The organism is Streptomyces sp. NPDC005878, assembly GCF_040629815.1.
Taxonomy (GTDB): Bacteria; Actinomycetota; Actinomycetes; order Streptomycetales; family Streptomycetaceae; genus Streptomyces.
On record NZ_JBEXWK010000002.1, the window covers coordinates 376815 to 433293 of the forward strand.

The following is a 56479-nucleotide window of genomic DNA, read 5'->3' on the forward strand; positions in this document are numbered from 1 at the left end:
GTCCCTTCCTGACGGCCCCCGCGTTCCGGCGGTCCCTTCCTGACGGCCCCCGCGTTCCGGCGGTCCCTTCCCGACCGCCCCCGGCCTCCCGACGGCTTCATCCTGACCGGCGTCCCGCCTCCCGGCGGCCCCTCCTGACCGACACCGCCTCTCGGCGGCCCCCGGCCTCCCCACCGCTCCCGCTCGACCGGGGCTCCCCGCCCCCCGGCGGCCCCCTCCCAACCGCCCCCCGGCGCTCAGCCCGCCGCCGGTCGCAGCTCCGCGCGGGCGAACTCCGTCATCCCTTCCGCGAACCCGACCTCCGCCCGCCAGCCCAGCTCCTCGCGCAGCCGCGAGGAGTCGGCGGTGATGTGGCGGACGTCGCCGAGGCGGTACTCGCCCGTCACCACCGGCGCGGGCCCGCCGTACGCCGCCGCCAGCGCCTGCGCCATCTCACCCACCGTGTGCGGCGTCCCGCTGCCGGTGTTGTACGCGGTCAGGGCCCCCGGCGGGCGCTCGCGCAGCGCTTCCAGCACCATCGCGTTCGCCGCCGCCACATCGCGCACGTGCACGAAGTCCCGGCGCTGGCGGCCGTCCTCGAAGACCCGGGGCGCCTCGCCCCGCGCGAGGGCCGAACGGAAGAAGGACGCGACCCCCGCGTACGGGGTGTCGCGCGGCATCCCCGGCCCGTACACGTTGTGGTAGCGCAGCGACACCGCGCGGCCGCCGGTGGCGCGCGCCCAGGCGGCGCTCAGATGCTCCTGGGCCAGCTTGGTCGTCGCGTACACGTTGCGCGGATCCGCGGGCGCGTCCTCGCCGACCAGGCCCGGCTCCAGCTCGGCGCCGCAGCGCGGGCACAGGGGCTCGAAGCGGCCCGCCGCCAGCTCCTGGTACGGCCGGGGACCTGGGCGTACGGGCCCGTGGCGCGGGCACGCGTAGCGCCCCTCCCCGTACACCACCATCGACCCGGCGAGCACCAGGTCCGCCACCCCGGCCTCGGCCATCGCGGCGAGCAGGACCGCCGTGCCCAGGTCGTTGCAGGACACGTAGTCGGGCGCGTCGGAGAAGTCCGTGCCGAGGCCGACCATCGCAGCCTGGTGGCACACGGCGTCCACGCCGCGCAGCGCCCGGGCGACGGCGTCGCGGTCGCGGACGTCGTCGCCGGGCCGGACCGCGCGGTCGAGGACGACGGGTTCATGGCCCCGGGCGGAGAGGGCCCGGACGATCCGCGAGCCGATGAAGCCCGCGCCTCCCGTGACAAGTACACGCATAAGGGCGACGCTACGGAGACGGAGCCGCGGATGCCGCGCTCCACCCCGTACCGTCACCACCTCGTAAGGAGTCCGGTCATGCCCGTAGAGCCGCTGTCGCAGAAGGACATCGAGGACCGCCTGCGCGAACTGCCGGGCTGGTCGCTCCCGGACGGCGAGGAGCGCCTCGCCCGCACCTACCGTCTCGCCTCGCACTTCGCGGCCACCGCGATGGTCATCCACATCGCGCAGATCCAGGACGAACTGAACCACCACTCCGATCTCACCCTCGGCTACAACACGGTGGCCCTCACGGTGAACAGCCATGACGCCGGGGGCCGGGTGACGGAGAAGGACTTCGAGCTCGCCCACCGCGTCGAGGCGATCGCCCCCGGCCACGGCGCGGGCTGACCTCCCGGGGCGCGCGGCCCCGGGAGGCGCCGGGGTCACGCGTCCAGCGCCGCCAGGTCGACCCGGGCCAGCCGCTCCAGGTCGGCGAGGATGTTGATCTCGACGATCCTGTCGTCCCGGACGGTGAAGCCGAGCACCGCCATCGTCCGGCCCTCCGGGGCGTTGACCACGCCCATGGCCCCGTTGACCAGCGCCGGACGGGCGAACTTGGCGTACTGCGCGAAGGACAGCGCGTTCTGGACGACCGCGTGGGCGCCGAGCACGGTCTTGGACGGGGTGAGCGAGCCCGGACCGTAGTCCGCGCGCAGCACGATGTCCGGGTCGAGGGTGGCGAGCAGCCCGTCGAAGTCGCCGCCGCGCGCCGCCGCGAGGAAGGCGTCGACGACCTTGCGCTGCCGGTTCAGGTCGGGGTCGGGCACGGCCCGGCCCTGCACCCGGCGGCGGGCCCGGCTGGCCAGTTGCCGGGTCGCCGCCGGGGCGCGGTCCACGATGGGCGCGATCTCCTCGAAGGGGACGCCGAACATGTCGTGCAGGACGAACGCCAGCCGCTCCGCCGGGGCCAGCGTGTCGAGCACGACGAGCAGGGCGAGCCCGACCGAGTCGGTGAGCAGCGCCTCGTGCTCGGGGTCCACCCGGTCCGGGCGGTCCACGATCGGGTCGGGCACGTGGACGTCGAGGGGATCCTCGCGGCGGGCCTGGCGCGAGCGCAGCATGTCGAGGCAGACCCGTGAGACGACGGTGGTCAGCCAGGCGCTCAGGTTCTCCACACCGTCGCTGGAGCCGGCCGCCCGCAACCAGGCCTCCTGGACGGCGTCCTCCGCCTCGCTCAGTGAGCCGAGCATCCGGTAGGCGACCGCCCGCAGGCGCGGGCGGTTCTCCTCGAAGCGCTCCGCCAGGGATTCCTTCTCGTCCATCGGTTCAGCTTCCTTCGTCGCGGCGTGTCGTCGATGCGGTGACAGACGAAAACCTAGTGCGAAGGAATGGCGGCCACCCGACGGCAGGTCCCGATTGCGGTAATCGGCCGCTCACGGAGGGCGTGGTGTTGGTCACGGCATGTTTCGGTCACCTGGCCAAAGACCGGTGGTCAGCCCTGCCAGTCACCGTCCGCGGCGGCGTCCCGCGCGAAGTCGGCGAACGCCTTGGGCTCACGGCCGAGGACCCGCTTGACGCCGTCCGTGGCCGAGGAGTTGTGCCCGTCCAGCAGCGTCGCGAACAGCTCGGCGAGCCACCGGGCCTCCCCCTCGACGAGGCCGTACCGCATCAGCAGCTCCGCGTACTGCGCCTCGCTCACCGGCACGTACCGCACCGGCCGCCCGGCCGCCTCCGACAGAACCGCGGCGACCTGCGCCAGCGTCAGCGGCTGAGGGCCCGTCACCTCATGGACGAGGCCCGCGTGTCCGTCCTCGGTGAGGGCCTTGACCACGACGTCGGCGATGTCGCCGGCGTCCACCCACGGCTCGGCCGTGTCGCCCGCGGGGAACGGGATCTCGCCCGCGAGCCCCCCGTCCGTCAGGGCGCCCTCGCTGAAGTTCTGGGCGAAGAACGCGGCGCGGACCACCGTGAGGTCCCCGCCCGCCGCGCGCAGCGCCTCCTCCGCGTGAACCGCCGCCGGCTCGCCCCGGCCCGAGAGCAGCACCAGGCGCCGCACACCGTGGCGGGCGGCGAGTTCCCCGAAGGTCCCCATCGCCTCGACGGCGCCGGGTGCGGCGAGGTCCGGGACGTACGTCACATAGGCGGAGTCGGCACCCGCGAGCGCGGGCCCCCACGTCGACGTGTCCGCCCAGTCGAAGGGCACCTCGCCGCCGCGCGACCCGGCGCGGACGGGCACGCCGAGCGCGGTGAGGCGTTCGACGACGCGGTGCCCGGTCTTGCCCGTGCCGTTGGTCACGAGCACGGTCTGACGGGCATTCAGATCGGCGTGCGGGCCGGCGTTCTGGCCGCTGTGCTGGTTGTTGTTCTGGCTGGAGTTCCGCGCTGTGTTCGTCATGCGTCCAGCTTCGTCGGCGCGGCCTGGACTCTCCATGCTCCAAGGGCTCATCCGCATACGTCCGCGTCTACTGCCCCGCTCCGCCGCCGACTAGGCTCCGCCCCATGGACGCACTCTCCGGACTGCTCGACGGGCCGCGCGCCCGCGGGGCGTTTCTGCTGCGGATGGTGATGGAACCGCCGTGGTCCGTACGGATCGAGGACCGGGCGCCCATCTGTCTGATGTCGACGACGCGCGGCGAGGCGTGGGTGGTGCCCGACGCCGGACCGCCCGTCCTGGTCCGCCCCGGTGACATCGTCGTCGCCCGCGGCCCCGACCCGTACACCGTCGCCCACGCCCCCGACGCCGAGCCGTCGGCCAGGATCGGCCCCGGCGGGGTGTGCACCACGCTGCGCGGCGAGCCTCTGGCGCAGTCGATGGAGCTGGGCGTACGGACCTGGGGCAACGCCGCCGACGGCTCGGCCACCATGCTCGTCGGTACGTATCTGATGGAGGGGGAGATCAGCGGGCGGCTGCTCGACGCGCTGCCGCCGCTGCTGGTGCTCACCGCCGAGGAGTGGAACTGCTCGGTGATGCCGCTGCTCGACGAGGAGATATCCCGGGACGAGCCGGGCCAGAGCGTCGTCCTGGACCGGCTGCTCGACCTGCTCCTGATCGCGGTGCTGCGGGCCTGGTTCAACCGGCCGGGCGCCCATGCGCCCGCCTGGTACCGGGCCATGGGCGACCCCGTGGTGGGGCCCGCGCTGCGGCTGCTGCAGAACGAGCCCGCGCATCCGTGGACGGTGGCCGCGCTCGCCGCGCGGTGCGGGGTCTCCCGGGCGGGGCTGGCCCGGCGCTTCGGTGAGCTGGTGGGGGAGCCGCCGATGGCGTACCTCACGGGCTGGCGGCTCGCCCTCGCGGCGGATCTGCTGCGCGAGAGCGACGCGACGGTCGAGGCGATCGCGCGGCAGGTCGGGTACGGGGGCGCGTTCGCGCTGAGCGCCGCCTTCAAACGCGTCCGGGGCGTCAGCCCGCAGGAACACCGGACGAATTGCCGAAACGGCAAAGGAATTCCCGCGACCGCGACGGCCGGGGGCAGGGTGGAGCCATGAGCGACTCGCGCGGCCACGACGGCCGGAACAGCCACGACGACAACCACCGCGGCGGCCGGGGAGACGGCCCGGGCCACACCCACGGGACCGGCCGGGGGAGCGGCCAGGGGCACGGGCACGGACACGGTCACGGGCACGGCGGCGGATGGGCGGACTTCGACTGGGAGACGCTGCTCCCGCTCCTGGTGGGCGAGGCCGAACTGTTCTCCGGCGCCTACCGGGAGGCCGCGGACTGGATCGCCGGGCAGCGCTCCGGCGGCCCCGAGGTGCGCCGGATCCTCGACATCGGCAGCGGCCCCGGTGTGGTGACGTGTCTGCTCGCCCAGGCGTTCCCGCGCGCTGAGGTCGTCGCCGTCGACGGCAACCGGGCGCTCCTCGGCCACGCCCTGGCCCGCGCGGAGCGCCTGGGCCTCGGTGACCGCATCCGTACCATCGAGGCCGAACTCCCGGAAGGCTTCGGGGAGTTGGGGGACGCGGACCTCGTCTGGGCGGGGAACTCGCTGCACCACCTGGGCGACCAGCGGGCCGCGCTCGCCGGGTTCGCCCGGCTGCTGCGGCCGGGCGGCACGGTGGCCCTCGCGGAGGGCGGGCTGCCCACGCGCCGACTGCCTCGCGACATCGGCATGGGGCGGCCGGGCCTGGAGGCCAGGATCGACGTGCTGGTGGACGAGCGGTTCGCGCGGATGCGGGCGGAGCTGCCGGACGCCAAGGAGGAGACCGAGGACTGGGGGGCGCTGCTGACGTCCGTGGGGCTGGTCTCCCCGGCCGGCCGCAGCTTCCTCGTCGACTTCCCGGCGCCGCTGGCGCCGGACGTGCGGGAGCAGGTGGTGTACGCGTTCGCCAGGACCGCCGAGACGGTGGGGGAGGAGTTGTCGCCGGAGGACGCGGCGGTGCTGCGGCGGCTGATGGACCCGGAGGACGAGGCGGGTCTGGCGCGGCGCCCGGACGTGTTCCTGCTGACGGCGAGGTCGATCCACACGGCGCGCCGCGCGGACTGAGGGTCCCGCACAGCGCGAAGTCCGCGGCTCAGGACGGCGAACCGTCCCGAGCGGCGGACTTCGTCACGTCACGAGACGTCACGAGGCGATACGGCCCCCGAGTGCGCTCAGTTGGCGTCGAACTCGTCCGGGTCCGGCCCCAGCCGCTTGCCCTCGTCGAGCGCGGCGATCGCCGCGATGTCCTCGGCGTCGAGCTCGAAGCCGAACACGTCGAAGTTCTCGGCGATGCGCGAGGGCGTCACCGACTTCGGGATGGCGATGACGCCGAGCTGGAGGTGCCAGCGCAGCACGATCTGGGCCGGGGTCTTGCCGTACTTCCGCGCGATCGCCACGATCGTCGGGACCTCCAGGAGGCCCTTGCCCTGGCCCAGCGGCGACCAGGCCTCGGTCGCGATGGAGTGCTCGGCGTTGACGGCGCGCAGCTCGGCCTGGGCGAGCTGCGGGTGCAGCTCGACCTGGTTGACCGCGGGGGTCACGCCCGACTCGTCGATGATCCTGCGCAGGTGCGGCGCCTGGAAGTTGGAGACACCGATCGCCTTGGCGCGGCCGCTCTCGGCGATCTCGGCAAACGCCTTCCAGATCGATACGTAGTCCTCGCGCACCGCGCGCGGCCAGTGGATCAGGTACAGGTCGACGTAGTCGAGGCCCAGCTTCGACAGGGAGGCGTCGAACTCGCGCAGGACGCCGTCGCGCGTCCACGTCTCGTTGGCGCTGTTCCACAGCTTGGTGGTGACGAAGAGCTCCTCGCGGGCCACTCCCGAAGCCGCGATCGCCTTGCCGGTGCCCGCTTCGTTCTCGTAGACCGCGGCCGTGTCGATCGACCGGTACCCGGTCTCGATCGCGGTCTCGACCGCCTGCGCGGCCTCGTCGTCCGGCACCTGCCAGACACCGAACCCGAGCTGGGGCATCTCGACGCCGTTGTTGAGGGTGATGGAGGGGACCTTGCTCACGAGCGGTCGATCCTTACGTCGTCGGTTGGTACTCATCACCTCAACGAGTGGCCGGAGCGAACCATTCCCCACGCTGCCGACGGCCGGAATTCCGTGCTCCAGATCCGGCCTTCTCGGTTCCTCGGCCCTGCGACCGGCAGGGGCCGATCCTGGGCGCTCCCCCCACAAACCGCCCAACTCCTCAGCGGGCAAAGGCGGTTGGGTCGACCCGGGCCATTGACATCAGGCCCCTCCATCCACTGCTATGCAGTGATGGTTAGGAATCTTTCCTAACTCTCCCCCCTCGGAAGGACCCCCCATGCACGCTGCCGCTCCCCGACGCCGCGCCGCCGCGGTCGCCGCCGGCCTCGGTTGCCTCGTCCTGCCCCTGGTCGCCTCCGGCTCCAGGGCCGCCGCCGCCCCGCCGCTCGCCGCGGGCACCATGGCCGCCGCGCCCTACGAGTACCTGGGCTGGGGCAGCCCGCAGAAGCCCACCGACGTCATGGCCGCCACCGGTGTGAAGTGGTTCACCCTCGCGTTCATCCTCTCCGACGGCGGCTGCAACCCGAAGTGGGACGGGACGCGGCCGCTGACCGGCGGTTCGGACCAGTCCGCCATCAACGCCATCCGGGGCGCGGGCGGAGACGTCGTCATCTCCGTCGGCGGTTGGAGCGGCAACAAGCTCGGCGAGAAGTGCTCCAGCGCCTCCGCGCTGGCCGGCGCCTACCAGAAGGTGATCAACGCGTACCACCTCAAGGCGCTGGACATCGACATCGAGGACACCGAGTTCTCCAACGCGACGGTCCGCAAGCGGGTCGTCGACGCACTGAAGATCGTCAAGAACACCAACCCCGGCATCGTCACCTACGTGACCATGGGCACCACGCCCGGCGGCCCGGACGCCAACGGCAAGGACCTCATCAAGAAGGGTGCCGCGGCGGGGCTCGCCAACGACGGCTGGGTGATCATGCCGTTCGACTTCGGCGGCCACAGCGGCTCCATGGGCTCCGCGACCGTGAGCGCCCTCGAAGGGCTGAAGGCCGCGGTGAAGAGCGCGTACGGCTACGGCGACGACACCGCCTACCGCCACATCGGGGTGTCCTCCATGAACGGCAGGACCGACGAGGCGGGCGAGACCGTCACCACCGGCGACTTCCAGACCATCCTCGGCTACGCCCGGCAGCACCACATCGCGCGGTTCTCCTTCTGGTCGGTCAACCGCGACCGGCAGTGCGGCTCGGGCGGCGGCAGCGGCGACTCGTGCAGCGGGGTCTCCCAGGCGCCCTACGCCTTCACCAGGATCGTCGTCCAGTACACCGGCTGAGGGGCGCCCCCCCGTCGGAGGAGGACCGGACGAGCGGCCACTTCGGGGTGTTCCGGATGCGAGGCCTCCGTGAGAGGGGCGGCCCGCCCTGTACCGCGACGGCTCAGCGGTACAGGGCGTCCACCTCCACCGTGTAGGCCTCCTCGATGGCCCGCCGCTTGAGCTTCAGCGACGGGGTGAGCAGACCGTGCTCCTCGGTGAACTGATGGGCGAGGATCCGGAAGGTGCGGATCTGCTCGGCTTGGGAGACCAGGGTGTTGGCGGCGACGACCGCGCGCCGCACCTCGGTCTCCAGGTCGGGGTCGCGCACGAGCTCCGACGGGGTCATCGACGGTTTGTTGCGCATCGCCAGCCAGTGGTCGACGCCCTCCTGGTCGAGGGTGACCAGGGCCGCGATGTAGGGGCGGTCGTTGCCGACGACGATGCACTGGGCCACCAGCGGGTGCGCGCGCACCCGCTCCTCCAGGGCCACCGGCGAGACGCTCTTGCCGCCGGAGGTCACCAGGATCTCCTTCTTGCGGCCGGTGATGGTCAGATAGCCGTCCTCGTCGAGGGCGCCGATGTCACCGGTGGCCAGCCAGCCGTCCTTGAGGACGCGCTCGGTCGCCTTGGGCTCGTTGAGGTAGCCGGAGAAGACCTGGCCGCCGTGGAGCCACACCTCGCCGTCCTCGGCGATGTGCACGGTGGTGCCCGGCACCGGCTGGCCGACCGTGCCGAACCGGGTGCGCTCGGGCGGGTTGGCGGTGGCGGCGGCCGTGGACTCGGTCAGACCGTACCCCTCGTAGATCGTCACCCCCGCGCCCGCGAAGAACAGCGCGAGGCGGCGGCCCATGCTGGAGCCGCCGGACATGGCGTGCCGCACCCGCCCGCCCATCGCCTCGCGGACCTTGCCGTACACGACCTTCTCGAAGAACTGGTGCTGCATCCGCAGCGCCGCCGAGGGGCCCGGCCCCTGGCCGAAGGCCTTCTGCTCCATCGCCTCCGCGTACTTCACCGCGATGTCGACGGCCTTGTCGAAGGCGCCCGCCCTCCCCTCCGCCTCGGCGCGCCGGCGGGCGGCGTTGAAGACCTTCTCGAAGATGTACGGGACGGCCAGGATGAAGGTGGGCCGCAGCGACTGGAGGTCGGGCAGGAGCGCGGAGGCGGAGAGCGCGGGCTGGTGGCCCAGCTTCACCCGGCCGCGGACGGCCGCCACCTCCACCATCCGGCCGAAGACGTGCGCCAGCGGCAGGAAGAGCAGCGTGGACGCCTCGTCGCCGGGGCGCGAGTGGAAGACCGGCTCCCAGCGGGCGACCATCGTGTCCGCCTCGAACATGAAGTTGGCGTGGGTGATCACACAGCCCTTGGGGCGGCCGGTGGTGCCGGAGGTGTAGATGACGGTCGCCGTCGACTCGGGGGTGACCGCCCGCCGGTGGCGATGCACCACGTCGTCGTCGATCTGCGCGCCCGCCGCCAGGAGTTCGCCCAGCGCCCCGGCGTCCAGCTGCCACAGGCGTTTGAGGTGCGGCAGCCGGTCCACGACCGAGCCGATGGTCATGGCGTGGTCCTCGTGTTCGACCACGCACGCGGTGACCTCGGAGTCGTGCAGCATCCAGAAGACCTGCTCGGCGGAGGAGGTCGGGTAGATGGGGACCGGCTGGGCGCCGATGGACCACAGGGCGAAGTCGAAGAGCGTCCACTCGTAGCGGGTCCGCGACATCACGGCCACCCGGTCCCCGAACCGCACACCGTCCGCGATCAGCCCTTTGGCGAGCGCCAGCACCTCGTCGCGAAAGCGCGCCGAGCTCACGTCCCGCCACTGGCCCGCCGCGTCCTTGCGGGCCAGCGCGACCCGGTCCGGATCGTCCAGGGCGTGGTCGAACACCACGTCCGCCAGCCCGCCGACGTGAGGCGCCGTCGCCATGGGTGGGACAGTGAACTCGCGCAATACCTTGCTCCTTGTGGCGCTCCGCACAGCGCCGGTGACGGTACCCCACCCGGGGTCCCGGCGGGAGGGGCGTCAAGGAATACGGTCAAGTGCGGCAGTGATCGGCATCACCACAGGTCAGCACCGTGGAACCGGCCCCGCCCGGGCCGAGCGGCCCGCTTTCTGACCCTGGAGTCAGGAGCGGGCCGTCTTTTCTCCACGGAATCTGTACGTCCTGGTCACGCCCGCTCTACCGGCACGGCGCCGTTGGTCCGTACCTGCGCCGGCGCGGGCGGCGGCGTCCGTACCAGCGCGAACACCGCGAGCCCGGCCACCAGGGCGAGCACCCCCGCCGCCACCGAGGCTCCGTTCAGACCCGAGGCGAACGCGGAGTGCAGCGCCTCGTCGGGGACCCGGCCGCGCAGCGACCCGGCCGCCCCGCCGGCCAGCGCCCGGGCCTCCGGCGTGCTGTCCAGCGAGTCGGCCATCCGGGAGGTGGCGAGCGTGCCGAACACCGCGATGCCGACCGCGTAGCCGAGCTGGCGCACGGTGTTCATCGCGCCGGTCGCCATCCCGCTGCTGCGCTGCGGCACCGAGGCGAGCGCGGCCGAGGCCAGCGCCGGGCTGACCAGACCCACTCCGACACCGGTCACCACCAGACCGGCCACCAGCGCCGTCCAGTCCGAGCCCGCGTCCAGCAGCGACTGCCCGAACAGGCCGACGGCGATGAGCAGCAGCCCGAGGCAGATGAGCAGCCGCTGCGAGACGCCGTGCAGGAACCGGCCGCCGAGCGCCGAGGTCACGAACGAGGCCAGCGCCAGCGGCACCAGCGCCAGACCACCCGTGACCGGGCTCATGTCCAGGAGCGTCTGGAGCCAGATCGAGGTGTACGGGAGCACACCGAAGGCGGCCGAGTTCAGCGCCAGGGCGGCCACCAGGACGCCGACGAAGGCCGGGCGCCGCAGCAGCGACAGATCCATCAGCGGCCGCTCGGTGCGGCTCTCCACCACGACGAAGACCAGCAGGGCGGCCACCGCCACGGCGAAGGAGACCAGGGTGCGCCAGGCGCCCCAGCCGTCGGAGCCCGCGTTCACCGCCCCGTAGGTGAGGGTTCCGGCGAAGAGCGCGAACAGGGCCGTACCCGCCCAGTCGGTGCGCCCGCCCGCCGGGTTCTTCGACTCCGGGACCACCCTGAGCGTCAGCCACACCGCGGCGGCGCTCACCGGAAGGTTGACGAAGAATATCCACCGCCACCCGAACCCCTCGGTGAGCAGCCCGCCCAGGATCGGGCCGAGCGCCGCGGCGGCGCCGTTGACCGCGCCCCACACCCCGAGCGCCACCGAGCGGTCGCGGCCCTGGTAGGCGGCGCCGAGCAGGGGCAGCGTCGTCGCGAACATCGCGGCGGCCCCCACCCCCTGGAGCGCGCGCATCGCGATCAGCGTGCCCGCGTCGTCCGCGAGGCCACAGGCGAGCGAGGCACCCGCGAAGAGCACCGTGCCCGCCGCGTAGAACTTCCGGCGCCCGGCGCGGTCCGCCCCCGCGCCCGCGCCGAGCAGCAGCGCGGCCAGCGCCAGCGCGTACACATCGATCACCCACTGCAGACCCGACAGCGAGGCGTCCAGCGAACTCGCCATGTCCGGCAGCGCCACCGTCACGATGGTCACGTCCAGCAGCAGCATGAACGTTCCCAGACTCACGGCGACCAGCGGCCCCCACTTACGCATCACATTCCTCCGGCTTTCCTCGTTCGTCGTCCCGTACGATCGGTCGCGGCCGGACCGAAGTTCCACCCAGTTCGCCCAGCACGCAGGAATCCGACATCGCAAGGGGGACGACCGATGGATTCACCCGAGTTCGACGAACTGGACCAGCGTCTGGTGAGCGCGCTCGTCCTGGACGCCCGGGCCCCGTTCAGCCGGATCGCCGCCGTGCTCGGCGTCTCCGACCAGACCGTGGCCCGCCGCTACCGCAGGCTGTACGCGGAGGGCGGGCTGCGCCTCGTCGGAGCCCGCGACACCGAGCGCCTCGGCCACACCCGCTGGATGCTGCGGCTGCGCTGCACCCCGGACGCCTCGGTCTCCATCGCGACGGCGCTCGCCCGGCGCCCCGACACCGCCTGGATCGGGCTGACCTCGGGCGGCACCGAGGTGGTGTGCACGACCGAGACGCGCCGGCCCGAGGACCACGAGGCGCTGCTGCTCGGCAAGCTGCCGCGCACCCCGAGCATCGTCGAGATCGGCGCCCACCAACTGCTCCACCGCTTCTACGGCGGCCCGCTCGGCTGGTTCACCAAGGACTCGGCGCTCACGGCCGAGGAGCGGGCCGCGCTGATGCCCGACCCGGTGCGGCCCCCGGACGGGCCGATCCGGCTCGACGCGTCGGACGAGGCCCTGATCGCCGCACTCGCCCGCAACGGCCGGGCGGGCTATCCCGAGCTCCAGAAGGCCACCGGGCGTTCGGAGTCCGCCGTCAAGCGGCGCCTGGACCAGCTGCTGCGCTGGGGGGCCGTGTTCGTCGACGTCGAGTTCGACACGACCCGGTTCGGCTTCCGCAGCCGGGCGCTGCTGTGGATCACGGTGGCGCCCTCGGCGCTGGCCACCGTGGGCGCGGCCCTCGCCGCCCACCCGGAGGTGGCCTTCGCCGGTGCCACCTCGGGCCCGGCCAACCTCGTCGCCGTCGTCATCTGCCGGGACGCCGCCGGGCTCTACACCTACCTCAGCGAGAAACTCGGCACACTGGACGGCGTCCGGCACGTCGAGACCGCCCCTTTACTGCGCCAGGTCAAGCGGCTGACGTACGCGGGCTGAGACCGCTCGCCAGGATCGCCGCCGCGAGCGCGTCCGCCGCCTCCTGCGCCGAGGGGCGGCGCCGTCCGTGCAGCAGGACGAAGTCCACCGGCCCCAGCTCGGGCAGCCCCGCCCGCGCGGGCAGCGGTACGAGCCCGGGCGGGATCAGCCCCCGGGTGTGCGCCATCACGCCGAGCCCCGCCCGGGCCGCCGCGACGAGGCCGCTCAGGCTGCCGCTGGTACAGGCGATCCGCCACGGCCGCCCGTGCTCCTCCAGGACCTCAAGGGCCCGGGCGCGGGTGATGCCCGGCGGCGGGAAGAGGATCAGCGGCACCGGCCGGCCCGGGTCCAGGCGCAGCCCCGGCGCGCCGATCCAGCAGAGGGCGTCCTGCCGGACCCGCTCGCCGTGGGTGTCCCCGGGGCGCCGTTTGGCCAGTACCAGATCGAGACGGCCCGCTTCCAGCCGCTGGTGCAGGGTGCCGGACAGCTCGACCGTGAGCTCCAGGTCGACCTCCGGGTGGTCGCGGCGGAAGGACTCCAGGACCTCCGGGAGCCGGGTGAGCACGAAGTCCTCGGAGGCGCCGAACCGCAGCCGCCCGCGCAGCCGGGTCCCGGTGAAGTAGGCGGCGGCCCGCTCGTGCGCGGCCAGGATGGTCCGGGCGAAGCCGAGCATGGCCTCGCCGTCCTGGGTGAGCCGGACGCTGTGGGTGTCCCGGCTGAACAGCGGACGCCCGGTCGCCTCCTCCAGCCGCCGCACGTGCTGGCTGACGGTGGACTGCCGCAGCCCCAGCCGCCGCGCGGCCTGGGTGAAGCTCAGCGTCTGCGCGACGGCGAGAAAGGTCCGGAGCTGGTGCGGCTCGTACACGGCGGCAGGTTATCGCGGAACGCGATGACAGTCAGAGCGGTGTACGGGATTCCCGATGGGTCGTGAAGGGTGAATGATCGGGAGAAGGCCGGTGCGGAGCCGGCCGTACGCGGACGGGCGCCCTGGTGGCGGGTGTCGTCGCGGGCCCGCCGGGGGCGCGGCCCTCGTCGTACGCAGAAGGGCACCGCGGCCGTACGGCCGCGCCCCTCGCCCGGACGAGAGCCCGGGCGGCACCTGACCGCCCGGCCCCGCGCACAGAGCCGAGCACCAGTCCGCGCACAGCCCCGCACAACCCCCCGTACAGCCCCCGCACAGATCCCGTGGAGCAGATGACCCGCCGCACACCCCGGCTGCCGTCCTGGCTGCCGGTCGACCCGTTCATCATGTCGCTGATCGCCACCGTGGCCCTGGCCGCGCTGTTCCCGGTCTCCGGCTCCGCCGCGCACGTGGCGGGCGCCGCCTCGACCGGGGCCGTCGCCCTGCTCTTCTTCCTGTACGGGGCCCGGCTCTCCACCCGCGAGGCGCTCGATGGCCTGCGCCACTGGCGGCTGCACGCGACGGTCCTGACCTGTACGTTCGTGCTCTTCCCGCTGCTGGGCCTGGCCGCGCGGGTCCTGGTGCCGGTGGTGCTGACCCCCGACCTCTTCCGCGGTCTGCTGTTCCTGTGCCTGGTCCCCTCCACCATCCAGTCCTCCATCGCCTTCACCTCGATCGCGCGCGGCAACGTGCCCGCGGCGATCTGCGCGGGCTCCTTCTCCAGCCTGGCGGGAATCGTCGTGACCCCGCTGCTGGCGGCGCTGCTGCTGGGCGGAGGGGCGGGGGGCGTCTCGGCGGACTCGGTACTGAAGATCGCCCTCCAGCTCCTGGTCCCGTTCGCCTGCGGGCAACTGCTGCGGGGTCCGCTGGCGGGCTTCCTGGCCCGGTACCGCCGGGTGCTGGGTCTGGTGGACCGCGGCTCGATCCTGCTGGTCGTCCACACCGCGTTCAGCGAGGGCATGGTCCGCGGCATCTGGCACCAGGTCAGCCCGGCCCGCCTCGGCGCGCTGCTCGCGGTCGAGGCGGTGTTCCTGGCCGTGATGCTCACGCTCAGCTGGTACGGGGCGAGCCGGCTCGGATTCGGCCGGGCCGACCGGATCGCGATCCAGTTCGCCGGGTCGAAGAAGAGCCTCGCGGCCGGGCTGCCCATGGCGGGCGCCCTGTTCGGCGGCCAGGCGGCCCTGGCGGCGCTGCCGCTGATGCTCTTCCACCAGATGCAGTTGATCATCTGCGCGGTCATCGCCCGGCGCCGGGCCCGCGACCCGCTGGAAGAGGGGGAACCGGACGCGCCGGGCGCGGCGCCGCCCGCCGCCCTCACGCGCCGCCGGTGACGAGCACCACCTTGCCCAGGTTGCGCCGCGCGTCGATGAGTTCATGGGCGCGGGCGGCCTCCTCCAGCGGGAACGCGGCGTGGACGGCCGCGCGCAGCTTCCCCGCGCGGTGCCGCTCCCACAGCTCCTCGCGCCAGGCGGCGTACAGCTCGGGCCTGTCGCGCGCGAGCATCGCCATCTGGAAAGCGATCAGCGACTTCCCGCCGACCAGCAGGTCGTAGACCTCGACCGTGCCGCCGCCCGAGCCGAAGGCGACCAGCCGGCCGCCCGGGGCGAGCGCCTTCACCGCGGGGGTGAGCAGTTCGCCGCCCACGCCGTCGAGGACGACGTCGACCGGCTCGCCCCAGGACGCGTCGCCGTACAGCACGACCTCGTCGGCGCCCTTGTCCCGTACGAAAGCGGCCTTGTCGGCCGAGCTCACCGCCGCCACGACCCGGCTCGCGCCGCCCGCCCGGGCCAGTTGGAGGGCGAGCTGCCCGACCGCGCTCGCCGCCGCCGTCACCAGCACCGACTCACCGGGCCGTGGCCGCGCCGACTCGTAGGCGCCCCGGGCCACCAGACCGCTGCGGACGAGCGCGACGGCCTCGACGGACGTGGCGTGGCCGGGGACGTGGGAGGTCATGGACGCGTGCAGGACGGCCAGTTCGGCGTACCCGTGCGAGAAGCAGAGCCCCGTCACCCGGTCGCCCGCGGCGAAGGCGGTGACCCCCTCGCCGACCGCGGCCACGGTGCCCGCGACCTCGCCGCCGAGCGGGAACGGCTCCTTCCCCTCGCGCACCTTGCGGACGACGGGCAGGGTGACGCCGATGGCCTCGGTACGGACCAGCAGCTCGCCGGGGCCGGGCGCGGGGGCCCGCACGTCCTCGGTGAACAGGACCTCGGGGCCGCCGTGGACCTCGAAGCGGACTCGGCGCATGGATGCTCCCGGCAGGTAGGGGTTCCCAATGGAATTCGTTGGTGGCCCCAACGGTAATCGGAGAACCGTTGGGAAGTCCAATGGTTTACGGGTAGGGTCGGCGCCATGGCCGAGAACACCGACCCCCTCCCCGCCCTCCAGCGCATCCAGGCGCTGCCCAGCTGGGTCCTGGGCCGGGTGGCCGCCCGGGGCCGGAGCATGGTGGCGCGGGCCATCGGGAGCGAGGGCGCCAAGATGTGGCACCACGCCGTGCTGGCGGCCGTCTCCGAGTACGGCCCGCTCGCCCAGGCCGAACTCGGGCGCCGGATCGCGCTCGACCCCAAGGACCTGGTGGGCGTCCTCAACGACCTCCAGGCCGAGGGGTACGTCGTACGGGAGCCCGACCCCCGCGACCGCCGCAAGAACGCGGTGACGGTCACCTCCGGGGGCGAGGCCATGCTGGCGCGCTGCGCGGCGGCGGCCGAGCAGGCCAACGACGCGCTTCTCGCGCCTCTGAGCGCGGCCGAGCGCGAGCAGCTGATGGCGCTGCTCCGGCGGATCGGCGTGGAGGAGCCGGAGTAGCCGGAGTTGCCCGAGCGGACGAGGCAGCCGGACGGGGTGGACGCGGCTCCGGCCGGCCAGTCGGTGTGCGTGAGTACACCCGCGCCCGGTGGCCTGCCCCGTCAGTCCCGTGCGGCCGGAACCTCCAGGGCGATCCGGTGCTCGCCCGCGTACACGTTCATGGAGGCGCCCCGCAGAAAGCCGACCAGGGTCAGACCCGTCTCGGCGGCCAGGTCCACGGCCAGCGACGAGGGCGCCGAGACGGCGGCGAGCAGCGGTATCCCGGCCATCACGGCCTTCTGCGCCAGCTCGAACGAGGCCCGCCCCGACACCAGCAGCACGGCCTGCGACAGCGGCAGCCGCCCGTCCTGGAGCGCCCGCCCCACCAGCTTGTCCACCGCGTTGTGCCGCCCCACGTCCTCCCGTACGTCGAGCAGCTCGCCGTCCGGCGAGAAGAGCGCGGCGGCGTGCAGGCCGCCGGTCCGGTCGAAGACCCGCTGGGCGGCCCGCAGCCGGTCGGGCAGGCTCGCGAGCAGCTCGGGCGTCACCCGGACCGGGGGAGTGTCGGCGATCGGGAAGCGCGCCTGCGTCCGTACGGCGTCCAGGCTGGCCTTGCCGCACAGCCCGCACGAGGACGTGGTGTACACGTTGCGCTCCAGCGTGATGTCGGGGACCTCGACGCCCGGGGAGAGCTTCACGTCCACGACGTTGTACGTGTTGACGCCGTCGGCGGTCGCCCCGGCGCAGTAGACGATCGACTGCACGTCGTCGGCCGCCGCGAGCACCCCCTCGCTGACCAGGAACCCGGCCGCAAGCGCGAAGTCGTCGCCGGGGGTGCGCATGGTGATGGCGAGCGGCCGTCCGTTCAGCCGGATCTCCAGTGGCTCCTCGGCCACCAGCGTGTCCGGGCGGGCGGAGACGGCCCCGTCCCGGATGCGGATGACGCGGCGGCGCTCGGTGACCCGTCCCATGACGCGATTCCTTCGTTTCCGGCCGGCTTCCGTGACGGACCGGCACTGGGTAGGTGCGGGGGGCCGGCGGGAGCGGCCCGTGAGGCAGAGGCTGCCCGCGGGCCACCGGCCGTCCTGCGGTGAGGCGGCCCCGACCACCTCGTTCCCGACGCCCTCATTGTCCTGCACGGGGAGTGCGGGCTCCGACGGGCGCCGGGTGACGGGTGCCAGTGCCCGTGCCGGTCCGCACGACGTGCCCGGGTCGGCGCCCTTCGCGGGCGGACGGGCGGGCGGGCAGGCGGGCGGGCGGACGGGAGGCGGGCGCCCCACGGGAGCTGACACAAGGCTCCAAAGGCACGCCGGGAAGCCTGTGGGATCTCTTGCCCCTGTACCGGTCGGTAGCCACGAAGACTGGTGGGCTCCTGATGTTCTACGAGGGGAAACCGAGGCATGACCGGCATGCGAGGCTCACGCGTCGTCGCGCTCGGGCACTACCAGCCCGCCAAGGTGCTCACCAACGACGAGCTCGCCGCCATGGTCGAGACCAGCGACGAATGGATCAGGAGCCGGGTCGGCATCCGCACCCGCCATGTCGCCGGGCCGGACGAGCCCGTCGACGAACTGGCCGCGCACGCCGGCGCCAAGGCACTGGCCGCCGCCGGGCTGACCCCCGCCGACATCGACCTGGTCCTGGTGGCCACCTCGACCGCCGTGGACCGCTCCCCGAACACCGCCGCCCGGGTCGCCGCGCGCCTGGGCATGGGCGCGCCCGCCGTCCTCGACCTCAACGTCGTCTGCGCGGGCTTCACCCACGCGCTGGCCACCGCCGACCACGCCGTCCGGGCCGGCTCGTCCACCCGGGCCCTGGTCATCGGCGCGGACAAGATGACCGCGATCACCGACTGGACCGACCGCACCACGTGCGTCCTGGTCGGCGACGGCGCGGGCGCGGCCGTGGTGGAGGCGTCGCGGGAGGACCTGATCGGCCCGGTGCTGTGGGGCTCGGTCCCCGAGATGGGCCATGCCGTACGGATCGAGGGCACCCCGCCGGTCTTCGCCCAGGAGGGCCAGGCCGTCTACCGCTGGGCCACCACCCAACTGCCGCCGATCGCCCGCCGGGTGTGCGAGCGCGCCGGGGTCACCCCCGAGGAACTGGCCGCCGTCGTCCTGCACCAGGCCAACCTCCGCATCATCGAGCCGGTGGCCCGCAAGATCGGCGCGGTCAACGCGGTGATCGCCCGCGATGTCGTCGACTCCGGCAACACCTCGGCCGCGAGCATCCCGATGGCCCTGTCCAAGCTGGTGGAACGCGGCGAGATCGCCACCGGCGACCCGGTCCTGCTCTTCGGCTTCGGCGGCAACCTGTCGTACGCGGGGCAGGTCATCCGCTGCCCGTGAGGGCCTGGGCGCGGGCGGCGGGGCGAGGCGCAGCCCCGGCCCGCCGCCCGCTCCGGTCCCGCGCCCCCTCTATGCGCCGCGACGCTTGCGCAGGGCGGCGAGTGCCCGGTCGGCGTGGACGCTCATCCGGAGCTCGCTCCTGACGATCTCCAGCACCCGCAGATCCGTGTCGATGACGAAGGTGACGCGCTTGGTCGGGGCGATGCTGAGCCCCCGCCGGACCCCGAACAGCTCCCGTACGGCACCGTCGGCGTCCGAGAGGAGGGGATAGCCGAAGGAGTGCTTCCGCGCGAACTCCGCCTGCCGCTCCACCTCGTCGGCGCTGATCCCCACGGGCTGGGCTCCGAGCGCCCGCAACTCACCGGCGATGTCACGGAAGTGGCAGGCCTCGGCGGTGCAGCCCGGGGTGAAGGCCGCCGGATAGAAGAAGAGCACCACGGGGCCGTCGGCCGCGAGCCCGGAGAGGGTGCGCGGGGTGCCGGTCTCGTCGGGGAGCTTGAAGTCGTCGACCGTGTCGCCAATTCTCATGCGCGCAGTCAACCACTCGGGGCGGGGGCGCGGCGGGGCCGGAAAGCGGAAGGGCTGATGCGAAGCGGACCGGCTGACGCGAAGCGGGCCGGCCCGTCCCCCGTAACGGGGGAGGAGGCTACGGGGCCACGGGGCGGGCTACCCGATCCCCTGCCGGTCCGCCTCCAGGGCGAAAGCCCGCTCCGCCGCCTCCGGAACACCGCGTTCCACGGCGTGGACAAGCAGGGCGCGGTGCCGTACGAGGGGCGGGCGCCGCTGCTCGGGAGCCAGCGCCAGCAGTTCGTCGAGGGCCGCCACGATCCGCCGGGTGACCTGCGGGCTGCCGACGGCGTACGCCCGGATCTCGGTGAAGCCCAGGTCGACGAGGTTCTCCCAGGACGGGACCGGCTGCACCAGCCGGACGACGCCCTGGCGGTCACGGTGTCCCACGGCGCCGAGCGGCCGGTGGGCGAGCTCGGCGAGCAACTGCACGATCCGGTCGAGGCACTGCACGGCGGTGGTCGGATCGTTGACGGCGGGGGAGAGGGCCCGCAGCGCGATGTCGCAGAGCTGCCGCAGCCCGAAGGCGAGGTCCTGGTGGAACGTGCGCTCCACCCCCACCGACACGGTGTACCCGAGCGCCCCGCGCGACGGCGCCCGCCCCCCGTGCACCGCCAGTACCGGCGTGCCCGGCACCACGAAGTCCCCGATCCGGGGGATCAGCCGCAGCACGACGCCCTGCCGCCGGGCCGCGCGCACCAGCCGCGCGATATTCACGTCCCGCAGCACACCGGCCCGCCCGCTGTGCCCCACCCGCCCGCTCTCTCCCGGCAGCGGCTCCCCGCCCATCGCTCCCCGGGGCATCTTGTGCACCACCCGGAACGCCTCGGCGGTGATCCGGTCGACGACATGGCCGACGCGCATCAGCCGCAGGGTGGTGTTCACGTACGCGATGAAGAGCAGCAGACTCAGCGTGACCATGGCGATCGTGAGCAGGCTCTGCGTGAAGGGGACGCTCTCCACGAGCCGGGGATCGGTCTCCCCGCTGTACGAGGTGAGCACCAGCAGCGACAGCGCGAAGGTGGCCAGGAAGACGGCGAAGGTCAGCTTGGTGATCCGCGACCGTACGAAGATCCGCACCACGCGGGGGGTGAACTGTCCGCTCGCCATCTGCACGGCGACCAGCGAGATGCTGAAGACCACGCCGATGAAGGTCATCATGGCCGAGCTGACGGTGGTGATCACGGTCTTCAGATCGTCGACGACACCGATCAGATCACCGACCGCGTCGTACTCGCCCCCCTCCTGGAGTTCGTCGACGACCGCCGTGTCCAGCCAGTACGCCAGCCGCCACAGCACACACATCAGCGCCAGCGCGGCGCTGGGCGCGAACCAGAAGGTGTCCCGCAGATGCTCCCGCAACGGGGAGAGCATCCGGGGCCGCCGATACCGCCCGTCAGAACCCACCCCCCGAGGCTAGGCCCGCACCCCCCGGCCACCCCCGACCGACGCCCGCCGATGGCGTACGGGCACCCGCATGGCCCCGGTCCGGCGCCGAGGCGGGTCACGCTGAGCACCCGGAGAACCACGCTCGGCCCCCACCCCACCGACCACCGCCCGGCCCCCCCGACACCCCACCCAAGCCAAGGTCCACCACTCGCCTGACCACGCAATATGCGGGTGAACACCACCTCGAACCCCTGGTAGAGTTATCTCTGTCGCCGCGGGGCACGACCCCGCGAGACAGACACCTTGTCCGGGTGGCGGAATGGCAGACGCGCTAGCTTGAGGTGCTAGTGCCCTTTATCGGGCGTGGGGGTTCAAGTCCCCCCTCGGACACCAGCGAAAACCCCAGTTGACCTGGGGTTTTCTGCGTTTCTGGGGTACGGCGTGACCAGCCACGTGACCAACAAGTGAGCGAGTCTCCTGGTCAGACCCGGGACCCTCTTCCTCGCTCTGCTTCAGCAGGCCAACAAAAACGACCCGGCCCCATCGGGCCGGGGGTGTCCTTGCTCTTCTTCCGTTCAGCTCACTGCCGCGCGGACAATCAGCGTTCCGATGTGATCTTCCTTCGGGGCCTCGAGAACCTGGGCTTCTGCATCCGGAGAGCTGGTGGTGGTACAGCAGCAACTCGACAACCCCCGCCTCTGGTCGGTGGCCTCACGGCTCATGGCGTTGTACGCCAAGACGTTCCCCGGCTCGGACGGCTCCAAGGCCGTCCACTGGTACCGCATGGCGGCCAAGGCTGCCGACGAGTCGGGGGACGAGTCGGTACAGGTTTGGGTGCGTGGCCGGGCTGCGATTGCCCTGGGCTACGAGGGGGCGTCTCTGCCGGTGGCTGATGTGATCACTGATCAAGCCATGGCCATCTCGGAACGACCATCCTTGGGACTGCTGAACGCCGTCTACGGGAAGGCGCATACGGCGGCCATCCGAGGGGACCATGTGACAGCCATCGAGTTGGACACGCGGGGCAGGCATCTCTTCGACAGGACGGGGTCGTACGAACAAACTCCGACTACGGCGTTCCCTATTGGCGATTGAACGTGTTCCGGTCTCTGCTGCTGGCTCGGCTCGGCGATGAGAGGGGAGCGGTGGAGGCCCAGGAGGAGGCGCGCCGGGAGCTCCCGCCGACGCTCCCTCGCTTCGCCACCCACCTCGAACTCCACAGGGGTTTGATGCTGGCCCGGTCCGGCGCGACCGAGCCGGGGTCTGGCATACGCGCAAGGGGTCATGGACGCCCTGCCGCCCGAGAAGCACTCTCTGACCCTCCGCATGCTCATGGGTGAGATCAGGGCGTAGTCCGGGGACTCGGGCCCACCGCCGTACCGGGTCGCCGCCTGCCCGGGCAAGTGTCCCTATAGCCGGATGCGATACACACGGTCCAGGCCCGGCGCCCCGTCCCGCGCGCCGTCACATGTGCCCCCATCGGCAAGGAGCAGCAGCGATGACCGTCGTCAGTGTCTTTCTCACCCGTCTCGACGTGAGGGACGCCGTGGTCGCCCTGTTGGCGGCGCCCGACGACGGGCGGGGAGGCGCCGGCGGGGTCGCCGTGAAGGCCGAGTTCGACGGGGGGTCCGTCAAGGCCGTCCTCGAACGGGTCCACCGTTATGTCGACGAGCAGCTCGCCGACGCGCGGACGTACGGGGTCTGCGAGGAGTCCGTACGGGACGACCTGCGCGCGCTCCTCGCGGGCGGCGAGGCAGGGCCGGGGGCGGAAGTGGCCGATCCGGAGGCCGATCGGGACGTGGCCCATCAGATCATCGCCGCCCTCGCCGCGCGGTATCCCCTCCCTCCGGACGTGCTGGCCGCGCTGCCCGTGGCCGAGTGAATATCCGACCCCTCTGCTGGTTTTGTTGAAGAGAGAACATCCCCTTATGTGGTCATGCATGGCATTTCGGTGCTCAGTTTCCGTGCGTCTCCGCTAGTGAAGTAGACCCTCCGGTTGGTATTCTCAGGTCCGCGTCGCGAGCCGCCGTCGTTACGTCACCCACCCCCACCCCTCACTCCGATCCCGAACACCTCTCAGGGGAGCGACACTTGAACGCCACCGTCATGCCCGCAGCCGACGCCGCCGCAGCCACCCCCGCCGCCGCATCCGCAGCCGAGCCCACCTGGGAGTTCGTCGCGCGCGACCGGCGCCGGGCCGGTTGACCGGCCGGCGGCGTCCCGCCCGCGTGGTCCGGCTCACCCAACGCGCGTCCGGGTAGGGGCTGTTGGCCCGGGTGTTCGGATGTCTACCCTGTTACAGGCCTTGAGGGATGGAACGCCTGAGGGGGAGACGCATGAGCACCGACATCAGGAGCGGCACGGAGGACACCGAGCGGCCGGCGGAACCCGCGAAGGGGGAGCGGCTGGCCGACTGGGCGGACGGGCGGCTCGGGATCTACTCCATCGCCCGGACCCAGATGCGCAAGATCTTCCCGGACCACTGGTCCTTCATGTTCGGGGAGATCTGCCTCTACAGCTTTCTCGTCCTCATCCTCACCGGCATCTATCTGACGATGTTCTTCGAGCCGAGCGGTGTGGAGGTCGTCTACCACGGCTCGTACACCCCGCTCAGCGGCGTCCGGATGACCAGGGCCTACGAGTCCACCATCGACATCAGCTTCGACGTGCGCGGCGGTCTGCTGATACGTCAGGTCCACCACTGGTCGGCGCTGGTCTTCTGCGCCGGTCTGCTGGTGCACATGATGCGCGTGTTCTTCACCGGCTCCTACCGCAAGCCACGCGAACTCAACTGGCTGTTCGGCTGGACCATCCTCTTCACGGCCCTCATCACCGGTCTCACCGGCTACTCGCTCCCCGACGACCTGCTCTCCGGCACCGGCATCCGCTTCGCCGACGGCGCGATCCTGTCGATCCCGGTGATCGGTACGTACATCTCCTTCTTCCTCTTCGGCGGGGAGTTCCCCGGGCACGACATCATCCCGCGGCTCTACTCGGCGCACGTGCTGCTGCTGCCGGGGCTCATCCTGGGGCTGGTCGTCACCCATCTGATCCTGGTCTTCTACCACAAGCACACCCAGTTCGCCGGGCCCGGCCGGTCCGAGAAGAACGTGGTGGGCGCGCCCCTGATGCCCGTCTACACCGCCAAGGCCGGCGGGTTCTTCTTCCTGGTCTTCGGGCTGCTGACCATCATGGGCGCGGTCGCGACCATCAACCCCGTGTGGGCGATGGGCCCCTACCGGCCCGATCTCGTCTCGACCGGCGCGCAGCCCGACTGGTACCTGGGCTTCTCCGAGGGGCTGATCCGGGTGATGCCGGGATGGGAGATCAACGCCTGGGGCCACACGCTCGCCCTCGGCGTCCTCATCCCCTTCACGCTCTTCCCGCTGCTGCTCGCCGCGATCGGCGCGTACCCGTTCATCGAGGCGTGGGTCACCGGCGACAAACGCGAGCACCACATCGCGGACCGGCCGCGCAACCACCCCGTCCGCACCGGCCTGGGCACGGCCTGGCTGGCCATGTACTTCGTGTGCCTGATCGGCGGCGGCAACGACCTGTGGGCCACCCACTTCCATCTCTCGATCAACTCGATCACCTGGTTCGTCCGCATCGCGTTCTTCGCCGGACCGGTGCTCACCTTCGTCGTCACCAAGCGCATCTGCCAGGGACTCCAGCTCCGTGACCGGGAGAAGGCGCTCCACGGCCGGGAGAGCGGCATCATCAAACGGCTGCCGCACGGCGAGTACGTGGAGGTGCACGAGCCGCTCGACCAGGGACAGCTCTACAAGCTCACCCATCACGAGCAGCCCGCGCCCTACGAACTGGGCCCGGAGGTCGACGAGAACGGCGTCCGCCGCAAGGTCACCCGCTCCCAGCGGCTGCGGGCCAAGCTCGCCAAGGCCCTGTACGGGCCCGGCTCGCACATCCCCAAGGCCACCGCCGAGGAGTACCGGCAGATCCAGAACTCCGGCCACGGACACGGCCGGCTCCCCGGGCACGAGGAGCAGCGGCAGGAGCAGCAGCCGCGCTGAGCCGTCCCGGCCCCCTCAACAGGACCCCGTCGCCCGCGACGGGGTCCTGTTCGTGTTCCGTACCGCCCCGTGACACGGATCCGCCACCAGGTCTTCCGTAGGGCTCGCTGTTCTTGGAACACTCCACTCCCAGTCGCTTCTGTCCCCACACCCTTGCAGAGGTCACCTCACTCATGGCTGAACTCAATCGGCGCCGGTTCATGCAGCTCGCCGGCGGCACCGCGGCCCTCACCATGCTGTCCGACAGCATCGCCCGCGCCGCCGCCATCCCGGCCCAGGGCGGCACCGGCAGCATCCAGGACGTCGAGCACATCGTCGTCCTGATGCAGGAGAACCGTTCCTTCGACCACTACTTCGGCTCGCTCAACGGCGTCCGCGGCTTCGGTGACCCGCGGCCGGTCACGCTCCCCAGCGGCAAGTCGGTCTGGCACCAGGAGGGCGGCGGCAAGGAGGTACTGCCGTTCCGGCCCAAGGCCGACAACCTCGGCCTCCAGTTCATCCAGGACCTCAACCACGACTGGGCCGGCAGTCACAAGGCGTTCAACAACGGCAAGTACGACCAGTGGGTGCCCGCCAAGACGCCCACCACGATGGCCTACCTCACCCGCGAGGACATCCCGTTCCACTACGCGCTCGCCGACGCCTTCACCATCTGCGACGCGTACCACTGCTCCTTCATCGGCTCCACCGACCCCAACCGCTACTACATGTGGACGGGGTACACCGGCAACGACGGCACCGGCGGCGGGCCCGTGCTGGGCAACGACGAGAAGGGGTACGGCTGGACGACCTACCCCGAGCGCCTGGAGAAGGCCGGGGTGTCCTGGAAGATCTACCAGGACATCGGCGACGGCCTGGACGCGGCCGGCGGCTGGGGCTGGATCAACGACGCCTACCGCGGCAACTACGGCGACAACTCCCTGCTGTACTTCACCAGCTACCGCAACGCCAAGCCCGGCGACGCGCTCTACGAGAAGGCCCGCACCGGCACCAACGCCAAGGCGGGGCAGGGCCTCTTCGACGTCCTCAAGGCCGACGTGAAGGCGGGGAAGCTGCCGCAGGTCTCCTGGATCGCCGCGCCCGAGGCGTTCACCGAGCACCCCAACTGGCCCGCGAACTACGGCGCCTGGTACATCTCCCAGGTGCTCGACGCGCTCACCTCCAACCCCGACGTGTGGGCGAAGACCGCGCTGTTCATCACGTACGACGAGAACGACGGTTTCTTCGACCACGTCGTGCCGCCGTTCCCGCCCGCCTCGGCCAACCAGGGCCTGTCCACGGTCTCCACCTCGGCCGACTACTACGCCGGTGACCTCAGCCACGCGGCGGGCCCCTACGGGCTCGGACAGCGCGTCCCGATGATCGTCGTCTCGCCCTGGTCCACCGGCGGCTACAGCTGCTCCGAGACCTTCGACCACACCTCGATCATCCGCTTCATGGAGCGCCGCTTCGGTGTCCGCGAGCCCAACATCTCGCCCTGGCGGCGGGCCATCTGCGGCGACCTGACCTCGGCGTTCGACTTCGGCAGGTCCACCACCGCGCCCGCGGCCCTGCCCTCCACCGCCGCCTATGTGCCGCCGGACCGCGACCGCCACCCGGACTACGTGCCGGTGCCGCCCACGACCGGCAGCGTGCCCCGGCAGGAGCGGGGCTCGCGCAGGACCAGGCCGCTGCGGTACGCGCCGTACGTGGACGGCACGGCCAACGCCTCCACGGGCCGGTTCACCCTGACCTTCAGCGGGGGCGCGGCGGCCGGTGCCCAGTTCCTGGTGACCTCCGCCAACCGCACCGACGGGCCGTGGACGTACACCACCGAGGCGGGCAGGACGCTCTCCGACACCTGGAACACCGCCTACTCCAAGGGCACCACCGACCTCACGGTCTTCGGGCCCAACGGGTTCCTGCGCGCCTTCCGCAACCCCGGGAAGAGCGCGGGCCCCGAGGTGAGCGCCCGGCACAACGCGGCCACCGGCAACCTCGACCTGACGCTGACCAACGCGGGAACGACCAGCGCGCGCCTGACGGTCACCGACGGATACGGCGGGGCCTCCCAGGCGCTGACCGTCCGGCCCGGCGCGACCGTCACGTACACGGTCGACCTGACGTCGAGCAGGCGCTGGTACGACGTGTCCGTGGTGTCCAGCTCCAGTGCGGTGTTCCTGCGGCGGTTCGCCGGGCACGTGGAGACGGGCGCCGCGGGCGTCAGCGACCCGGCGATCCTGACCGTCTGAGCGATCGGACCCCTACGGCCGGGCCGTCCCCGCGGGGGCGGCCCGGCCCGCGTCCAGGGTGACGCCCGCGCCGAACCAGCGGTCGGATCGGGCCATATCGTACGACTCCACCCCTTCACGGGCACGGCGACGGGTCATACTGGTCGGCCACGGACCAGAACGGACAGGGGGAGTACGTTGCTGGAGACGGTGAACGGGACGGGTGCGGCCAGGAGCGGGGGACGGCACGCCGTCGTCATCGGGGGGAGCCTGGCGGGACTGCTCGCGGCCCAGGTGCTCGCGGAGCACGCCGAGCGGGTGACCATCGTCGAGCGCGACCGGCTGCCCGACGGCCCGGAGCCGCGCGGCGGGGTGCCGCAGAGCCGCCACACCCATGTGCTGATCCCCGGCGGCCAGCGGGCGTACGACGCCCTGCTGCCGGGCTTCTGCGAGGAGTTGATGGCGCGTGGCGCGCCCCGCGTCGGCGCTCCGAGCGACATCGTGCAGTGGCAGGGGGGCCGCTGGTTCCGCCGCACCGAGGAGACCGCCTTCTTCATCTGCCCGACCCGGCCCCTGCTGGAGTGGCTGGTGCGCCGCAGGGTGCTGGCGAACCCCCGGATCGAACTCGTCGAGGGCACCGAGACCGTGGGTCTGGACGGGGACGCCAGCCGGGTGCGCGGCGTACTGCTGCGCGAGCGGGGCGCCGCGGCCGTGGGCCGTGAGCCCCGGCGGCTGGCCGCGGACCTGGTGGTCGACGCCTCGGGGCGCGGCAGCCGGGCCGGCGACTGGCTGACCGCGATCGGCGCCGAACCCGCCGCCGAGGAGACCCTGGAGACCGGCCTCGCCTACGCGACCCGCGTCTACCGCACGCCCGAGGACAGCGACGCGGAGCCCCACTTCATCGTGCCCAACCCGGGCCAGACGTACGGCGCCGTGGTGCTGCCCGCCGAGGGCGGCCGGTGGATGGTCACGCTCTCGGGGCTGCGCGGCGCCGAACCCCCGCTGGACGACAGGGGGTTCACCGAGTTCTCCGAGCGGCTCCCGCACCCGATCACCCGTGACTGGCTGGACGCGGCCAAGGCCGAGACGCCCGCGCTCGCCTACCGCACCACCGCGAACATCCGCCGCCGCTACGACCGTCCCGGCCGGCGCCCCGCCGGGTTCCTGGTCACGGGGGACGCCCAGTGCGTCTTCAACCCGATCTACGGCCAGGGCATGACGGTCGCCGCCCTCTGCGCCGTCGCCCTGCGGGACGCGCTGGCCGACACGCGCCGTACACCGACCACCCGGCGCGTACAGAAGGCGATGCTGGACGCCTCGCGGCAGGCCTGGGACATCTCGGCCGGGTCGGACAAGAACATGCCTACCGCGACGGGCAGCGCGGCGCGCAGCACCCTCGCCGACCGGATCTCCGGGTGGTACCTGGGGCGGGTGGAGGCCCGGGCGCCAGGCGACCCGGCGGTCGGCCGGGTCTTCCGCGACGTGCTGTATCTGAGCGAGCCGGTGTCCGCGCTGTTCGCGCCGGGCATCGCGAGGGCGGTGCTGTTCGGTCCCGTACGGCCGGCCCCGCAGGAGCCGCCGCGACGGCGGGAGGATTAGCACCTCCGTCGTCCGGGCCCGGTCAGCTCGCCTCGGCCTCCGCCTCCTCGGCCGCACGGCCAAGGCCCTCCGCCGCGTCCGCGACCCGGCGCAGCAGGTCGAGGAAGACGCCCTGCTCGGCGGGGTCCAGCGGGGCGAGGAAGACCTCGTTCATCCGGGCCGTGCGGGCGGTGAGTTCGCGGTGCGCCGCGCGGCCCTCGTCGGTGACGGCGAGCCGCGAGCGTCGGCCGTCGCGCGGGTCGCGCGTCTTGCGCAGCAGACCGCGCCGGGTGAGCCGGCTGACGACCTCCGCGATCGTCGACCGGTCCAGGCCGACGCGCTCGCCGACGCTGCGCTGGTCCAGACCCGGCGAGGCGACCAGGGTGTTGAGGACGGCGAACTGCGGGGAGGTGGTCTGCTCGGAGACCATCGTGTTCCACAGCAGGTGGTGGACCTGCTGGAGCCGCCGGGCCAGATGTCCGGGGTGGCTGCTCAAGTCGACTGCGGACACGGCCGGTTCCTCTCGTGCTGCCGCTCGTAGCGAGCGCTTTCGGTCAACCGCGTACGGTCAAGTGTTCAGCGCCCGGTGGGTGTTGACCCGCCCGAGTCGTCCCGTTAGCTTCGGGAGCGGTAGGTACTCAGTGCACTGACTAAACACTGACCCTACCGCTACGGGGAAGCGAAGGGCAGGGGGAAGCAATGGCCGAAATCCGAGGGCTGCGCGAGGCGGTGGCCGACCTGATCCACGACGGGGACACGGTCGCCATGGAGGGGTTCACGCACCTCATCCCGTTCGCGGCGGCCCACGAGGTCATCCGGCAGGGCATCACCGATCTCACGCTGGTGCGGATGACCCCGGACGTGATCTACGACCAGCTCATCGGGGCGGGGCTGGCCAGGAAGCTGGTGTTCTCCTGGGGCGGCAACCCGGGCGTCGGCTCGCTGCACCGCTTCCGGGACGCGGTCGAGAACGGCTGGCCGCGGCCCCTGGAGCTGGACGAGCACAGCCACGCGGGCATGGCCAACCGCTATGCGGCGGGCGCCTCCCGGCTGCCGTTGGCCCTGCTCAACGGCTATCGGGGCAGTGACCTCGGGCGGCGTACGACAACGCTGTCACCCATCGACTGCCCCTCCACCGGGCAGGAGCTGGGGGCGGTGGCCGCGGTCAACCCGGACGTCACCGTCATCCACGCCCAGCAGGCCGACCGGGAGGGCAACGTCCAGCTCTGGGGGCTCGCCGGGGTGCAGAAGGAGGCGGTCCTCGCGGCCGACCGGGTGCTCGTCACCGTCGAGGAGCTGGTCGAGGAGCTGGACCCGCGCCCGGGGGGCGTGGTGCTGCCGGGGTGGGTCGTCGACGCCGTCGCCTGGGTGCCGGGCGGCGCCCATCCCTCGTACGCGGCGGGGTACTCGGAGCGGGACAACGACTACTACCGGGAATGGGACCGCGTCTCGCGGGACCGCGAGATGTTCCAGCAGTGGCTCAGGGAGTGTGTGACCGGATGAGCGACGGCCCCGCCGGGGCGGACCCGCGGGCGCTGTGCTGAGGGAGGCCGGCGCGGCGCGGGCCCCGGCGGGCGCGCGGACGTGCCCGCCCGGCCGGTGACGGAGCCGAAGGAGCCGCACGCCCTCAGAACGGCCGGAAAGAGGTGCAGGAATGACATCACGTCAGCACGACGGAACGGCGCCCGACGGGCTCGATCAGCATGTCATCGCCACCGGCGCGGCCGACGTCCGCGCCGCCGTCCGGGACGCCGACCACCCGCCGCGCGACTTCCCGCCGTACGCCGGCAGCCGGCTGCGCCACCCACGCCGCCCGCCGCTGCCGGTGCGCGACCCGGAGGCCGTGGAGCTGTACGGGCCGGTCTTCGGCGCCACCGACGTCGGCCCGCTCGACCACGACCTGACCGCCCACCACCGGGGCGAGCCGCTGGGGGAGCGCATCACGGTCAGCGGCCGGGTCGTGGACCGCGAGGGACGGCCCGTCGCGGGCCAGCTCACCGAGATCTGGCAGGCCAACGCCGCCGGACGGTACGCCCATCGGCTCGACCGGCACCGCGCGCCGCTGGACCCCCACTTCACCGGGTTCGGCCGCTGCCTCACCGACGCCGACGGACGCTACGCCTTCACCACCATCAAGCCGGGCGCCTACCCCTGGCAGAACCACGACAACGCCTGGCGGCCCGCGCACCTGCACTTCTCGCTCTTCGGGACCGCCTTCACCCAGCGGCTGATCACCCAGATGTACTTCCCCGGCGATCCCCTCCTCGACCACGACCCGATCCTGCTCGCGGTCCCCGACGAGGCCGCGCGCGGCCGCCTCGTGGCGGCGTACGACCCCGAACTCTCCGTCCCCGAGGAGTCGTTGGGCTACCGCTGGGACATCGTGCTCGACGGGCCCCGCGCCACCTCGTTCGAGGAGGGGGCGCGATGAGGCCCCCCACCCCCTCCCAGACCATCGGCCCGTTCTACGGCCACGCCCTGCCCTTCCCGGGCGGCGCCGCGATGGCCCCGCCCGGCCACCCGGACACCCTCACGCTCCACGGCCACGTCTACGACGGCGAGGGCGCGCCGGTGCCCGACGCGCTCCTGGAGTTCTGGCAGCCCGGACCCGACGGCTCCCGCGGGGGGCGGCCCGGCTCGCTCGGCCGCAACGGCGTCGACTTCACCGGCTTCGGACGCGTCCCCACCGACGCGGCGGGCCACTGGACCCTGCGCACCCTGGCGCCCGGCGGGGTCCCCTACCTCTGCGTCGCGGTCTTCGCCCGGGGCCTGCTCCACCACCTGTTCACCCGGGTCTACCTGAGCGAGGCGCCCGACCCGCTGCTGGACTCCCTGGAGCCCGAGCTGCGCCGGACCCTGCTGGCGGCGCCCGACCCCGGGGCGCGCGGCCACCGCTTCGACATCCACCTCCAGGGCGCGAAGGAGACGGTCTTCCTTGAGTTCCGCTGACGCGGGGGACCCCGGTCTCCTCCATCACCGCTGCGACGGCCCGGCGGGCGCCCCGGTGCTCCTGCTCGGCCCCGCCCTCGGCACGACCGCCGCCGTGTGGGACGGCGTCGCCCCCGGACTCGCCGCCACCCACCGGGTGGTCCGCTGGGACCTGCCCGGCCACGGCGGCTCGCCCACCGCCCCGATCACCGCCGGCGCCGGTGTCGGCGACTTCGCCCGCCTGGTCCTGCGCCTCGCCGACGCGCTGGGTGTACGCGGCTTCTCGTACGCGGGGGTCTCGCTCGGCGGGGCCGTCGGGATGTGGATCGCCGCGCACCACCCGGACCGGGTGGACCGGCTCGCGGTGGTGTGCGCCTCGGCGGACTTCGGTGGCCGCGAACCGTGGCACGAGCGGGCCGCCGTCGTGCGCCGGGAGGGGATGGAGCCGGTCGCGGCGGGCGCCGCCGGGCGGTGGTTCACCCCCGGCTTCGAGGCGCCCGGGCCGCTCGCGTCCTTGCGTGCCGTCGATCCGCGCGGCTACGCGGCCGCCTGCGACGCCCTGGCCGGATTCGATCTGCGGACCGAGCTGAAGAAGATCGCGGCGCCGACGCTCGTCGTCGCCGGGCGGGCCGACCCGGTCACCCCGCCCGCGCACGCGCGGGAACTCGCCGACGCCCTGCCGGGAGCCTCGCTCGTCGAGATCGCCGGGGCCTCGCACCTGGCGCCGGTGGAGCGCCCCGAGGCGGTACTGGCCGCACTGCGCGGCCACTTCGCGCCGCCCGCCCCCGGGGGCGCCGCGATCCGCCGCGAGGTCCTCGGAGACGCCCACGTCGACCGGGCCGAGGCCCGCGCCGACGCCTTCACCACACGCTTCCAGGACCTCGTCACCCGGTACGCGTGGGGGGAGATCTGGGGCGACCCCACGCTGAGCCGGCGCGAACGCAGCCTGATCACGCTGACCGCGCTGGTGGCCCGCGGGCACTGGGACGAGCTCGCCCTGCATGTGCGGGCCGCCCGGCGCGGCGGGCTCACCCCGGACGAGATCGGCGCGGCCCTGCTCCAGACCGCGGTCTACTGCGGGGTGCCCGCCGCCAACTCCGCCTTCGCCGTGGCCCAGCGGGTGCTGGCCGAGCCCGCGGCGCAGGCGGAGTGAGGGGCCGTCAGCCCCGCGGGACGTGCGCGGGACGGCCCCGGCCGCGGGTGAGCACGTACCCGCCGACCCCGGCGAGGGCCGCGAGCACACCGCCGAGCGCCGTCCAGATCCAGCGGTCGGTCCACCAGCCGGACGACCAGCCGTCCTCCGGCTCGGTCTTCGGTCCGCCCGCGCCCAGCGGCGTGGACAGGGTGCCGTCCACGGCGTGCGAACCGCCCGCCTTCACCGTGCGGGGCTTCATCTCCGCCTTGACCGGCAGACCCCGCTCGGAGGCGGGCAGCCCGACGGCGGTCAGCCGTACGTAGTAGCTGCCCGGCAGCGGGTCGTTGGCCCACGCGTCCGCCCAGGCCACCACGGGCCGCAGGGTGCACGAGAGCGTCACCGCGGTGGCGTCGGGCGCGGCGGTGCGGGACTGCGCCCCGTACATGCACGGCTGGCGGCGGCGCAGCCCGTCGTACACGTCGATCCGCCACGTCGTCGCGGCCTGGCGGCCGGACGACGGCAGCGTCACCGTGGCGTCGACGGTGGGGCGCTGCCCCGCGTCGGCGGGGAAGACCCAGTACAGGTAGTCACCGCTGGAGGCGGTCGCCGTGGCCTGCTGGCCCTGCTCGACCGGTGTCGCCGTACGGAAGGTGGTGCCCGCCTGGGTCGGCGCGCCGGTAGTCTTGCTCGGGGCCGGCGACGGCGTGCCGGCCAGTGCCGGGGCCGCGGGGGCGAGCAGCGCGGCGGCGGTGAGCAGCGCCGCCGTCAGCATTCTCGGGGTACGCATCAGTTGGTCCTCCAGACGGCGACGCGCCAGCGCGAGATCCAGCCCCACAGCAGACCGGCGACGAAGCCGGTGAGCACCAGGACGCCCAGCAGCCACCAGCCGCGGCCGAGGCCGAAGGCGGCGACGTCGGACGGCCGGTCGGGGCCGTCGACGACGTCCACGGACAGCTCGACGGGCATGCCCGGCGTGGTCTTCACCGACGCGGGCGCCGAGAAGGAGTTGCTGACCTGGAGGCACACCGTCTCGACGGTGTCCTTGTCGTCGTCGTCCTTCGCCTCGGGCCTGGGGTAGCGCAGACCCGTCGAGATCAGGTCGGTGCGGCCGTCGCCCGCCTCGGAGCCGCGGACGATCTCCCGGCCGTGCCGGGTGACGGCCCGCAGCAGGACGCCGTAGTCGTTGTTGACGGCGCGGTCGGCGCCGACGCTGACGGCGGCCCGCAGCTCCTGGCCGGGCTTGACGTCGACCTTGTACCAGCGGTGCTCGCCGAACGTCTCACGGTCGGTGTACAGGCCGGGCTTGAGCTGCGGCGCGCTCGCGCAGCTCGCGGCGCCGCCGGTGGCGACCGGGACGATCACGGGGTCGGCGGCGCGGTCCACCGACTGCTTGACGCGGTCCTTGAGCTCGTCCTTGTGCTTGACCGAGGTGTAGGTGCCGCCGGTCGCCTGCGCGATGCAGGTCAGCTGGTCGCGCGTCTTGGCGTCCGGGTTGAGGCCGAGCGTGTCGATGACCAGGTGGATGCCCTGGGCGGCGATGTCGCGCGCCACCTCGCACGGGTCGAGCGGGGCGCAGGTGTCCTCGCCGTCCGTGATGAGCACGATCCGGCGGGTCGCCTCGCCGCCCTTGAGGTCCTGCGCCGCGCCCTGGAGCGCCGGGCCGATCGGTGTCCAGCCGGTCGGGGCGAGGGTGGCCACGGCCGTCTTCGCCTCGGTGCGGTCGAGCGGGCCGACCGGGTACAGCTGGCGGGTGTCCTTGCAGCCGACCTTGCGGTCGTTGCCCGGGTAGTTGGCGCCGAGCGTGCGGATGCCGAGCTCGACCTCCGGGGGGACCGAGTCCAGTACGTCGTTGAAGGCCTGCTTGGCGACGGAGATCCGGGACTGGCCGTCGATGTCGCGGGCCCGCATGGAGCCGCTGACGTCCAGCACCAACTCGACCTTGGGTGCGGCCTTCTGCGCGGGCGGCCCGTCGGCCGCGACCGCGTCGGCCGGGAGGATACCGGTGGCGAGGGTGGCGAGCAGCGCGCCCACCCCGGCCGCCAGCCGTTTTCTGGTGATCATCGCCGGATCCTATGGAAGATCGTATGCTCGCCCAAATCCAGCGGGGCGAATCCGGCGCCGCGGTGCCCGGCCCGCCGCGGCCGGGCGGGGGCCGGCCGTCAGGGATCGACGCGTTTGACGCTCTCCAGGAGCATGTCCAGCCACTCGGTGACCTTGTCCCGGTGCTTGTCCGTGGGGAGTTGGGCGGCGCGCCAGGCGATCCCGCGCACCCCGTGGTCCTGGAGCAGCCGCTCCAGCGGGTCCCGGCCGTCGGGGGCGAGCGCGTCGAGTTCGCGCTCCCGGTCGTGCTCGCGGGCGGCGAAGGCGTGCAGCAGTTCCTGCTCGGTGCGCAGGAGGGCGTCGGCGAGGGCCTCGCTGTCCTCGGCGGTGAGATAGCCCGCGTGGACCTTGAAGAAGCGCTGGATGGCGTCGCAGTGCTCCATGGTGGGGCGCCGGTCGCCGTTGATGAGCGCGCCCGCCTGCTGCCGGGACATCCCGGCGCCGGCGGCGATCTCCTGCTGGGTGTAGGGGCGGCCGTTGGGTTTCAGCCGCGAGCGGCGCAGCGCCGCGAACCGCTGGAGGAACCGCGCCTGCACGTCCGGCTCACCGGCCTCCCGGCCGTCGAGCAGCGCCTGGACGACCTCGGCCGGGACCCCCGAGGCGTCGGAGAGCTGGTGGACGTCGAAGACCTCTGCCTGGCTCATTCCGAGCTTGCGGGCCAGGTCGCCGACGCGGGCGGCGATGTCCCCCAGCGGGCCCGTGGCCGCCGGTCCCGGATCCGAGAAGCCGTCCGTCACCAGTCATTCTCCTAGATCACACGAGGTGCTCCACACAGCTCGGACACACAGTGAATATGTCGGGAGGCTACTTGGTCACGCCGGGGAGAACCAGAACTTGCCACAGCTGTGGCGTATTTGAGGCGTTCTCGGGCCGGAATGCCACGATGGTTGACATTCTCTTGCGGACGGGAGCAGGATCGCAGCACGGTGCGAAGATCGACCTCTGTGCCATCAGGCCGCTGGGCCACGAGGACGCGGAGGACGGCAGGCGCACCGCGTGCCTGCAAGAGGAGTCGCGTTCTCGATGGCGAAAGAACCGTTGGTGAACAGGTCAACAGGCCCCGTGCCGAAGGAGGTACGGGACACCACCGCCCCCGCCACCGGCCAGTGGGACGCCGAGGCGCGCGCCTACGTCGACGACCACATCGCGATGATGGATGCGACGGACCTGCCGTCGTTCCTCGTCGACCGCGGCTGGAACGTCGTGCACGCCAACTCCGCCTATGACACGCTCTTCCGGGCGGTCGGACCCCATCCCACCGCGATGCCGCGCGACAACTTCCTGCGCTTCGTCCTCTTCCACCCGCACGCGGGCTCGGTGCTCGCCCAGCACGAGACGAGCTGGTGCCTGCCGATGCTCGCCCAGCTCTCGAACGCGCTGGAGGAGGACCCGCACGACCCCGAACTGCGCGCCGTGCGCCGCGAGATCGCCGACGACCCGCTGATGAGCGCGGCCTACCAGCAGGGCCTGCCGCACTGGATGCGGATGGTCGGGGCGGCAGCCGTGGACCACGACGGCGCCGTACGGGCGGTGCGCCACCCGGACCCCGGCTGGGACGCCGTGGAGTGCCGGGTCCTCGACGAGTCCTCCGGCACCCTGGGCGAGCTCGGGCTGCGCCGGGTCACCCTGGTCCTGCGCCGCGAGGCCCCGCGCCCCGCGCCTCGCGCGCACGAGCCCAGGAGCGCGCCCCGCAACGGGGTGACCGCCCGCCGCCGGGGCCATCTGAGCGTCGTCCGCGCGGACCCGGCACCCGCCGGAAGCTGACGGGATCCGCCGCGCCGGCGTGCGAGGCCGCGGCCGCCCCGCGCGGTCCGCGGTGGCGCCGGTGCACCCGCGCGACCCGGGTGAAAGGGGAGTGCGCCAGGGGCGCGTGAAGCTCGTCTGTTGGTCCGCTTAAGAAATCCTCGATGGACGCGAACGGCTCCTGATCGGCAGATTGGTGATCAGCCATGGAACCATGGCCTTTTCGCCCTCTTTGTACGTCCCGGGAGCCGCCCCCCATGAAGGCCCTTGTCAAGCAGCACGCCGAACCCGGACTGTGGCTCATGGACGTCCCGGAGCCGGAGACCGGCCCCGGCGATGTGCTGATCAAGGTGCTGCGCACCGGGATCTGCGGCACCGACCTGCACATCCGCTCCTGGGACGGCTGGGCGCAGGGCGCGGTCACGACCCCCCGCGTCCTCGGCCACGAGTTCGTCGGCGAGGTCGCGGCCGTCGGCGCGGACGTCCAGGACATCGCGGTCGGCGGCCTGGTCAGCGGCGAGGGCCACCTGGTCTGCGGCAAGTGCCGCAACTGCCTGGCGGGCCGCCGCCACCTGTGCCGCTCCACCGTCGGCCTGGGCGTGGGCCGCGACGGCGCCTTCGCGGAGTACGTGGCGCTGCCCGCCGCCAACGTGTGGGTGCACCGCACCCCGGTCGACCTCGACGTCGCCGCGATCTTCGACCCGTTCGGCAACGCCGTGCACACCGCGCTCTCCTTCCCGCTGGTCGGCGAGGACGTCCTGATCACCGGCGCGGGCCCGATCGGCATCATGGCCGCGGCCGTGGCCAAGCACGCCGGCGCCCGCAACGTCGTGATCACCGACGTCAGCCCCGAGCGCCTGGAGCTGGCCCGCAAGGCGGGCGCCACGCTCGCGGTGAATGTGGCGCGGTCCTCCATCGCGGACGCGCAGCGGCAGCTGGGCCTGCGCGAGGGCTTCGACATCGGCCTGGAGATGTCCGGCCGCGCCGAGGCCATGCGCGACATGATCGACAACATGACGCACGGCGGCCGGATCGCGATGCTGGGTCTGCCCGCGCAGGAGTTCGCCGTCGACTGGTCGAAGATCGTCACCTCGATGATCACGGTCAAGGGCATCTACGGCCGTGAGATGTTCGAGACGTGGTACGCGATGACGGTGCTGCTCGAAGGCGGCCTCGACCTCAGCCCGGTGATCACCGGCAGCTACGCGTACCAGGACTTCGACGCGGCCTTCGACGAGGCCGCCACCGCCCGCAGCGGCAAGATCATCCTCGACTGGACCGCCTGAGTCCCCTCGTCAGCCACTCGGCATCTAGGAGCCCGAAGCATGTACGCGTCCGTCCGCGACGACCTCCAGAACACCCTCGACGAGATCCGCGAAGCCGGTCTCTTCAAGCCCGAGCGGGTGATCTCCACCCCGCAGAACGCCTCGGTCGCCGTCCCCACCGGTGAGGTGCTGAACTTCTGCGCCAACAACTACCTGGGCCTGGCCGACCACCCCGAGGTGGTCGCCGCCGCCAAGGAGGCGCTCGACCGCTGGGGCTACGGCATGGCCTCGGTCCGCTTCATCTGCGGCACCCAGGACGTCCACAAGGAGCTGGAGGCGCGGCTCTCGGCGTTCCTGGGCCAGGAGGACACGATCCTCTACTCGTCCTGCTTCGACGCCAACGGCGGTGTCTTCGAGACCCTCCTCGGCCCCGAGGACGCGGTGATCTCCGACGCCCTCAACCACGCCTCGATCATCGACGGCATCCGGCTGTCCAAGGCCGCCCGGTACCGGTACGCCAACCGCGACATGGCCGAGCTGGAGGCGCGGCTCAAGGAGGCGTCGGGCGCGCGCCGCCGCCTCGTCGTCACCGACGGTGTCTTCTCCATGGACGGCTACGTCGCCCCGCTCCAGGAGATCTGCGACCTCGCCGACCGCTACGACGCGATGGTCATGGTCGACGACAGCCACGCCGTGGGCTTCGTCGGCCCCGGCGGCCGGGGCACGCCGGAGCTGCACGGCGTGATGGACCGCGTCGACATCATCACCGGCACCCTCGGCAAGGCCCTCGGCGGCGCCTCCGGCGGCTATGTCGCGGCCCGCGCCGAGATCGTCGCCCTGCTGCGCCAGCGCTCGCGCCCCTACCTCTTCTCGAACTCGCTGGCCCCGGTGATCGCCGCCGCCTCGCTCAAGGTCCTCGACCTGCTGGAGTCGGCGGGCGACCTGCGCGACCGGCTCGCCGCCAACACCGCGCTCTTCCGGACGAGGATGACCGAGGCGGGCTTCGAGATCCTGCCCGGCGACCACGCCATCGCCCCGGTCATGATCGGCGACGCCGCCGAGGCCGCCCGGATGGCCGAGCTGCTCCTGGAGCGCGGTGTCTACGTGATCGGCTTCTCCTACCCGGTGGTCCCGATGGGCCAGGCCCGCATCCGGGTCCAGCTCTCGGCCGCGCACTCCACCGAGGACGTGGAGCGGGCGGTGGCGGCGTTCGTCGACGCCCGGGCGACAATGGCGGGGTGATCGACCCGCGCCGGCTCCGCATCCTGCGCGCGGCGGCGGACCACCGTACGGTGACCGCCGCGGCCGCAGCGCTCTATCTGACCCCGTCCGCCGTCTCCCAGCAGCTCGCCGCCCTGGAGCAGGAGACCGGCCACACCCTGCTGACCCGCAGCGGCAAGGGCGTACGGCTCACCGCGGCGGGTGAGATCCTGCTGGAGCACGCCAACGCGGTCCTCGCGCAGCTGGAGCGGGCGGAGGCGGAGCTGGCGGCGTACGCGGGCGGCGCGGCCGGTGACGTGACCGTGGCGGCGTTCGCCACGGGCATCGCGGAGGTCCTCGCCCCGGCGCTGGCGCGGCTGCGCGGGACGCACCCCGCGATCCGGGTCCGGGTGCGCGACGCCGAGGGCGACGCGTCGCTGCCGATGGTCCTGGACGGCGAGGCGGACCTGGCGCTGGCGGTGGAGTACCGGGGCGCCCCCCGGGCGGACGACCGGCGCCTGGTGCGGGTCCCGCTCTACGCGGAGCCCTTCGACGCGGTGCTCCCGGCCGGGCACCCGCTGGCGCACGCGCCGGAGGTACGCCTCTCGGCGCTGTCCGAGGACGACTGGATCGGCCCGTACCCCGGCAACCCCTGCCACGACGTGGTCTTCCTCGCCTGTGAGCTGGCGGGCTTCGAGCCGCGCCTGATCCACTCCTCGGACGACTTCCGGGCCGTGGTGGCGCTGGCCGACGCGGGGGCGGGGGTGGCGCTGGTGCCGCGTTCGGCGCTGCGCGGCATGGAGCGTAAGGACACCGTGGTGCGGCCCGTGGCGGGCCCCGCCGCGACCCGTCGCGTCTTCGCGGCGGTACGCAGCGGCGCCGAGCACCACCCGCTGATCAGCCCGGTCCTGGACGCCCTGGCGCGGGCGGCGGAAGGGCTGACGACGGGCTGAGCCCGGCGGCGGGGAGCTCGGGTCCGCGGGGGCGGGGCGCGAGGTCCCACCCGGGGTCGGCGCGAAGGGCGGTCGAAGAGGCTAGGTCCATGCCGGTGCCGTTCCAGTCAGCTGGCATACCACCAGGTAGAGCGGGATGGGGGGCGTATAAGGGCTGGTGCCCTCGGGTCGGTGGATCAAGCGTCGTCCCGGGTGCGGCGGAACCTTGGCGTCCGGCGCGTAGCGCGCCGGATGCGGCCAGGTCAGCTCGTGGTCCGAGCCCGCCGGGACGATCCACCACCAGCAGTCCGCGTCCGCGAAGACACACCCCGAGCGGGGCAGCCGCGCCAGCACGCGGAAACCGTAGGAGGCGGGTACCGCGACCGCGTCGCGGCCCGCCGACGCCGGGAGCGACGGCGGCAGCACCAGTGTGCTGCCGCCGGTCGCTCCGGCGCCCCCTCGCGAGCCGGGCCCCCGAGGCCCCCCAGCCTCATCCCGGCCGCCTCTGGACAGAAGTGTGCGTGTGCTCATCGGCATGTACGGCCCGCCCCGAGCCGGGCCCAGACGATCCGGCCGGTGCCGCGCGGCACGTCGTGGCAGCCCCAGGCGACGCTGAGGGCGTCGACGAGCAGCAGCCCCCGGCCGCGCTCCTCGCCGTCGTCGGCGTCGCACAGCGTGGGCCCGCCCGCGCCGTACCCCTGGTCGCGGACGGCGACCGTCAAGTGGCCGGTGGTGAAGGAGAGTTCGCAGGAGACCAGGGTGCCGGCGGTGTGGACGACGGCGTTGGTGACGAGTTCGGAGACCACCAGGGCCGCGGCGTCGCCGACCTCCTCGCCGAGGCCCCAGCGGAGCGTGATCTCGGCCGTGTGGCGGCGGGCGGCGGCGGCGGATTCGGGCCGGGCCGCCAGATCGAAGGCGTACCGGCGGGCGTCGGGGACGGACAGGGTGGAGGCCGCGCCTATGAGCTGCGGGACGAGCGCATTACCAGGGGCCACGACCGGGTCCTCACAGTGGGGTGGCGGCGTCGCTCGCGACAGCCGCGTGTGCTGGCGTTCACCGACCTACCTTCCACCCATCCGTCACACTTGGCAAGGGGCACTCTGAAAAATGCAGAGTGCTGTGTTCTGGGCTGAGGTGGCATGGCACACTGCTCGGCAACAGGGTTAGGGGAGGTCTGACGTGAGTGAACCCCGGTCCGCCCCGACCGTGGGGCAGGTCGTGCTGGGCAGACGCCTGCAGGACCTGCGCGAGCGCGTGGGCCTGCGGCGCGAGGAGGCGGCCAAGGTACTCCGGGTCGCCCCCGCCACGATCCGCCGCATGGAGACGGCCGAGGTCGCCCTGAAGATCCCGTACGTCCAGCTGCTGCTCAAGGCGTACGGCGTCGGGGACGAGGAGACGGACCGTTTCATCGAACTAGCGGAGGAGGCCAACAAGCCGGGGTGGTGGCAGCGCTTCCACGACATCCTGCCCGACTGGTTCAGCATGTACGTGAGCCTGGAGGGAGCCGCCTCGCTCATCCGGACGTACGAGCCGCACTTCGTCCCCGGTCTGCTCCAGACCGAGGAGTACGCGCGCTCGGTGATGGTCAGCGGCGCGCTCGGGCAGACGAAGCAGGCCGACATCGAACGGCATGTGGCGCTGCGCATGGAGCGCCAGTCGCTGCTCACCCGGGCCGACGCCCCCAGGTTCTGGGTGATCATGGACGAGACCGTGCTGCGGCGGCCGGTGGGCGGCCGGGACGTGATGCGCGGCCAGCTCGACCGGCTGCTCGAAGCGGCCGAGCTGCCCCAGGTGACGATCCAGCTCGCGGAGTTCGCGACCGGGCACCACCCGGGGACCTACGGCCCGTTCGTCCTCTTCCGATTCGCCGTGCCGGAGCTGCCGGACATGGTCTACAGCGAGTACCTGACGGGCGCGGTCTACCTCGACGCGCGCCCCGAGGTGGCGACCCATCTCGAAGTCATGGATCGCATGGCGGCCCAGGCCGCGACTGCACGACGCACGAAGGAGATCCTGGCGGATCTCCGCGAGGAGCTGTGAATGGATCACATATACAACGGCATGCCGGCCCGCGAGCTGGGGAGCGAGGGCTGGCACAAGCCGTGGAGCGGTGGCAACGGCGGCAACTGCGTCGAGGCCATGAAGCTGGCCGACGGCCGGGTCGCGGTGCGCCAGTCGGCCGACCCGGAGGGCCCCGCTCTGATCTACACCAGCAACGAGATCGCCGCGTTCATCCTCGGCGCCAAGTCGGGCCAGGCCGACTTCCTGCTGACGTGATCCACCGGACGGCCGCCGCCCGCGCTCCCCTCGGGGCCGGGGCGGCGGCCGAGCCGTGTCAGCCCACGTCGAAGATGTTGGGCAGCCCCAGCCGGTGGCGGAACCGGTCGTCGCGCTTGAGCGGTTCCAGCTCCGGGGCGCTGTGGAGCGGGGTCACCGAGCAGCGCGGGGCGCTCGAACCGGTCCGGTCGAGGAGCGCGTTGGCGGCCAGGCGGCCCGAGGTGTTGGCGCCCTCCATCGTCGCCAGGTCGATGGGGACGGCCACGTAGTCGCCCGCCAGATAGAAGTTGGGGATCCCGGTGCCCGCCGAGGGGCGGTGGTGGAACGTGCCGACCGGGTGGATCAGCAGCTCGTCCTCGTTCCTCGGCTCGGGGGTGCCGATACCGGAGACGCCCGGGTCCAGGAACCACGAGTGCAGCCTGCTGTCGCTGAGCACGGTCCTGCCGGTGTCGTTGACCGACGCCTTCAGCTGCGCCCACACCTCGCGGGCGACCTCCTCCCGGGTGCACTGCTTGGCGGTCTTCCCGTACAGCATCCCGGGCTTGTCCCACTCGGAGATGTCCACCGAGAGGCAGTCCGCCACCGTCCCGTCGCCGAAGTCGGCGCGGAAGTCGTGGTGCGGCCAGTGCTCGGCCTGGGCGATGGCGGTGAGCGACCAGGGGGAGTCGATGCAGTCGAAGTGGCCGTGCACCCCGTCGGGCCGCTCGGTCAGATAGAACTGGATGCCCGTCATCCAGTCCGTGCGCAGCTTGTCGCAGCGGGCCAGCTGCGGGTCGGCCGCGCGCATCGCGGCGCTCCAGGTGCGCCGGGCGTGCTCCACGGGCAGCGCGCAGACGTAGTGGTCGGCGCTCACCGTGCGGAGCGCGCCGCCCGGGTCCTCGACCACGGCACCCGTCACGATCGAGCCGTCGTACGTGAACTCCCGTAGCGTCCAGCCCACCTGGAACGCCACGCCGAGGGTGCGCAGATGCGCGACCCAGGGGTCGATCCAGGCCTCGTTGGTGGGCGCGTTGAGGATGCGGTCCAGGGGGCCGTCCGCGCCCCGGCCGAGCGCGTTGAAGACGAACGCCTCCAGGAGCGAGCCCACCGTGCGGGTGCTGGCCTCCTCGGCCTTGGTGGCGACGATGTTGCGGGTGACGCCGACGGCGAGGATGCGCTGGTACTCGTGACTCATCTGCCCCGCCCGGGTGAAGGTCCACCAGGGCGTGGCCTCCCACTGGGTGTTGCGGCGCTCGTCGCAGCTGGTCAGGAAGGTGAGGAGGCGGTCCACGAAGTACGCGGCCTCGCGCGCGGGCAGCCGCTGGAAGGTGCCGAGCACCCCGGTGAGGGCGCGCCGCAGCGCGTCGGGGGTGAGCGGCTGCGGGCTGCCGGACCAGGGCAGCGGCAGCCGCAGGTCCTCGTAGCCGGTCCGCGCGAACATCATCTCCTTGGGCGCGACCAGGTTGTCCCAGACGCCGTGCGCGTTGCCCGCGAACGGGATGCGCCGCATCGTGTCGGGCAGGTTGTGGTAGATCCCGGGGATGAACCGGAAGCCGTGCTCGGCCGGGAGCGGGCCGCGACCGCCCCGGGCGCTGTCCGGGACGTCCATGCTGCGCGCCTTGCCGCCGAGCGCCCGGCGCTCGTAGAGCGTGACCCGGAAGCCGCGTTCGGCCAGCTCGTGGGCGGCGGTCAGACCGGCCACGCCGCCGCCGAGCACCACCACCGACCGCCCGGCCGCCGCAGTGGCTCCCGGGCGGGCCGCAGCGGCGGCGGCGGGGACCGCCGCGTCGAGCCCCAGGGCGGTCGCCGCGCCCGCCACCGCCGTCCCCGCGACGAACGTGCGCCTCGTGCTGCCCGAACGCTCCATGGTGCCCCCTATTACCGGTGGTAACGGTCACGTCGGCGCAGGAGCATACGGTCGCGGCGGTCAGCCTGGAAGAGACAATCGAGCCTCGTGTTCCCCGGGCGCGCGCCCGGTGCGGCCGGGGTCCGTCGTGCCACGTGCGGCCGCGCGGAGGCGGCGGCGCGCGTGTGGTCAGATAGGGGCATGGCCCGACGCACCCCCCGCCCCGCCCGCCCCGAGACGCCCCGGGCGTGCCCCTGCGGGCTCCCCGCCCCGTACGCCGAGTGCTGCGGGCGCTACCACGCCGGGCAGGCCGCGCCCACCGCCGAGGCCCTGATGCGCTCCCGCTTCAGCGCCTTCGCGGTCCACGACGAGCCGTACCTGCTGCGGACCTGGCACCCCGACCAGCGGCCCGCCGCCGTCGACTTCGACCCCGGGATGCGCTGGACCCGGCTGGAGATCCTGGACACCAAGGACGGCACCGCCTTCCACACCACCGGCGAGGTCACCTTCCGGGCCCACTACACCGAGGGCGGCGGCGAGGGCTCGCTGCACGAGCGGAGCCGATTCGTCCGGTACGACGGTGCCTGGGTGTATCTGGACGCGGTCTTCACGGGCTGAACCGGATCGCGGCTTTCGGCGTCTTTTCCCGTGAACGGCCGCGATGGCCGGGATCAGGGGGAGAACATGTCCGACATCGCCGGGGACGAACTCGTCCCGTACACCGATCGCTTACCCGTCCCGAAGGTGCTGCGCCCCGCCCGGGGCGAGGTGCGCCGGGAGACCGAGATCGCCGTGCGCCCCACCTGGGTACGCCTGCACAGCCAGCTGCCGCCGACCCTGATGTGGGGGTACGACGGCACCGTGCCCGGCCCCACCATCGAGGTGCGGCGCGGGGAGCGCGTCAGGATTGCCTGGACCAACCGGGTGCCGCGCGGCAGCGCGTACCCCGTCACCGCCGTCGAGGTGCCGCTGCGCCCGCAGGGCACCCCGCCCGCGACCTCCGAGCCCGGCCGCGGGGACGCCGAGCCCAGCGCGGACGTGGCGGCGCTGCCCGCCTGGACCGTGACGCATCTGCACGGCGCCCAGACCGGCGGCGGCAACGACGGCTGGGCCGACAACGCGGTGGGCGAGGGCGACGCCCAGCTCGCCGAGTACCCCAACGACCACCAGGCCGTGCAGTGGTGGTACCACGACCACGCCATGAACATCACCCGGTTCAACGTCTACGCCGGACTCGTCGGCACGTATCTGGTGCGCGACGAGGAGGAGGACGCGCTGCGGCTGCCGCACGGCAAGCGGGAGATCCCGCTGATCCTCGTCGACCGCAACCTCGACACCGACGAGGACGGACGCCTCGATGGGCGGCTGCTGCACAAGACGATCGTCGTCGACCCGAAGAACGCCGAGACGGGCCGGCCGGTCTCGGCCCCCTTCACCGGCCCCTTCACCACGGTCAACGGCGTCATCTGGCCCCACCTCGACACCGACGCCGCCTGGTACCGCTTCCGGCTCGTCAACGCCTCCAACGCCCGCATCTACGACCTGGTGCTCCTCGACGAGGACGACAACCCGGTGCCGGGGGTGCTCCACCAGATCGGCAGCGACGGCGGACTGCTGCCCGCCCCGGTGCCGATCGGCTTCGACGCGGCACTGCCCGCGCTGACCGTCGCCCCCGCCGAGCGCATGGACCTGCTCATCGACTTCCGGGAGCTGGCCGGCCGCCGGCTGCGCCTGGTCAACAAGGGCGCGGGCAAGCCCGCCGGGGTGCCCGACCCGGTGAACAACGTCCGCTACCCGCACGTCATGGAATTCCGCGTCCGCGCGTGCCACGAGCACGACGGCTTCGTGCTGCCGCAGGTGCTCTCCGGCTCCTTCCGGCGGTACGAGCACGGGCAGCTGCACCACGGCCACCGCCTGGTCGTGCTCACCCCGCCCGGCACCGTGGGCGGCGGCGGCCACCCGGAGATCTGGGAGATGGCGGAGGTGACCGACGCCCCCGCCGAGCCGACGGACGGCGTGATCCGGCTGCGGGGCGCCGACGGCACGGTGAAGACCTACCGGCGCATCGCCCGGACCTTCAACGACGGCCTCGGGTTCACTCTCGCCGAGGGCGCCTTCGAGCAGTGGAGCTTCCTCAACCTCGGCGGGCCCGTCCACCCGATGCACATCCATCTGGCCGACTTCCAGCTGATGGGCCGTGACGCGTACACCGTGGACGGGTTCGACCAGAAGCTCGGCGGCACCCGGGCGCCGGTTGCCTACGACGCGGGCCGCGTGATCCCGCTGGCGCCCAACGAGCGCGGCTTCAAGGACGTCTTCCGGGTCCCGGCGGGGCAGCTGGTGCGGGTGCTCGGCCGCTTCGACGGGGCGTACGGGCGGTTCATGTACCACTGCCATCTGCTGGAACACGAGGACATGGGCATGATGCGGCCGTTCGTGGTCGCGCCCGCCGAGGCGCTCAAGTTCGACCACGCGGGCGGGCACGGCGGCCACGACGGCCACGGAGGGCACACGGGCTGAGGCACGGCGGCTGCTCCTTCTGGGGGCGGGCAACGGGGCCGGGGTGCGGCCGGGTCAGGGCCTGGCCGCGCCCACCGTCTCGCGGTCGGCCGGGGGCAGGCCGCTCGCCAGGTCCTCGGCGAGCAGCCGCTTGGCGATGGTGTCGGCGGCGGCCCGCAGCTCCGCGCTGCGCGGGCGCCCCCGGTCCCGCTCCAACTGCTCGTTGAGCCAGTCCGACCAGGACGCGCTGATCGTGTCGACCTCGCGGCGGCCCGCCCCGGTGAGCGAGAAGTAGGCGCCCTCGCGGGTCAGGAACCCCTCGTCGACCATCCGCTGGAAGACCGGCACCAGCACCTCCGGCGGCAGATGGCGGCGGCCCGCGATCAGGCCGAGGCGGGCGTGCCCGACCATCCTGGTGAAGAGCTCCACCTGCATCACCGCCCAGGCGCCCGCCATGTCGAGCCGCGTGTCGGAGCGGGCCACGATCTCGCGCGCGGTGTCGGGGCCCGCGCTGCGCACGATCTTGCCGACGGACAGCTCCAGGAGCTTCTGCGAGTCGCCGGCCGACGGCTGTGCGAAGCCCTCGCCCATGTCGGTGGAGGAGGAGCGGGCCGAGTCGCGCAGCTCGACCTGCTTGAGGAAGAGCGCCACGAGGAAGCCGGCGGCCGCCACCGGCACGGTCCACAGGAACACCGTGTGCAGGGAGTCCGCGTACGCCTGGACGATCGGCTCGGCGGCCGCCGGGGGCAGCGACTTCAGGCCCTCGGGCGACTGCGCGGCCCGGGCGAGCGCCGCCGGGTCGGCCCCGCCCGCCCGCGCGGCGGCGGCGATCCCGTCCGCCAGGTTGGGCTTGAGGGTGTTGGCGTAGATGGTGCCGAAGACCGCCGTGCCGAAGGAGCTGCCCAGCGTACGGAAGAAGGTCACCCCGGAGGTGGCGGTGCCGAGGTCGGCGTAGTCGACGGTGTTCTGCACGGCGATGGTGAGGACCTGCATGCACAGGCCGATGCCGACGCCGAGGACGAACATGTACAGGGACTCCAGCCAGGCGCCGCTGTCCGGGCCCATCAGCGAGAGCAGATAGAGCCCCACGCCCATCACCAGGGCGCCCGCGATGGGGAAGATCCGGTACTGCCCGGTCCTGCTCACCACGGTGCCGCTGAACACCGAGGCGATCAGCAGGCCGATCACCATCGGCAGGGTGCGCACGCCCGAGACGGTCGCGGAGTCGCCGTCCACGTACTGGAGGTAGGTCGGCAGGAACGTCATCGCGCCCAGCATCGCGAAGCCGACGATGAAGCTGAGGACGGAGCAGACCGTGAAGACGGGGTTGCGGAACAGCCGCATCGGCAGCATCGGCTGGGCGGCCCGGGTCTCCGCCCAGCAGAACAGGGCCAGCGCTGCCACACCGCCCGCGAAGAGGACGAGGATGACCGGCGAGGACCAGGCGTACTCGTTGCCGCCCCAGCTCGTCGCCAGGATCAGGGCGCTCGCCCCGGCCGCGACGAGCCCGATGCCCAGGTAGTCGATGACCGGCTTGGCGACCGAGCGGACGGAGGGGATGGTGCGGGCGGCGGCGACCACCACCAGGACCGCGATGGGCACGTTCACGTAGAACGCCCAGCGCCAGGTCAGATGGTCGGTGAAGAGGCCGCCCAGCAGCGGCCCGATGACCGTGGAGACGCCGAACACCGCGCCGATCGCGCCCTGGTACTTGCCGCGCTCGCGCAGTGGGATGACGTCCGCGATCAGCGCCATCGAGGTGACCATCAGACCGCCGGCGCCGATGCCCTGGAGCGCCCGCCAGGCGATGAGCAGCGACATGTTGGTCGCCAGGCCGCACAGGAACGAGCCGGTGATGAAGACGACCGCCGAGACCTGGAAGACCACCTTGCGGCCGAACAGGTCGCCGAACTTGCCGACGAGCGCCGTCGCGACGGTCTCCGCGAGGAGGTAGGAGGTGACCACCCAGGACATGTGCGCGGCGCCGCCGAGGTCGGAGACGATCGTCGGCAGCGCGGTGCCCACGATCGTCTGGTCCAGCGCGGCCAGCAGCATCCCGAGCATGATCGTGGCGAACACGATGTTCCGCCGGCGGACGTCCAGCACGGGCGGCGCGGAGGCTGCCGGGGGCGCGGTCTCGCTGGCTGTGCTCACACGGGCACCCTCACACCCTCGCAGGTGGGACGCACGCGGTGCGGGCCGTACGGGTGGGCGCGGGAGGCTCAGCCGGGGACGGCCGCGCCGGTCGCGTCCGGCCTCGCGACGGGCGCCGCCACCCTCGCGCACCGCAGCCTCGGCAGCGCCGGGACCGCCGCCAGGAACATCAGGGTGGTCAGGACGAACGGCCAGGTCAGCGCCTGCCCTCCGGCCGGGGCCAGCAGGGCGCCCAGCGCCGGGCCGAGGACCGTCGCGACCGCCGCCCCGGCCACCGCGAAGCCGAGGCTGAACCGGTCGGGGGCGAGCAGCGCCCCGCACAGGGCCATGGCCACCAGCACCGCGTTGTACCCCGCCGTGCCGTCCGCGATCCGCTCCGCCGGGGCCCCCAGCGCCCAGGCCGTGAGGACGCCGACGGCGCTGCCCGCGCAGGCCATCGCGCCCGCGAGCCGGTCGGCCAGGAAGATCCCGGCGAGGAAGATCAGCCCCACGTACCACTGGGGCACCAGGAAGATCTGGGCGACGTTGGCGAAGAAGCCGTGCACCACCTCGCCCGCCCCCGGCGCGGCCGGGCCCTCGGCGGCACGGGCGAGCGCGGCCGGGCCATCGCCCTGGTGCCACACCCCGCGGAAGCCCGGCGCCGCGAGCGTCAGCGCGCTCGCCGTCAGACAGAAGGGCAGCGTCAGCGGCGGCAGGCCCCAGGTGCGCAGCACGGTGGCGGTGGCCGCGGCGACCACGGTCACCACCGCGCAGCCGCCGGCCGCGAGCAGCGCGGTGGACGGGTGCCCCGGTCCCAGGCCGACCGCGCAGCAGAGGGCGACCAGACAGGCGTTGAACCCTTCGAGTCCGGCGGTGATCCTGGCCCGCTCGACGCCCAGGAGCCGGGCGGTGGCGGTGCCGACGGCGGTGCCGAGCAGCCCGTACAGCCCGTAGTGCCAGCCCGCCACGAAGAGCCCGACGGAGAACACCGCCCCGGTCACCGCGCTCGGCACGAAGTCCACCTGGGCCTGCCCCCGCAGGACGTGAACGGCGAACCGCCGCCACCGCGCGGCGCGCTCCTGCCCCACTCCTCGTCCCTCCCGTCCCGGGGCCCGGACGGCCCAGGGCACTGTACGGGGGGCGGGGCGGGCCGGGGCAAGAGGTGCGCCCTGGTCGGAACCTCCCACGATCGCCGGTCCGGCTCGGTGGATCCGGTGGGATTGATTTCTGGTTACGCGAGGGTAAGTTGGCGGGTCAGTCATCTCTCGTACCACCGACAAGCACTCCGTACCACTCCGCCCCGAGCCGAGCAGAGGAGTCGACGCATGGGCGTACGGAAAGACCTGAGGACGGCCGTCCGGCGCGGTGAACCCACCGGCCCTGCCCGGGTGGAGCTGGTGCGCGAGGGCGGTGAGGTGCGCGAGGTGCGGGTCGCCCCGCTCGCCGCGCCCGGGACGGGCAGCGTCGCCGACATCCCGTTCGCCAACGCCGCCGAGGCACCGGACGCGGTGGCGCTGCGCCGCAGGCGCGGCGGGCGCTGGCAGCCGGTCACCGCCGCCGCGTTCGCCCGCGAAGTCGCCGACACCGCCAAGGGTTTGATGGCCTCCGGGCTCGAACCCGGCGGGCGCGTCGCCCTGATGTCGCGCACCCGCTATGAGTGGGCCGTCCTGGACTTCGCGATCTGGGCGGCGGGCGGGGTGAGCGTGCCCGTCTACGCCACCTCCTCGGCCGAGCAGATCGACTGGATCCTCGCCGACTCCGGGGCGGGGATGCTGATCGCGGAGAGCGGGGCCGAGGTGCGGACGGCCGGCGCGGCCACCGAGGGCCGCCGGGTCCTCGTCATCGACGACGGGGCGCTCGCCGAACTCGCCGTCAGCGGGCGGGGCGTGAGCGACGAGGAGCTCGACAAGCGGCGTGCCGCGGTCGGCCCCGACACCCTGGCGACGCTCTGCTACACCTCCGGCACCACCGGCAGGCCGAAGGGCTGTGTGCTCACCCACGGCAACCTCTACACCGAGGCCGCCAACACCGCCGAGCTCGCCCACCCCGTCTTCAAGTCGGCAGGTGGCCGGCCCGCCTCCACCCTGCTCTTCCTGCCGCTCGCCCACATCCTCGGCCGCAGCCTCCAGATCGGCTGTCTGCTGGCCCGCATCGAGATAGGGCACTGGCCCAGCGTCAAGCCCGAGGAACTGCGCCCGCAGCTGAGGGAGTTCAGGCCCACCTTCATCGTCGGTGTGCCCTATCTCTTCGAGAAGATCCACGACACCGGGCGGGCCACCGCCGAGCGCATGGGCCGTGCCGCCTCCTTCGACCGCGCCCACCGGACCGCCGTACGCTACGGCGAGGCGTCCCTCGACCGCCTCCTGGGCAGGGGGAAGGGCCCCGGCCCCGGACTCCGGCTCTCCTGGGCGCTCTACGACCTGCTGGTCTACCGCCGGGTCCGCAAGGAGCTGGGCGGCCGGCTGCGGCACGCCATCAGCGGCGGCTCGCCCCTCGACCGCGAGCTGAGCCTGTTCTTCTACGCCGCCGGCATCCTCGTCCACGAGGGCTACGGGCTCACCGAGACCTCCGCCGCCGCCGTCATCACCCCGCCGCTCGGCCCGCGCCCCGGCACGGTCGGGCTGCCCGTGCCCGGAACCGCGGTACGGATCGCGGACGACGGGGAGGTGCTGGTCAAGGGGCCGATCGTGTTCGGCGGGTACTGGAACGACACGGCCGCCACCGAGGCCGTCCTGAACGGCGGCTGGTTCGCCACCGGCGACCTCGGCCGCTTCGACGCCGACGGCTACCTCACCATCACCGGCCGCAAGAAGGACATCCTGGTCACCTCCGGCGGCAAGAATGTCTCGCCCAGCGTCCTGGAGGACCGGCTGCGCGGCCGTCCGCCGGTCGGCCAGTGCGTGGTCGTCGGCGACAACCGTCCGTACGTCGCCGCGCTGGTCACCCTCGACCCGCAGGCGCTGGACCACTGGCTGGCCGTGCGCGGGCGGCCGGTGGACACCCCGGTCGCCGACCTGGTCGACGACGAGGAGCTCGTCGCGGACGTCCAGAAGGCCGTGGACCACGCCAACGCGGCGGTCTCGCGGGCCGAGTCGATCCGCCGGTTCCGGCTGGTGGCGGGGGAGTTCACCGAGGAGAACGGGTTGCTGACCCCGTCCCTGAAGGTCAGGCGGCGGGCGGTGGCCGCCGCGTACGCCCGCGAGATCGAGGAGCTGTACGCGCGGAGGTGACCGAGGAGCCCGGTAAGGGGTCGGCCCGCTCGCGCAGCCGCATCGCGCGCAGCACGATCTCGGTGGCGAAACGGCGCTCCGGGTCGGCCAGCCGGGGGCCGAAGGCCGCGTCGAGATTGCGCATGCGGTAGCGGACGGTCTGCGGGTGGATGTGCAGCACCTCGCCGATCTGGGCGGCGGTGCCCCGGGTGGCGAGCCACGCCCGCAGGGTCTCGGTCAGCCGCTCGCGGCGGGTCTCCGTATGGCCCTGGAGCGGGGCCAGTTCCCGGGCCGCCAGCAGCTCCACGAGCGCCGGGTCCGACATCAGCAGCAGTGTGACCAGGTGGTCCGCGGTGTGCACCACCGGCTCCTCGGTGATGACCCCGGCCAGCGCGAGGCCGAGCGCCTGGCGGGCCCAGCGCAGGGAATCGGCCGCCCCGGCCGGCCCCACCGTGGGCCCGGCCGCCGCGCGCGCCCCGCCGAGCGCCTGGACGAGGGACGCCTGGCGCTCCGCGTGGAGGGCGCCCGGCACCAGCAGATACGGCTGCGGGTCCCCGAGGTCCATGAGCACGTCGCCGTGCAGGGCGGTGCGGGCGGGGTGGGCGCCGGCGCTCAGCGCGACCAGGGTCAGTTCCTCGGGGAGCTGCCAGCCCGCCCGTTCGGCCAGCTCGACCAGGGTGGCCCGGGGGGTGCCGCTGCCGGAGGCGATCAGCCGCAGGATCTTCCTGCGCAGCTCGTCCTGGTTGTCCTCGGCCGACGATCTGGCCTGGAGGTAGCCCTCGCTGGCCAGCGCCTCCAACTGGTCCATGTACGCGAAGAGGGTGTCCGCGAAGGAGAGCATGAAGACGGGGGAGAGGTTGTAGCGCTTGCCCAGCTTCTTGGTGTGGCGCAGCGCGACCCGGGCGCCGACCCGGAAGGTGCCGCGCAGGGTGTCCAGGCTGCCGCCCCGGGAGGCGGCGAACCGGCCGAACGTACGGATCATCTCGTCCCGCAGCGGCGACGGCACCGAGGGCCGTACCACCTGGTCCACGAAGATGGTCAGGCTCTGCTCGATCGCCGCGTGCACGAACCGCCCGTGCGGGCCCGCGAAGACCTCCGCGAACTCCGGGTACGCGCGGACGACCTCAGTCTTGATCTCGTCGAGCAGTGCGGGGAGTTCTGGCCACATGATGGTGGCGAGCTCCCGGGGGATCGGACCCAGCTGCTCCGAGGAGGCCGATGCGTGGAGGGCGTTCGGCATGCGCTGTCCCTTTCACTGGCCGGGACGTACGGCTCGACGTTCGGCTCGGGTGGGCGACGCACCGTGGGCCTTCTGCGGGGCCGACGTCAACTCACAACATCTGCAACATAGACCAGCCCGCTCCCGAGGGCACCCGTACGTACGGGGGAAATGTGTGCCCCGTGACGGGTTCTCGTTGCGGCCGGACACAAAGATGCTCGCCCCGGCGCGGAAGGGGCAATGGGACGGCCGGAACACGGCTGAAAACGTTGACCCGCGGACGAATTTCCGGGCGCGGGCCGCCGAGGCGCAATAACGTGCGTGCGCGTGGCGGGCGGAAGACCGGGCGGCCGGATTCGGCCGTCGGGTATTGCACGCCCCGATTCCGCGCGCGTAGCGTCCTGGGTGCCCCGGGGCGGACGGCACTCGCCGCCCCCTCACGGCGGGCCACCGCCCGCTCCCCGGTGGCGCGGCCCACGCCCCAGGGCTGCGGATCCAGGCGGGGCCCCGCGGTCCGTCCCCCCGGACAGCGGGGCCCCGCTGTCGCCTGCGGCCGGGCTCCCCATGCCTTCCGGATCCTCATGCCTCCCGGTTCCGCGCGCGCCCCGGTTCTGTGCCGCCGTTGACAAGGCGGGCACCCGGAATTGTGGCGCCGGTGACAAATAAACGCCGACGGGCGCGGAGACCGGAGATTCGCGCGGAAGCGGTATTGCGGCACGGGGTTACCCGTACGTAACGTCACGGCGACATCGGCCGTTCCCGGCGCCCGCAGAACCCCAATTCACAGGAGCCAAGCCATGGGCGGTGCATTCGACCGGCGTGGTGCCGCTATCACCGCCGCGCTCGGCGCCATCGTGCTTCTCCTCGGTCTTGTTCCGGCATCGGGGACAATTGCGCGGAATCGGGAGACGGCTGTCGAGGCCGTTTACGACTGCGGGGCGGGCCCCGTTCGCCGGGCCGTCACCGTGGGCTTCCTCGGCGCCCATCCGACGAACGGCCGCCCCGGCCAGCCGCTGCGCACCGAGCGGTTCTCCGTACGCCCCGAGCTGACCCCCGAGGTGGCCGCCGCGCTCCTTCCCCCGGGCACCACGGCGGTCACCGGAACCGCCCGGCTGGCCGTGGAGGTCGCCCATAGCGGGGCGACGGCCCACGCCGACTGGGCGGGGCTCACCGCGTCGGTCACCCCGGGGGGCGACGGGCTGCGGCCGGTGTTCACGGGCGAGGTACCGGCGATCACGGTGGGAAGGGCGGGCGAAGTGGTGCTGGGCGCACGGGAGTTGACGCTGCTCCTCCAGTCGGTGACCGCGCCCGCCTCCCCTTCGGGACCGGCCCCTGCCCCCTCGTCCGTACCCCCGTCGACCCCGGCCCCCGCCCCGGCCCCGCCGCCCGCCGCGTCGCCCGCTGCCGCCCAACCCCCCGTCGCCGCCGCGCCGTTGGAGCTGCGGTGCACCCCCGCGAACCCGCCGGGCCCCCGGCTCGCCGCCTGGACGGTGAGCGAGCCCACGGCCCCGCGCACCGACCCCGCATCCACCTCCGTCCCCACGACGCCTTCCACCGCCCCCGGCACGCGGCCCGGCGGGGCCGCGATCCAGGTCGGCCCCGCGCCGCTCGCCCCCGCACCCGTCTGCCCGGCCGACCCGCCCGCCGGGGAGCTCGACCCGAGCCGGCTGCCGAAGCCACCGCCCGGCGCCGTCGAGGGCCGGCTGGGCGCCTCGCTCTGCGTGGTGGCCGTGGGGTACGCCACCGTCCACAAGCTCGGCAGCGCGATGGTCGTCAACGATCCGCACGGCACCCCCGGCCCGATGCACCTCAACCTCGGCAAGCGCACGGTCAGCGCCCCCGACTACGACGAGTCGGACTCGGTGGGGCTGCTGCGCTTCCCCGACGCCTCCTCCACCTTCCTCACCTTCGGCTTCCAGCCCACCAGCGCGCAGGTCACCTTCGAACCGGACCCGGTGACCGTCGTCAACGTCCGGCGCGGCGAGACGTTCACCACCACCATCGCCTACCGGCAGTACCTGCGCGTCCACGATGTGACCGTCAACGGCGTACCGCTGGACGTGGGGCCGCGCTGCCGCACCGTGCGGCCGTTCGACACCGTCCTGAGCGGCGCGTACAACTTCCTGACCGGCGGCATCCTCGACGGCCGGATCACCATCCCGCCCTTCGCCGGCTGCGGCAACCGGGGCGAGGACCTGTCGCCGCTGTTCACCGCCGCCCTCTCCGGTCCGGACAACGCCGTCCGCATCCGGCAGGGGCAGCTCGCGGGCGCCGGGAGCGCCCCGCCCGTCCCCGAACTGCCCCCGCGCTGAGGAGCCGCGAAGCCATGGGAATCGACGTGGTCGTCGAGGGGCTCACCAAGGCCTTCGGACGGCAGACCATCTGGCAGGACGTCACCCTCACCCTGCCGGCCGGGGAGATCAGTGTGATGCTCGGCCCCTCCGGCACCGGCAAGACGGTGTTCCTGAAGGCGATCGTGGGACTGCTCCGGCCGGACCGGGGCCGGGTCCTGGTCGACGGCGTCGACATGGCCAACAGCCGCGAGCGGGACGTCTACGAGGCGCGCAAGCTCTTCGGGCTGCTCTTCCAGGACGGCGCGCTCTTCGGCTCGATGAGCCTCTTCGACAACATCGCCTTCCCGCTGCGCGAGCACACCAGGAAGAAGGAGTCGGAGATCCGCCGGATCGTCATGGAGCGCATGGAGGTGGTGGGGCTGGTGGGCGCCGAGCGGAAGCTGCCGGGCGAGATCTCCGGAGGGATGCGCAAACGGGCCGGGCTCGCCCGGGCGCTCGTCCTGGATCCGCAGATCATCCTCTGCGACGAGCCGGACTCCGGCCTCGACCCGGTCCGCACCTCCTACCTCTCCCAGCTCCTCATCGACATCAACACCCAGCTCGACGCGACCATGCTGATCGTCACCCACAACATCGACATCGCCACCACCGTCCCCGACAACATGGGGATGCTGTTCTGCCGCGAGCTGGTCGCCTTCGGCCCCCGCGAGGTGCTGCTGACCAGCGACGAGCCGGTCGTCGAGCAGTTCCTCAACGGGCGCAGGGCCGGACCCATCGGCATGTCGGAGGAGAAGGACCGGGCGACCCTCGCCGAGGAGGCCGCGCACGCCCCGGCCCCCGGTCCGGCCGCCCGGCGCACCCTCGCCCCGCAGCTCCAGCCCACCCCCGGCCTGCCGCCGCGCCGCGCGGTCCAGCGCCGCCGGGCCCGGGTGCGCACGCTCCTCGACGAGCTGGCGCCCGCCGCCCGCGCGGCCGTCGAGGCCGACCTGCGGGGCGCGCCGCCCGGCGGCCTCGACACCACGCTCGTACGGACCAGGCCCCTGCACACCTACGAGGGCGGGGGACTGCGATGAGCGCCCCCACCGAGTCCGGACCCGTCGCGCCGCCGCCCCGGCCGCCGCTGCGCGTCCTCCACCCGCTGCGCGAGACCGGCAGGCTCTTCGCGCTGGGCCTCACCGTCGTACGGCTGACCTTCCGGCGGCCGTTCCAGGCGCGGGAGTTCGTCGAGCAGTTCTGGTTCATCGCCAG

Annotated in this window: 49 protein-coding genes, 1 tRNA gene and 1 pseudogene (1 of these 51 running past the window's edge); 30 read left to right on the top strand and 21 right to left on the bottom strand. The window is 73.0% G+C overall.

Annotation, left to right across the window (positions count from 1 at the left end):
* Nucleotides 1-236 precede the first annotated feature (236 nt).
* Nucleotides 237-1250 carry an NAD-dependent epimerase/dehydratase family protein gene (locus tag ABZ404_RS05690; RefSeq protein ID WP_358835199.1) on the bottom strand — a complete coding sequence of 338 codons (1014 nt, stop codon included), beginning with the start codon at nucleotides 1248-1250 and terminating at the stop codon, nucleotides 237-239.
* 78 nt (nucleotides 1251-1328) lie between these two features.
* Between ABZ404_RS05690 and ABZ404_RS05695 the strand changes: the two genes are divergently transcribed.
* Nucleotides 1329-1640: a 4a-hydroxytetrahydrobiopterin dehydratase gene (locus ABZ404_RS05695; protein WP_329402471.1), complete on the top strand. Its 312-nt coding sequence runs from the start codon at nucleotides 1329-1331 to the stop codon at nucleotides 1638-1640.
* Nucleotides 1641-1675: 35 nt separating this feature from the next.
* Here ABZ404_RS05695 and ABZ404_RS05700 read toward each other — a convergent pair whose 3' ends face one another.
* Both ABZ404_RS05700 and ABZ404_RS05705 read right to left on the bottom strand, forming a co-directional pair.
* Nucleotides 1676-2554: a sigma-70 family RNA polymerase sigma factor gene (locus ABZ404_RS05700; protein ID WP_358835198.1), complete on the bottom strand. Its 879-nt coding sequence runs from the start codon at nucleotides 2552-2554 to the stop codon at nucleotides 1676-1678.
* Nucleotides 2555-2724: 170 nt separating this feature from the next.
* Entirely contained in the window at nucleotides 2725-3627 is a 903-nt protein-coding gene (locus ABZ404_RS05705; RefSeq protein ID WP_358835197.1) for an NmrA family NAD(P)-binding protein, read from the bottom strand.
* 104 nt (nucleotides 3628-3731) lie between these two features.
* On the opposite strand from ABZ404_RS05705, the gene ABZ404_RS05710 reads away from it, so the two are divergent.
* Together ABZ404_RS05710 and ABZ404_RS05715 are read left to right on the top strand one after the other, a co-directional pair.
* A complete protein-coding gene (locus tag ABZ404_RS05710; protein ID WP_358835196.1) occupies nucleotides 3732-4718 on the top strand; it encodes an AraC family transcriptional regulator in 987 nt (328 codons plus the stop codon).
* Nucleotides 4715-5716, top strand: a complete 1002-nt coding sequence (locus ABZ404_RS05715) for a class I SAM-dependent methyltransferase (protein ID WP_358835195.1) — start codon at nucleotides 4715-4717, stop codon at nucleotides 5714-5716. Before ABZ404_RS05710 ends, ABZ404_RS05715 begins: the two co-directional genes overlap by 4 nt.
* A gap of 107 nt (nucleotides 5717-5823) precedes the next feature.
* Here ABZ404_RS05715 and ABZ404_RS05720 read toward each other — a convergent pair whose 3' ends face one another.
* A complete protein-coding gene (locus ABZ404_RS05720) occupies nucleotides 5824-6666 on the bottom strand; it encodes an aldo/keto reductase (protein WP_358835194.1) in 843 nt (280 codons plus the stop codon).
* Nucleotides 6667-6964: 298 nt separating this feature from the next.
* Here ABZ404_RS05720 and ABZ404_RS05725 point away from each other — a divergent pair, with 298 nt between their 5' ends.
* On the top strand, nucleotides 6965-7969 hold the full coding sequence (locus ABZ404_RS05725; RefSeq protein WP_358835193.1) for a chitinase: 1005 nt from the start codon (nucleotides 6965-6967) through the stop codon (nucleotides 7967-7969).
* A 103-nt stretch (nucleotides 7970-8072) separates the two neighbouring features.
* Here the strand turns inward: ABZ404_RS05725 and ABZ404_RS05730 are convergent, their stop codons facing one another.
* Both ABZ404_RS05730 and ABZ404_RS05735 read right to left on the bottom strand, forming a co-directional pair.
* The gene (locus ABZ404_RS05730; protein ID WP_358835192.1) at nucleotides 8073-9872 is read right to left on the bottom strand and encodes an AMP-dependent synthetase/ligase; all 1800 of its coding nucleotides are present in this window, start codon (nucleotides 9870-9872) and stop codon (nucleotides 8073-8075) included.
* A gap of 242 nt (nucleotides 9873-10114) precedes the next feature.
* Nucleotides 10115-11599 carry an MFS transporter gene (locus ABZ404_RS05735; protein WP_358835191.1) on the bottom strand — a complete coding sequence of 495 codons (1485 nt, stop codon included), beginning with the start codon at nucleotides 11597-11599 and terminating at the stop codon, nucleotides 10115-10117.
* A 114-nt stretch (nucleotides 11600-11713) separates the two neighbouring features.
* On the opposite strand from ABZ404_RS05735, the gene ABZ404_RS05740 reads away from it, so the two are divergent.
* Nucleotides 11714-12682 (top strand): Lrp/AsnC family transcriptional regulator, encoded by a 969-nt coding sequence (locus ABZ404_RS05740; protein WP_358835190.1) that lies wholly within the window; start codon nucleotides 11714-11716, stop codon nucleotides 12680-12682.
* Here ABZ404_RS05740 and ABZ404_RS05745 read toward each other — a convergent pair.
* Nucleotides 12657-13526 (bottom strand): LysR substrate-binding domain-containing protein, encoded by an 870-nt coding sequence (locus ABZ404_RS05745; protein ID WP_358835189.1) that lies wholly within the window; start codon nucleotides 13524-13526, stop codon nucleotides 12657-12659. The genes ABZ404_RS05740 and ABZ404_RS05745 overlap by 26 nt on opposite strands.
* A 329-nt stretch (nucleotides 13527-13855) precedes the next feature.
* Here ABZ404_RS05745 and ABZ404_RS05750 point away from each other — a divergent pair, with 329 nt between their 5' ends.
* Nucleotides 13856-14893, top strand: a complete 1038-nt coding sequence (locus tag ABZ404_RS05750) for a bile acid:sodium symporter family protein (protein WP_358834203.1) — start codon at nucleotides 13856-13858, stop codon at nucleotides 14891-14893.
* Here ABZ404_RS05750 and ABZ404_RS05755 read toward each other — a convergent pair.
* A complete protein-coding gene (locus ABZ404_RS05755; protein WP_358834202.1) occupies nucleotides 14877-15809 on the bottom strand; it encodes a zinc-binding dehydrogenase in 933 nt (310 codons plus the stop codon). The genes ABZ404_RS05750 and ABZ404_RS05755 overlap by 17 nt on opposite strands.
* A 105-nt stretch (nucleotides 15810-15914) precedes the next feature.
* Between ABZ404_RS05755 and ABZ404_RS05760 the strand changes: the two genes are divergently transcribed.
* Entirely contained in the window at nucleotides 15915-16370 is a 456-nt protein-coding gene (locus tag ABZ404_RS05760; protein ID WP_358834201.1) for a MarR family transcriptional regulator, read from the top strand.
* Nucleotides 16371-16471: 101 nt separating this feature from the next.
* Here the strand turns inward: ABZ404_RS05760 and fdhD are convergent, their stop codons facing one another.
* Nucleotides 16472-17320 (bottom strand): formate dehydrogenase accessory sulfurtransferase FdhD, encoded by an 849-nt coding sequence (gene fdhD / locus ABZ404_RS05765; RefSeq protein ID WP_358834200.1) that lies wholly within the window; start codon nucleotides 17318-17320, stop codon nucleotides 16472-16474.
* Nucleotides 17321-17758: 438 nt separating this feature from the next.
* Between fdhD and ABZ404_RS05770 the strand changes: the two genes are divergently transcribed.
* Nucleotides 17759-18697 (top strand): beta-ketoacyl-ACP synthase III, encoded by a 939-nt coding sequence (locus ABZ404_RS05770; protein ID WP_358834206.1) that lies wholly within the window; start codon nucleotides 17759-17761, stop codon nucleotides 18695-18697.
* Nucleotides 18698-18766: 69 nt separating this feature from the next.
* Here ABZ404_RS05770 and ABZ404_RS05775 read toward each other — a convergent pair whose 3' ends face one another.
* Together ABZ404_RS05775 and ABZ404_RS05780 are read right to left on the bottom strand one after the other, a co-directional pair.
* Entirely contained in the window at nucleotides 18767-19225 is a 459-nt protein-coding gene (locus ABZ404_RS05775) for a peroxiredoxin (protein ID WP_358834199.1), read from the bottom strand.
* 138 nt (nucleotides 19226-19363) lie between these two features.
* Complete coding sequence (locus ABZ404_RS05780) at nucleotides 19364-20638, bottom strand: DUF2254 domain-containing protein (protein ID WP_358834205.1); 1275 nt, start codon at nucleotides 20636-20638, stop codon at nucleotides 19364-19366.
* Nucleotides 20639-20958: 320 nt separating this feature from the next.
* On the opposite strand from ABZ404_RS05780, the gene ABZ404_RS05785 reads away from it, so the two are divergent.
* The 6 genes and pseudogenes from ABZ404_RS05785 to ABZ404_RS05810 all read left to right on the top strand — a co-directional run bounded on the left by ABZ404_RS05785 (nucleotide 20959) and on the right by ABZ404_RS05810 (nucleotide 28493).
* Nucleotides 20959-21046 (top strand) — tRNA-Leu (locus ABZ404_RS05785).
* Between the two features lie 258 nt (nucleotides 21047-21304).
* Nucleotides 21305-22006 (top strand): annotated as a pseudogene (locus ABZ404_RS05790) (XRE family transcriptional regulator); the annotation flags it as partial.
* Between the two features lie 145 nt (nucleotides 22007-22151).
* Nucleotides 22152-22535 (top strand): hypothetical protein, encoded by a 384-nt coding sequence (locus ABZ404_RS05795; protein ID WP_358834198.1) that lies wholly within the window; start codon nucleotides 22152-22154, stop codon nucleotides 22533-22535.
* Nucleotides 22536-22989: 454 nt separating this feature from the next.
* Nucleotides 22990-24684, top strand: a complete 1695-nt coding sequence (locus ABZ404_RS05800; RefSeq protein ID WP_358834197.1) for a cytochrome bc complex cytochrome b subunit — start codon at nucleotides 22990-22992, stop codon at nucleotides 24682-24684.
* A gap of 173 nt (nucleotides 24685-24857) precedes the next feature.
* On the top strand, nucleotides 24858-26915 hold the full coding sequence (locus tag ABZ404_RS05805; protein ID WP_358834196.1) for a phosphocholine-specific phospholipase C: 2058 nt from the start codon (nucleotides 24858-24860) through the stop codon (nucleotides 26913-26915).
* A gap of 189 nt (nucleotides 26916-27104) precedes the next feature.
* Nucleotides 27105-28493 carry an FAD-dependent monooxygenase gene (locus ABZ404_RS05810; RefSeq protein ID WP_358834195.1) on the top strand — a complete coding sequence of 463 codons (1389 nt, stop codon included), beginning with the start codon at nucleotides 27105-27107 and terminating at the stop codon, nucleotides 28491-28493.
* A gap of 22 nt (nucleotides 28494-28515) precedes the next feature.
* On the opposite strand, the gene ABZ404_RS05815 is transcribed toward ABZ404_RS05810, so the two are convergent.
* On the bottom strand, nucleotides 28516-28983 hold the full coding sequence (locus ABZ404_RS05815; protein WP_358834194.1) for a MarR family transcriptional regulator: 468 nt from the start codon (nucleotides 28981-28983) through the stop codon (nucleotides 28516-28518).
* 188 nt (nucleotides 28984-29171) lie between these two features.
* Here ABZ404_RS05815 and ABZ404_RS05820 point away from each other — a divergent pair, with 188 nt between their 5' ends.
* The 4 genes from ABZ404_RS05820 (at nucleotide 29172) to pcaD (ending at nucleotide 32553) form a co-directional block, all read left to right on the top strand.
* Nucleotides 29172-29975 (top strand): CoA-transferase, encoded by an 804-nt coding sequence (locus ABZ404_RS05820; RefSeq protein WP_358834193.1) that lies wholly within the window; start codon nucleotides 29172-29174, stop codon nucleotides 29973-29975.
* Between the two features lie 151 nt (nucleotides 29976-30126).
* The gene (pcaH, locus tag ABZ404_RS05825) at nucleotides 30127-30903 is read left to right on the top strand and encodes a protocatechuate 3,4-dioxygenase subunit beta (protein WP_358834192.1); all 777 of its coding nucleotides are present in this window, start codon (nucleotides 30127-30129) and stop codon (nucleotides 30901-30903) included.
* A complete protein-coding gene (gene pcaG / locus ABZ404_RS05830) occupies nucleotides 30900-31421 on the top strand; it encodes a protocatechuate 3,4-dioxygenase subunit alpha (RefSeq protein WP_358834191.1) in 522 nt (173 codons plus the stop codon). The genes pcaH and pcaG overlap by 4 nt, the downstream gene beginning before the upstream one ends.
* Complete coding sequence (gene pcaD / locus ABZ404_RS05835) at nucleotides 31408-32553, top strand: 3-oxoadipate enol-lactonase (RefSeq protein ID WP_358834190.1); 1146 nt, start codon at nucleotides 31408-31410, stop codon at nucleotides 32551-32553. Before pcaG ends, pcaD begins: the two co-directional genes overlap by 14 nt.
* A gap of 7 nt (nucleotides 32554-32560) precedes the next feature.
* On the opposite strand, the gene ABZ404_RS05840 is transcribed toward pcaD, so the two are convergent.
* The 3 genes from ABZ404_RS05840 to ABZ404_RS05850 all read right to left on the bottom strand — a co-directional run bounded on the left by ABZ404_RS05840 (nucleotide 32561) and on the right by ABZ404_RS05850 (nucleotide 35372).
* Nucleotides 32561-33322, bottom strand: coding sequence for a hypothetical protein (locus ABZ404_RS05840; protein ID WP_358834189.1), 762 nt, complete (start codon nucleotides 33320-33322; stop codon nucleotides 32561-32563).
* On the bottom strand, nucleotides 33322-34596 hold the full coding sequence (locus ABZ404_RS05845; protein WP_358834188.1) for a VWA domain-containing protein: 1275 nt from the start codon (nucleotides 34594-34596) through the stop codon (nucleotides 33322-33324). Before ABZ404_RS05845 ends, ABZ404_RS05840 begins: the two co-directional genes overlap by 1 nt.
* Before the next feature lie 98 nt (nucleotides 34597-34694).
* Complete coding sequence (locus ABZ404_RS05850; RefSeq protein ID WP_358834187.1) at nucleotides 34695-35372, bottom strand: helix-turn-helix transcriptional regulator; 678 nt, start codon at nucleotides 35370-35372, stop codon at nucleotides 34695-34697.
* A 325-nt stretch (nucleotides 35373-35697) separates the two neighbouring features.
* Between ABZ404_RS05850 and ABZ404_RS05855 the strand changes: the two genes are divergently transcribed.
* The 4 genes from ABZ404_RS05855 (at nucleotide 35698) to ABZ404_RS05870 (ending at nucleotide 39796) form a co-directional block, all read left to right on the top strand.
* Complete coding sequence (locus ABZ404_RS05855; RefSeq protein WP_358834204.1) at nucleotides 35698-36399, top strand: hypothetical protein; 702 nt, start codon at nucleotides 35698-35700, stop codon at nucleotides 36397-36399.
* A 236-nt stretch (nucleotides 36400-36635) separates the two neighbouring features.
* On the top strand, nucleotides 36636-37664 hold the full coding sequence (tdh, locus tag ABZ404_RS05860; protein ID WP_358836949.1) for an L-threonine 3-dehydrogenase: 1029 nt from the start codon (nucleotides 36636-36638) through the stop codon (nucleotides 37662-37664).
* 39 nt (nucleotides 37665-37703) lie between these two features.
* Nucleotides 37704-38885, top strand: a complete 1182-nt coding sequence (locus ABZ404_RS05865; protein WP_358836950.1) for a glycine C-acetyltransferase — start codon at nucleotides 37704-37706, stop codon at nucleotides 38883-38885.
* Entirely contained in the window at nucleotides 38882-39796 is a 915-nt protein-coding gene (locus ABZ404_RS05870; RefSeq protein WP_358836951.1) for a LysR family transcriptional regulator, read from the top strand. The genes ABZ404_RS05865 and ABZ404_RS05870 overlap by 4 nt, the downstream gene beginning before the upstream one ends.
* Before the next feature lie 81 nt (nucleotides 39797-39877).
* Here ABZ404_RS05870 and ABZ404_RS05875 read toward each other — a convergent pair whose 3' ends face one another.
* Nucleotides 39878-40204 (bottom strand): hypothetical protein, encoded by a 327-nt coding sequence (locus ABZ404_RS05875; protein ID WP_358836956.1) that lies wholly within the window; start codon nucleotides 40202-40204, stop codon nucleotides 39878-39880.
* A 98-nt stretch (nucleotides 40205-40302) separates the two neighbouring features.
* Complete coding sequence (locus ABZ404_RS05880) at nucleotides 40303-40770, bottom strand: ATP-binding protein (RefSeq protein WP_358836952.1); 468 nt, start codon at nucleotides 40768-40770, stop codon at nucleotides 40303-40305.
* Between the two features lie 184 nt (nucleotides 40771-40954).
* Here ABZ404_RS05880 and ABZ404_RS05885 point away from each other — a divergent pair, with 184 nt between their 5' ends.
* On the top strand, nucleotides 40955-41815 hold the full coding sequence (locus ABZ404_RS05885) for a helix-turn-helix transcriptional regulator (RefSeq protein ID WP_358836953.1): 861 nt from the start codon (nucleotides 40955-40957) through the stop codon (nucleotides 41813-41815).
* Nucleotides 41816-42052, top strand: coding sequence for a DUF397 domain-containing protein (locus ABZ404_RS05890; protein WP_358836954.1), 237 nt, complete (start codon nucleotides 41816-41818; stop codon nucleotides 42050-42052). It abuts the gene before it with no gap.
* Between the two features lie 58 nt (nucleotides 42053-42110).
* Here the strand turns inward: ABZ404_RS05890 and ABZ404_RS05895 are convergent, their stop codons facing one another.
* The gene (locus tag ABZ404_RS05895) at nucleotides 42111-43898 is read right to left on the bottom strand and encodes an FAD-dependent oxidoreductase (RefSeq protein ID WP_358990154.1); all 1788 of its coding nucleotides are present in this window, start codon (nucleotides 43896-43898) and stop codon (nucleotides 42111-42113) included.
* A gap of 180 nt (nucleotides 43899-44078) precedes the next feature.
* Between ABZ404_RS05895 and ABZ404_RS05900 the strand changes: the two genes are divergently transcribed.
* Complete coding sequence (locus ABZ404_RS05900) at nucleotides 44079-44495, top strand: YchJ family metal-binding protein (RefSeq protein ID WP_358836804.1); 417 nt, start codon at nucleotides 44079-44081, stop codon at nucleotides 44493-44495.
* A 66-nt stretch (nucleotides 44496-44561) separates the two neighbouring features.
* Nucleotides 44562-46397, top strand: coding sequence for an O-aminophenol oxidase PhsA (gene phsA / locus ABZ404_RS05905; RefSeq protein ID WP_358836803.1), 1836 nt, complete (start codon nucleotides 44562-44564; stop codon nucleotides 46395-46397).
* 54 nt (nucleotides 46398-46451) lie between these two features.
* Here phsA and ABZ404_RS05910 read toward each other — a convergent pair whose 3' ends face one another.
* Together ABZ404_RS05910 and ABZ404_RS05915 are read right to left on the bottom strand one after the other, a co-directional pair.
* Entirely contained in the window at nucleotides 46452-48530 is a 2079-nt protein-coding gene (locus tag ABZ404_RS05910; RefSeq protein ID WP_358836802.1) for an MDR family MFS transporter, read from the bottom strand.
* 68 nt (nucleotides 48531-48598) lie between these two features.
* On the bottom strand, nucleotides 48599-49597 hold the full coding sequence (locus ABZ404_RS05915) for an urea transporter (protein WP_358836801.1): 999 nt from the start codon (nucleotides 49595-49597) through the stop codon (nucleotides 48599-48601).
* 237 nt (nucleotides 49598-49834) lie between these two features.
* Between ABZ404_RS05915 and ABZ404_RS05920 the strand changes: the two genes are divergently transcribed.
* Nucleotides 49835-51739 (top strand): AMP-binding protein, encoded by a 1905-nt coding sequence (locus ABZ404_RS05920; protein WP_358836800.1) that lies wholly within the window; start codon nucleotides 49835-49837, stop codon nucleotides 51737-51739.
* Here the strand turns inward: ABZ404_RS05920 and ABZ404_RS05925 are convergent.
* Complete coding sequence (locus ABZ404_RS05925; RefSeq protein ID WP_358990157.1) at nucleotides 51675-52958, bottom strand: helix-turn-helix domain-containing protein; 1284 nt, start codon at nucleotides 52956-52958, stop codon at nucleotides 51675-51677. The two genes, ABZ404_RS05920 and ABZ404_RS05925, sit on opposite strands and share 65 nt — an antisense overlap.
* A gap of 776 nt (nucleotides 52959-53734) precedes the next feature.
* Here ABZ404_RS05925 and ABZ404_RS05930 point away from each other — a divergent pair.
* The 3 genes in view from ABZ404_RS05930 to ABZ404_RS05940 are tightly spaced (at most 14 nt apart) and all read left to right on the top strand, a layout consistent with a single transcriptional unit that may run on beyond the window.
* Nucleotides 53735-55249 carry a hypothetical protein gene (locus tag ABZ404_RS05930; protein WP_358835663.1) on the top strand — a complete coding sequence of 505 codons (1515 nt, stop codon included), beginning with the start codon at nucleotides 53735-53737 and terminating at the stop codon, nucleotides 55247-55249.
* Between the two features lie 14 nt (nucleotides 55250-55263).
* Entirely contained in the window at nucleotides 55264-56304 is a 1041-nt protein-coding gene (locus ABZ404_RS05935; RefSeq protein WP_358835664.1) for an ATP-binding cassette domain-containing protein, read from the top strand.
* On the top strand, nucleotides 56301-56479 hold the beginning of the coding sequence (locus ABZ404_RS05940) for an ABC transporter permease (RefSeq protein ID WP_358835665.1). Its footprint extends 640 nt past the window's final position; the window shows 179 of its 819 coding nt (coding positions 1-179); its start codon is at nucleotides 56301-56303; its stop codon lies beyond the right edge, outside the window. Before ABZ404_RS05935 ends, ABZ404_RS05940 begins: the two co-directional genes overlap by 4 nt.

Bases quoted from the DNA above. Each gene is read 5' to 3' on its own strand.
- ABZ404_RS05690 (WP_358835199.1), bottom strand. From the start codon at position 1,250: ATGCGTGTACTTGTCACGGGAGGCGCGGGCTTCATCGGCTCGCGGATC.
- ABZ404_RS05760 (WP_358834201.1), top strand. From the start codon at position 15,915: ATGGCCGAGAACACCGACCCCCTCCCCGCCCTCCAGCGCATCCAGGCG.
- phsA (WP_358836803.1), top strand. From the start codon at position 44,562: ATGTCCGACATCGCCGGGGACGAACTCGTCCCGTACACCGATCGCTTA.
- ABZ404_RS05805 (WP_358834196.1), top strand. From the start codon at position 24,858: ATGGCTGAACTCAATCGGCGCCGGTTCATGCAGCTCGCCGGCGGCACC.
- ABZ404_RS05695 (WP_329402471.1), top strand. From the start codon at position 1,329: ATGCCCGTAGAGCCGCTGTCGCAGAAGGACATCGAGGACCGCCTGCGC.
- ABZ404_RS05820 (WP_358834193.1), top strand. From the start codon at position 29,172: ATGGCCGAAATCCGAGGGCTGCGCGAGGCGGTGGCCGACCTGATCCAC.
- ABZ404_RS05795 (WP_358834198.1), top strand. From the start codon at position 22,152: ATGACCGTCGTCAGTGTCTTTCTCACCCGTCTCGACGTGAGGGACGCC.
- ABZ404_RS05775 (WP_358834199.1), bottom strand. From the start codon at position 19,225: ATGAGAATTGGCGACACGGTCGACGACTTCAAGCTCCCCGACGAGACC.
- ABZ404_RS05925 (WP_358990157.1), bottom strand. From the start codon at position 52,958: ATGCCGAACGCCCTCCACGCATCGGCCTCCTCGGAGCAGCTGGGTCCG.
- ABZ404_RS05840 (WP_358834189.1), bottom strand. From the start codon at position 33,322: ATGCGTACCCCGAGAATGCTGACGGCGGCGCTGCTCACCGCCGCCGCG.
- ABZ404_RS05865 (WP_358836950.1), top strand. From the start codon at position 37,704: ATGTACGCGTCCGTCCGCGACGACCTCCAGAACACCCTCGACGAGATC.
- ABZ404_RS05755 (WP_358834202.1), bottom strand. From the start codon at position 15,809: ATGCGCCGAGTCCGCTTCGAGGTCCACGGCGGCCCCGAGGTCCTGTTC.
- ABZ404_RS05700 (WP_358835198.1), bottom strand. From the start codon at position 2,554: ATGGACGAGAAGGAATCCCTGGCGGAGCGCTTCGAGGAGAACCGCCCG.
- fdhD (WP_358834200.1), bottom strand. From the start codon at position 17,320: ATGGGACGGGTCACCGAGCGCCGCCGCGTCATCCGCATCCGGGACGGG.
- ABZ404_RS05750 (WP_358834203.1), top strand. From the start codon at position 13,856: ATGACCCGCCGCACACCCCGGCTGCCGTCCTGGCTGCCGGTCGACCCG.
- ABZ404_RS05730 (WP_358835192.1), bottom strand. From the start codon at position 9,872: ATGGCGACGGCGCCTCACGTCGGCGGGCTGGCGGACGTGGTGTTCGAC.
- ABZ404_RS05725 (WP_358835193.1), top strand. From the start codon at position 6,965: ATGCACGCTGCCGCTCCCCGACGCCGCGCCGCCGCGGTCGCCGCCGGC.
- ABZ404_RS05800 (WP_358834197.1), top strand. From the start codon at position 22,990: ATGAGCACCGACATCAGGAGCGGCACGGAGGACACCGAGCGGCCGGCG.
- ABZ404_RS05715 (WP_358835195.1), top strand. From the start codon at position 4,715: ATGAGCGACTCGCGCGGCCACGACGGCCGGAACAGCCACGACGACAAC.
- ABZ404_RS05935 (WP_358835664.1), top strand. From the start codon at position 55,264: ATGGGAATCGACGTGGTCGTCGAGGGGCTCACCAAGGCCTTCGGACGG.
- ABZ404_RS05735 (WP_358835191.1), bottom strand. From the start codon at position 11,599: ATGCGTAAGTGGGGGCCGCTGGTCGCCGTGAGTCTGGGAACGTTCATG.
- ABZ404_RS05710 (WP_358835196.1), top strand. From the start codon at position 3,732: ATGGACGCACTCTCCGGACTGCTCGACGGGCCGCGCGCCCGCGGGGCG.
- ABZ404_RS05890 (WP_358836954.1), top strand. From the start codon at position 41,816: ATGGATCACATATACAACGGCATGCCGGCCCGCGAGCTGGGGAGCGAG.
- ABZ404_RS05780 (WP_358834205.1), bottom strand. From the start codon at position 20,638: ATGCTCTCCCCGTTGCGGGAGCATCTGCGGGACACCTTCTGGTTCGCG.
- ABZ404_RS05770 (WP_358834206.1), top strand. From the start codon at position 17,759: ATGCGAGGCTCACGCGTCGTCGCGCTCGGGCACTACCAGCCCGCCAAG.
- tdh (WP_358836949.1), top strand. From the start codon at position 36,636: ATGAAGGCCCTTGTCAAGCAGCACGCCGAACCCGGACTGTGGCTCATG.
- ABZ404_RS05930 (WP_358835663.1), top strand. From the start codon at position 53,735: ATGGGCGGTGCATTCGACCGGCGTGGTGCCGCTATCACCGCCGCGCTC.
- ABZ404_RS05845 (WP_358834188.1), bottom strand. From the start codon at position 34,596: ATGATCACCAGAAAACGGCTGGCGGCCGGGGTGGGCGCGCTGCTCGCC.
- ABZ404_RS05895 (WP_358990154.1), bottom strand. From the start codon at position 43,898: ATGGAGCGTTCGGGCAGCACGAGGCGCACGTTCGTCGCGGGGACGGCG.
- ABZ404_RS05705 (WP_358835197.1), bottom strand. From the start codon at position 3,627: ATGACGAACACAGCGCGGAACTCCAGCCAGAACAACAACCAGCACAGC.
- ABZ404_RS05900 (WP_358836804.1), top strand. From the start codon at position 44,079: ATGGCCCGACGCACCCCCCGCCCCGCCCGCCCCGAGACGCCCCGGGCG.
- ABZ404_RS05740 (WP_358835190.1), top strand. From the start codon at position 11,714: ATGGATTCACCCGAGTTCGACGAACTGGACCAGCGTCTGGTGAGCGCG.
- pcaG (WP_358834191.1), top strand. From the start codon at position 30,900: ATGAGGCCCCCCACCCCCTCCCAGACCATCGGCCCGTTCTACGGCCAC.
- pcaH (WP_358834192.1), top strand. From the start codon at position 30,127: ATGACATCACGTCAGCACGACGGAACGGCGCCCGACGGGCTCGATCAG.
- ABZ404_RS05920 (WP_358836800.1), top strand. From the start codon at position 49,835: ATGGGCGTACGGAAAGACCTGAGGACGGCCGTCCGGCGCGGTGAACCC.